Source organism: Curtobacterium citri (genome assembly GCF_030362955.1).
Taxonomy (GTDB): domain Bacteria; phylum Actinomycetota; class Actinomycetes; order Actinomycetales; family Microbacteriaceae; genus Curtobacterium; species Curtobacterium citri.
On sequence record NZ_JAUCML010000003.1, the window covers coordinates 57282 to 113721 of the forward strand.

The 56440-nt window shown below is 71.7% G+C and carries 55 protein-coding genes (2 of these 55 only partly in view); 22 read left to right on the top strand and 33 right to left on the bottom strand.

The annotated features are described in order from the left end of the window. From QUG92_RS05060 to QUG92_RS05080, 5 genes are all read left to right on the top strand, one after another. Window positions 1-659, top strand: partial view of a RecQ family ATP-dependent DNA helicase gene (locus QUG92_RS05060; RefSeq protein WP_289457942.1) — the final stretch only. Its footprint begins 973 nt before the window's first position; 659 of the gene's 1632 nt are visible here — the last part of the coding sequence; its start codon lies off the left edge, out of view; the stop codon is at window positions 657-659. Between the two features lie 268 nt (window positions 660-927). Beyond that, window positions 928-1221 (top strand): hypothetical protein, encoded by a 294-nt coding sequence (locus tag QUG92_RS05065; protein WP_069712858.1) that lies wholly within the window; start codon window positions 928-930, stop codon window positions 1219-1221. Window positions 1222-1267: 46 nt separating this feature from the next. After that, window positions 1268-1630, top strand: coding sequence for a hypothetical protein (locus tag QUG92_RS05070; protein ID WP_182045423.1), 363 nt, complete (start codon window positions 1268-1270; stop codon window positions 1628-1630). 47 nt (window positions 1631-1677) lie between these two features. Continuing rightward, the gene (locus QUG92_RS05075) at window positions 1678-2526 is read left to right on the top strand and encodes an oxygenase MpaB family protein (protein ID WP_289457943.1); all 849 of its coding nucleotides are present in this window, start codon (window positions 1678-1680) and stop codon (window positions 2524-2526) included. Window positions 2527-2559: 33 nt separating this feature from the next. Further along, window positions 2560-3195, top strand: coding sequence for a pyridoxal 5'-phosphate synthase (locus tag QUG92_RS05080; protein ID WP_289457944.1), 636 nt, complete (start codon window positions 2560-2562; stop codon window positions 3193-3195). A 138-nt stretch (window positions 3196-3333) separates the two neighbouring features. Here the strand turns inward: QUG92_RS05080 and QUG92_RS05085 are convergent, their stop codons facing one another. Continuing rightward, window positions 3334-5802, bottom strand: coding sequence for an ATP-dependent helicase (locus QUG92_RS05085; protein ID WP_182045419.1), 2469 nt, complete (start codon window positions 5800-5802; stop codon window positions 3334-3336). A 111-nt stretch (window positions 5803-5913) separates the two neighbouring features. Here QUG92_RS05085 and QUG92_RS05090 point away from each other — a divergent pair, with 111 nt between their 5' ends. After that, on the top strand, window positions 5914-6435 hold the full coding sequence (locus QUG92_RS05090) for a hypothetical protein (protein WP_182045418.1): 522 nt from the start codon (window positions 5914-5916) through the stop codon (window positions 6433-6435). Here the strand turns inward: QUG92_RS05090 and QUG92_RS05095 are convergent. Continuing rightward, entirely contained in the window at window positions 6409-7422 is a 1014-nt protein-coding gene (locus QUG92_RS05095; protein ID WP_289457945.1) for a glycerophosphodiester phosphodiesterase family protein, read from the bottom strand. The genes QUG92_RS05090 and QUG92_RS05095 overlap by 27 nt on opposite strands. A 113-nt stretch (window positions 7423-7535) precedes the next feature. Here QUG92_RS05095 and QUG92_RS05100 point away from each other — a divergent pair, with 113 nt between their 5' ends. After that, window positions 7536-8588 carry a DUF817 domain-containing protein gene (locus QUG92_RS05100; protein WP_289457946.1) on the top strand — a complete coding sequence of 351 codons (1053 nt, stop codon included), beginning with the start codon at window positions 7536-7538 and terminating at the stop codon, window positions 8586-8588. A gap of 36 nt (window positions 8589-8624) precedes the next feature. Then, entirely contained in the window at window positions 8625-9500 is an 876-nt protein-coding gene (locus QUG92_RS05105; RefSeq protein WP_182045415.1) for a Bax inhibitor-1/YccA family protein, read from the top strand. 409 nt (window positions 9501-9909) lie between these two features. Here the strand turns inward: QUG92_RS05105 and guaA are convergent, their stop codons facing one another. The 5 genes from guaA to QUG92_RS05130 are packed head-to-tail and all read right to left on the bottom strand — an operon-like array spanning window position 9910 to window position 14759. Beyond that, window positions 9910-11490 carry a glutamine-hydrolyzing GMP synthase gene (gene guaA, locus QUG92_RS05110; RefSeq protein ID WP_289457947.1) on the bottom strand — a complete coding sequence of 527 codons (1581 nt, stop codon included), beginning with the start codon at window positions 11488-11490 and terminating at the stop codon, window positions 9910-9912. Next, a complete protein-coding gene (locus QUG92_RS05115) occupies window positions 11487-11933 on the bottom strand; it encodes a DUF3817 domain-containing protein (protein WP_069712890.1) in 447 nt (148 codons plus the stop codon). The genes guaA and QUG92_RS05115 overlap by 4 nt, the downstream gene beginning before the upstream one ends. Window positions 11934-11943: 10 nt before the next feature. Next, the gene (locus QUG92_RS05120; protein WP_289457948.1) at window positions 11944-12723 is read right to left on the bottom strand and encodes an SURF1 family cytochrome oxidase biogenesis protein; all 780 of its coding nucleotides are present in this window, start codon (window positions 12721-12723) and stop codon (window positions 11944-11946) included. Between the two features lie 5 nt (window positions 12724-12728). After that, a complete protein-coding gene (locus QUG92_RS05125) occupies window positions 12729-14225 on the bottom strand; it encodes a cation:proton antiporter (RefSeq protein WP_069712848.1) in 1497 nt (498 codons plus the stop codon). 3 nt (window positions 14226-14228) lie between these two features. Next, window positions 14229-14759 carry a cation:proton antiporter regulatory subunit gene (locus QUG92_RS05130; RefSeq protein ID WP_069712847.1) on the bottom strand — a complete coding sequence of 177 codons (531 nt, stop codon included), beginning with the start codon at window positions 14757-14759 and terminating at the stop codon, window positions 14229-14231. Between the two features lie 74 nt (window positions 14760-14833). On the opposite strand from QUG92_RS05130, the gene QUG92_RS05135 reads away from it, so the two are divergent. Beyond that, window positions 14834-15349 carry a hypothetical protein gene (locus QUG92_RS05135; protein WP_182045411.1) on the top strand — a complete coding sequence of 172 codons (516 nt, stop codon included), beginning with the start codon at window positions 14834-14836 and terminating at the stop codon, window positions 15347-15349. Window positions 15350-15453: 104 nt separating this feature from the next. On the opposite strand, the gene QUG92_RS05140 is transcribed toward QUG92_RS05135, so the two are convergent. The 7 genes from QUG92_RS05140 to QUG92_RS05170 form a co-directional block, all read right to left on the bottom strand. Next, window positions 15454-17385, bottom strand: a complete 1932-nt coding sequence (locus QUG92_RS05140) for a glycerol-3-phosphate dehydrogenase/oxidase (RefSeq protein ID WP_289457949.1) — start codon at window positions 17383-17385, stop codon at window positions 15454-15456. Window positions 17386-17477: 92 nt separating this feature from the next. Then, on the bottom strand, window positions 17478-18599 hold the full coding sequence (locus QUG92_RS05145; RefSeq protein ID WP_182045410.1) for a GuaB3 family IMP dehydrogenase-related protein: 1122 nt from the start codon (window positions 18597-18599) through the stop codon (window positions 17478-17480). Between the two features lie 60 nt (window positions 18600-18659). After that, window positions 18660-18845: a hypothetical protein gene (locus tag QUG92_RS05150; protein ID WP_182045409.1), complete on the bottom strand. Its 186-nt coding sequence runs from the start codon at window positions 18843-18845 to the stop codon at window positions 18660-18662. Window positions 18846-19030: 185 nt separating this feature from the next. Then, window positions 19031-19885, bottom strand: a complete 855-nt coding sequence (locus QUG92_RS05155; RefSeq protein WP_289457950.1) for an ABC transporter ATP-binding protein — start codon at window positions 19883-19885, stop codon at window positions 19031-19033. Next, window positions 19882-20769, bottom strand: a complete 888-nt coding sequence (locus tag QUG92_RS05160) for an ABC transporter ATP-binding protein (RefSeq protein ID WP_069712842.1) — start codon at window positions 20767-20769, stop codon at window positions 19882-19884. The genes QUG92_RS05155 and QUG92_RS05160 overlap by 4 nt, the downstream gene beginning before the upstream one ends. Beyond that, the gene (locus tag QUG92_RS05165) at window positions 20762-21748 is read right to left on the bottom strand and encodes a branched-chain amino acid ABC transporter permease (RefSeq protein WP_069712841.1); all 987 of its coding nucleotides are present in this window, start codon (window positions 21746-21748) and stop codon (window positions 20762-20764) included. Before QUG92_RS05165 ends, QUG92_RS05160 begins: the two co-directional genes overlap by 8 nt. Window positions 21749-21760: 12 nt before the next feature. Continuing rightward, entirely contained in the window at window positions 21761-23203 is a 1443-nt protein-coding gene (locus QUG92_RS05170; protein ID WP_223246603.1) for a branched-chain amino acid ABC transporter permease, read from the bottom strand. A gap of 308 nt (window positions 23204-23511) precedes the next feature. Here QUG92_RS05170 and guaB point away from each other — a divergent pair, with 308 nt between their 5' ends. Together guaB and QUG92_RS05180 are read left to right on the top strand one after the other, a co-directional pair. After that, on the top strand, window positions 23512-25014 hold the full coding sequence (gene guaB, locus QUG92_RS05175; RefSeq protein ID WP_069712839.1) for an IMP dehydrogenase: 1503 nt from the start codon (window positions 23512-23514) through the stop codon (window positions 25012-25014). A gap of 190 nt (window positions 25015-25204) precedes the next feature. Then, on the top strand, window positions 25205-26086 hold the full coding sequence (locus QUG92_RS05180; protein ID WP_289457951.1) for a hypothetical protein: 882 nt from the start codon (window positions 25205-25207) through the stop codon (window positions 26084-26086). Between the two features lie 153 nt (window positions 26087-26239). Here the strand turns inward: QUG92_RS05180 and QUG92_RS05185 are convergent, their stop codons facing one another. Further along, window positions 26240-27058, bottom strand: coding sequence for an SDR family oxidoreductase (locus tag QUG92_RS05185; RefSeq protein ID WP_069712837.1), 819 nt, complete (start codon window positions 27056-27058; stop codon window positions 26240-26242). A 291-nt stretch (window positions 27059-27349) separates the two neighbouring features. Here QUG92_RS05185 and QUG92_RS05190 point away from each other — a divergent pair, with 291 nt between their 5' ends. Further along, window positions 27350-28684 (top strand): ABC transporter substrate-binding protein, encoded by a 1335-nt coding sequence (locus tag QUG92_RS05190; protein ID WP_069712836.1) that lies wholly within the window; start codon window positions 27350-27352, stop codon window positions 28682-28684. Between the two features lie 184 nt (window positions 28685-28868). On the opposite strand, the gene rarD is transcribed toward QUG92_RS05190, so the two are convergent. Both rarD and groES read right to left on the bottom strand, forming a co-directional pair. Continuing rightward, complete coding sequence (gene rarD / locus QUG92_RS05195) at window positions 28869-29831, bottom strand: EamA family transporter RarD (protein ID WP_289457952.1); 963 nt, start codon at window positions 29829-29831, stop codon at window positions 28869-28871. Window positions 29832-29950: 119 nt separating this feature from the next. After that, window positions 29951-30247, bottom strand: a complete 297-nt coding sequence (groES, locus tag QUG92_RS05200; protein WP_056121496.1) for a co-chaperone GroES — start codon at window positions 30245-30247, stop codon at window positions 29951-29953. 158 nt (window positions 30248-30405) lie between these two features. On the opposite strand from groES, the gene QUG92_RS05205 reads away from it, so the two are divergent. After that, window positions 30406-31608: a class I SAM-dependent methyltransferase gene (locus QUG92_RS05205; RefSeq protein WP_289457954.1), complete on the top strand. Its 1203-nt coding sequence runs from the start codon at window positions 30406-30408 to the stop codon at window positions 31606-31608. 153 nt (window positions 31609-31761) lie between these two features. On the opposite strand, the gene QUG92_RS05210 is transcribed toward QUG92_RS05205, so the two are convergent. The 4 genes from QUG92_RS05210 to tsaB form a co-directional block, all read right to left on the bottom strand. Then, entirely contained in the window at window positions 31762-32547 is a 786-nt protein-coding gene (locus QUG92_RS05210; protein ID WP_220456167.1) for a DUF4190 domain-containing protein, read from the bottom strand. A gap of 92 nt (window positions 32548-32639) precedes the next feature. Further along, window positions 32640-33695 (bottom strand): tRNA (adenosine(37)-N6)-threonylcarbamoyltransferase complex transferase subunit TsaD, encoded by a 1056-nt coding sequence (tsaD, locus tag QUG92_RS05215; RefSeq protein WP_289457955.1) that lies wholly within the window; start codon window positions 33693-33695, stop codon window positions 32640-32642. Next, on the bottom strand, window positions 33682-34218 hold the full coding sequence (gene rimI / locus QUG92_RS05220; RefSeq protein ID WP_289457956.1) for a ribosomal protein S18-alanine N-acetyltransferase: 537 nt from the start codon (window positions 34216-34218) through the stop codon (window positions 33682-33684). Before rimI ends, tsaD begins: the two co-directional genes overlap by 14 nt. Next, window positions 34215-34841, bottom strand: a complete 627-nt coding sequence (tsaB, locus tag QUG92_RS05225) for a tRNA (adenosine(37)-N6)-threonylcarbamoyltransferase complex dimerization subunit type 1 TsaB (RefSeq protein WP_289457957.1) — start codon at window positions 34839-34841, stop codon at window positions 34215-34217. Before tsaB ends, rimI begins: the two co-directional genes overlap by 4 nt. 103 nt (window positions 34842-34944) lie before the next feature. On the opposite strand from tsaB, the gene QUG92_RS05230 reads away from it, so the two are divergent. The 5 genes from QUG92_RS05230 (at window position 34945) to QUG92_RS05250 (ending at window position 38051) form a co-directional block, all read left to right on the top strand. Then, window positions 34945-35268 carry a hypothetical protein gene (locus QUG92_RS05230; protein WP_289457958.1) on the top strand — a complete coding sequence of 108 codons (324 nt, stop codon included), beginning with the start codon at window positions 34945-34947 and terminating at the stop codon, window positions 35266-35268. Between the two features lie 45 nt (window positions 35269-35313). Continuing rightward, on the top strand, window positions 35314-35910 hold the full coding sequence (locus QUG92_RS05235; RefSeq protein WP_289457959.1) for a DUF5819 family protein: 597 nt from the start codon (window positions 35314-35316) through the stop codon (window positions 35908-35910). A gap of 59 nt (window positions 35911-35969) precedes the next feature. After that, entirely contained in the window at window positions 35970-36866 is an 897-nt protein-coding gene (locus QUG92_RS05240; RefSeq protein WP_289457960.1) for an HTTM domain-containing protein, read from the top strand. Continuing rightward, entirely contained in the window at window positions 36844-37710 is an 867-nt protein-coding gene (locus QUG92_RS05245; protein WP_289457961.1) for a serine hydrolase domain-containing protein, read from the top strand. Before QUG92_RS05240 ends, QUG92_RS05245 begins: the two co-directional genes overlap by 23 nt. A gap of 161 nt (window positions 37711-37871) precedes the next feature. Further along, window positions 37872-38051 (top strand): hypothetical protein, encoded by a 180-nt coding sequence (locus QUG92_RS05250; RefSeq protein WP_141718952.1) that lies wholly within the window; start codon window positions 37872-37874, stop codon window positions 38049-38051. 15 nt (window positions 38052-38066) lie between these two features. On the opposite strand, the gene tsaE is transcribed toward QUG92_RS05250, so the two are convergent. Genes tsaE through glmS form a run of 5 tightly spaced genes read right to left on the bottom strand, consistent with a single transcriptional unit; the run spans window position 38067 to window position 43056 of the window. Next, window positions 38067-38573 carry a tRNA (adenosine(37)-N6)-threonylcarbamoyltransferase complex ATPase subunit type 1 TsaE gene (tsaE, locus tag QUG92_RS05255; RefSeq protein ID WP_289457962.1) on the bottom strand — a complete coding sequence of 169 codons (507 nt, stop codon included), beginning with the start codon at window positions 38571-38573 and terminating at the stop codon, window positions 38067-38069. Continuing rightward, window positions 38570-39730, bottom strand: a complete 1161-nt coding sequence (gene alr, locus QUG92_RS05260) for an alanine racemase (protein ID WP_289457963.1) — start codon at window positions 39728-39730, stop codon at window positions 38570-38572. Before alr (QUG92_RS05260) ends, tsaE begins: the two co-directional genes overlap by 4 nt. After that, window positions 39727-40830, bottom strand: a complete 1104-nt coding sequence (gene alr, locus QUG92_RS05265) for an alanine racemase (protein ID WP_069712828.1) — start codon at window positions 40828-40830, stop codon at window positions 39727-39729. Before alr (QUG92_RS05265) ends, alr (QUG92_RS05260) begins: the two co-directional genes overlap by 4 nt. Beyond that, window positions 40827-41201 carry a holo-ACP synthase gene (locus QUG92_RS05270; RefSeq protein ID WP_069712827.1) on the bottom strand — a complete coding sequence of 125 codons (375 nt, stop codon included), beginning with the start codon at window positions 41199-41201 and terminating at the stop codon, window positions 40827-40829. Before QUG92_RS05270 ends, alr (QUG92_RS05265) begins: the two co-directional genes overlap by 4 nt. Window positions 41202-41208: 7 nt before the next feature. Further along, a complete protein-coding gene (gene glmS / locus QUG92_RS05275) occupies window positions 41209-43056 on the bottom strand; it encodes a glutamine--fructose-6-phosphate transaminase (isomerizing) (RefSeq protein ID WP_289457964.1) in 1848 nt (615 codons plus the stop codon). Between the two features lie 71 nt (window positions 43057-43127). On the opposite strand from glmS, the gene QUG92_RS05280 reads away from it, so the two are divergent. Continuing rightward, window positions 43128-43613 (top strand): glutathione peroxidase, encoded by a 486-nt coding sequence (locus tag QUG92_RS05280; protein WP_182045398.1) that lies wholly within the window; start codon window positions 43128-43130, stop codon window positions 43611-43613. A 120-nt stretch (window positions 43614-43733) separates the two neighbouring features. Further along, entirely contained in the window at window positions 43734-44678 is a 945-nt protein-coding gene (coaA, locus tag QUG92_RS05285) for a type I pantothenate kinase (RefSeq protein WP_289457965.1), read from the top strand. Between the two features lie 145 nt (window positions 44679-44823). Here coaA and glmM read toward each other — a convergent pair whose 3' ends face one another. The 6 genes from glmM to truA form a co-directional block, all read right to left on the bottom strand. After that, window positions 44824-46200: a phosphoglucosamine mutase gene (gene glmM / locus QUG92_RS05290; protein WP_289457966.1), complete on the bottom strand. Its 1377-nt coding sequence runs from the start codon at window positions 46198-46200 to the stop codon at window positions 44824-44826. Window positions 46201-46222: 22 nt separating this feature from the next. Further along, the gene (gene rpsI / locus QUG92_RS05295) at window positions 46223-46708 is read right to left on the bottom strand and encodes a 30S ribosomal protein S9 (protein ID WP_069712822.1); all 486 of its coding nucleotides are present in this window, start codon (window positions 46706-46708) and stop codon (window positions 46223-46225) included. Between the two features lie 36 nt (window positions 46709-46744). Beyond that, a complete protein-coding gene (rplM, locus tag QUG92_RS05300) occupies window positions 46745-47191 on the bottom strand; it encodes a 50S ribosomal protein L13 (RefSeq protein ID WP_069712821.1) in 447 nt (148 codons plus the stop codon). A gap of 309 nt (window positions 47192-47500) precedes the next feature. After that, entirely contained in the window at window positions 47501-50590 is a 3090-nt protein-coding gene (locus tag QUG92_RS05305; RefSeq protein ID WP_289457967.1) for an ExeM/NucH family extracellular endonuclease, read from the bottom strand. A 106-nt stretch (window positions 50591-50696) separates the two neighbouring features. Beyond that, window positions 50697-51443 (bottom strand): MBL fold metallo-hydrolase, encoded by a 747-nt coding sequence (locus QUG92_RS05310; RefSeq protein WP_289457968.1) that lies wholly within the window; start codon window positions 51441-51443, stop codon window positions 50697-50699. Further along, window positions 51440-52330: a tRNA pseudouridine(38-40) synthase TruA gene (gene truA / locus QUG92_RS05315; protein ID WP_289458383.1), complete on the bottom strand. Its 891-nt coding sequence runs from the start codon at window positions 52328-52330 to the stop codon at window positions 51440-51442. The genes QUG92_RS05310 and truA overlap by 4 nt, the downstream gene beginning before the upstream one ends. Before the next feature lie 218 nt (window positions 52331-52548). Between truA and QUG92_RS05320 the strand changes: the two genes are divergently transcribed. Continuing rightward, on the top strand, window positions 52549-53550 hold the full coding sequence (locus tag QUG92_RS05320) for an ATP-binding cassette domain-containing protein (RefSeq protein WP_289457969.1): 1002 nt from the start codon (window positions 52549-52551) through the stop codon (window positions 53548-53550). After that, on the top strand, window positions 53547-54383 hold the full coding sequence (locus QUG92_RS05325; protein ID WP_289457970.1) for an ABC transporter permease: 837 nt from the start codon (window positions 53547-53549) through the stop codon (window positions 54381-54383). The genes QUG92_RS05320 and QUG92_RS05325 overlap by 4 nt, the downstream gene beginning before the upstream one ends. Before the next feature lie 16 nt (window positions 54384-54399). Here the strand turns inward: QUG92_RS05325 and QUG92_RS05330 are convergent, their stop codons facing one another. Then, on the bottom strand, window positions 54400-56440 hold the 3' portion of the coding sequence (locus QUG92_RS05330; protein WP_289457971.1) for an AfsR/SARP family transcriptional regulator. It continues 1166 nt past the right edge of the window; only the last 2041 of its 3207 coding nucleotides appear in the window; its start codon lies off the right edge, out of view — the gene reads right to left on this strand; its stop codon occupies window positions 54400-54402.

The window sequence follows — 56440 nt, forward strand, 5'->3', positions numbered from 1 at the left end:
ACGGCGACGTCGGCCTCGCCACGATGCACTACCGCGCCGAGGACCTCGGCCTCCGACGCTTCTTCGCGTCCGGATCGCCGCGTCCGGCCACCCTCCGCGCCGTGTTCGACGCCGTCCCCGCCGAGGGCTCGGTCGCCCGCTCCGAGCTCGCCGAGCGCTCCGGCCTCGCCGCACGCACCGCGGGCCGCGCGGCCAACGCGCTCGTCGACGCGGGTGCGCTCGACGACGGCGAGGACGGTCTCACCCGGCGACCGGACGGTCCCCGCGACGCCGAGGCGGCGGCGGGCCTCGCGAAGGCGCAGGCGAAGGAGCGCGAGGAGATCGAGGAGTCGCGGATCGCGATGATGCGCCGCTTCGCCGAGACCTCGGGCTGCCGTCGGCAGTTCCTGCTCGGGTACTTCGGCGACGAGCTCGCCGAGCCGTGCGGCAACTGCGACACCTGCACGGCCGGGACCGCCCGGGACGCGGACGCCCACGGTGCCGACGGTGCGAACGACGACGCCTGGCCCCCGGAGGCGCCGGTCGAGCACGCCCAGTGGGGTCGCGGCACGGTGATGAGCACGGAGGACGACCGGTTGACGGTGTTCTTCGAGTCGGCCGGCTACAAGACGCTCGGCCTGGCCGACGTCGAGGAGCGGCACCTGCTCGAGCGCGTCTGACGCGCGGCTCCGGCCGCTCCGGCGTCTCGGTCGGGGGAAGGCGCGGTCGCTCGACCACCCGTCGGCGACCGCGCTCCACTCCCCCGAGCACGGCGAGTGTGACCCGCGATCGTGACCCGCAGGTGACGCCGAGGTGAACACGACGCGAAGCCGCCCCGGGAGTGCGCGACCCGGACGACCCGTCAGGCGGACGGCGTACACAGGGAGACCCGACGGCCCGGCGGCCGGACACGACGCCGGAGCCCGACACCCACGGAAGGACTGCACCATGAGCGACCCCGGCATCAGCCCCGTCGACGACTTCGACGCCCAGGAGCGCCGCAACGACGACGTGGACCGCGAACACGTCGGCCCGTACGAGGTCGACGAGTCCGAGGAGTCCCTCGAGACCGTCACGAACGACGCCGTCGCCGGCGAGACCGTGGAGCCCCAGCCGGGCGACGGCTCGGACGACGGCCCCACCGGTGGCGCACCCCGCGAGGGCTCGCCCGACCTCTGGGAGCACGACGACGACACCGACCGCCCGGACCTCGGCGGCGACCTCGGCACGAAGCCGCTCTGAGCGTCCCCCGCACCACCTCCGGAGCACGGCCCAGTACGATCGGGCCGTGCTCCGTGGCGTCCGTGACCGTGTCCGGGCCACGCCCGCGCTGACCCGGCTGCTCTCCCTGGCGTCGCTGCTGCTCGTGGCGGCCGCCGCCCACTCGGGTTCGCGCACCGGGACCCTCGCGTGGCTGCCGCTCCTGGTGGCCGGCGTCGCGCTGGCCGTGCTCACGGGGGCGACGAAGCACCTCTGGCCGCTCCCAGCGATCTGGCTCGTCGTGACCCTGCTCGCGGCCGCGAGCGGCACCGTCGCGAGCCCCGGCTGGCTCGTCGCCGCCCTGGTGGGCGGTGTGGTCGCCCTCGCGGCGGCCCTGGTCGCCGACACCGCCTCGGTCCGCCGCACGCGACGGTCGGGACCGCGTCCGTGACGCACCGGCCGGGAGGCGCGCCCCACCCCCGCCCCGTCGGCGGAGGCGTGGAGACGGCCGGTCGGGCATCCGTGGCGGGCCGGACCCGTGCCTCCCGGCCGTCCCGTGGTGACCGTGCCCCGTCCCGTGGCGACCGTGCCCTGCGCCGCTGGCTGGCGGACAGCACGCCGGTCGCGGCGGGCGGCCGCGCCATCCTGCTGCAGATCGCCGACCCGGTGGTCGGGGCGGGCGTCCGGCGGCACTCCGACTTCGCGTGCCGACCGCAGCAGCGGCTGGCCCACACCCTGATGTTCGTCTACGCCGTGGTCATCGGGACGGAGCGCGACACCGCCGTCGCCGCCGCGTTCGTGGACCGGGCGCACCGGACGGTCGCCGGGGCCGACGAGGTCGACCGCCAGCGCTGGGTCGCCGCGACGCTCTTCGACTCCGCGCGGGACGCGCACGCGCTCTTCGGCGACCCCCTGTCGGCCGACGACGCCGAGCGGGTGCTCGCGGCCTACGCCCCGATCGCGACGGCGCTGCGCGTACCCGCAGACGGCTGGTTCGCCTCGGTCACGGCCTTCGACGCGTACTGGGAGCGCACGCTGCCGACCCTGCGCGTGACCGACGACGCCCGCGGGATCGTCCGCGACCTGCTGCACCCGCGGTTCGCGCCGCTGTGGGTGCGTGCGGCGATGCCGCTCGTCCGGGTCGTCACGGTCGGCATGCTGCCGGAGGCCCTGCGTCGGCAGTACGGGTTCCCGTGGGGCCCGCGCGAGCGACGGCGCTTCCGGCGGGTGGTCCGGCTCGTCCGCGGGCTGCGGGCGCTCGTGCCGGGGTGGGTGCTCCGCCTGCCCGGGCCGCTGCTCCTGCGGGCGATGCACCGGACCGCCGCGCGGTACGCGCACCGAACCTGAGCGACGACGCGGACGGGGCGGTTGGGTGGGACCATGTCCAGTTCGCTCTCCGGTGACGACTCCCTGCACCTGCCCGAGTTCGACGCGCCTCCCGCGTCGCCGTTCGACGTCGCGCACGCGTGGCTCGACGGTGCCGCCGACCGGGACGTGTCCGAGCCCATGTCGATGACGCTGGCGACCGCCGGCTCGGACGGCCGGGTCAGCGCCCGGACCGTCGACGTCAAGCGACTCGACGACCGCGGCCTCGTGTTCGGCACCTCGACGCTCAGCCCGAAGGGGCGCCAGCTCGCCGACAACCCGCACGCGGCGCTCCAGGTGTACTGGCGCGAGAGCATGCAGCAGCTCCGGTTCGAGGGCCGGGCGGTGCAGCTGTCCGACGAGGAGTCCGACGCGCTGTTCGCCGACCGTTCGCCGAAGTCGCGCGCCGCGACCGCGATCGCCGACCAGTCGGACGTGCTCGAACCCCGGACGCTGCAGGACCTGATCGACGACGCGAACGTGCTGCTGTCCGACACGGACGACGACGTGCCGCGACCCGAGGGCTGGGTGGCGTGGCGGCTCGAGCCGGACGTGGTGGAGTTCTGGCAGGGCAGCCGCGACCGGATGCACCGGCGGCTGCAGTACGTCCGCGCGGGCGACGGGTGGGACGTGGCGCGGTTGCAGCCGTAGGTGCTGGCGTCGCGTGCGCGACGCTCGGTCGGTGTCGAACCACGGATGCGACGTCGAACCAGCCGATCGGCCTGGTTCGTCGTCGGGATCGTGGTTCGACGCCGGTCCGACCGGCCTCGACGCGGTGCGGATGGTGCGCTAGAGCTTCTCGATCGGGGCGATCTTGATGAGGAGCTTCTTGCGACCCGCGGCGTCGAACGCGATCTCGGCGATGCGCTTCGCGCCCTGACCGGTCACGGCGGACACCGTGCCCTCGCCGAAGTCGACGTGCTTGATCCGATCGCCGGCGACGAGTTCCATGTCGCCGTTGTCGCGGACCTGCCCGGACACCCGGTTCGCCCACTCGGTCTTCGGGCGGGTCTTCGCGGCAGCGGCCGCACGGTCGTACGACCCGCCGCCGAAGCCGCCACCGCCGCGGTACCCGCCACCACCGCCGGAGCCCGCACCGCCGAAGCCGCCAGGGCCCCCGCCGCGACGGGCGTTCAGCGCGCGGGGCTCGGTGCCGCCGCGGCTGTTCGCCATGCCCGGCGACTGCTTCCAGTCGATGAGGCCCTCGGGGATCTCCTGCAGGAAGCGGGAGGGCATCGCGACGTTGACGTCGCCGAACTGCGCGCGGGTCATCGCCAGCGACAGGAAGAGCGACTTCTTCGCACGGGTGATGCCGACGTAGAACAATCGGCGTTCCTCCGCGGGGCCCCCGGGCTCGTTCGCCGACATCCGGTGCGGGAGCAGGTCCTCCTCGACACCGGTGAGGAAGACCGCGTCGTACTCCAGTCCCTTCGCCGTGTGCAGGGTCATGAGCGACACCGTGCCAGACGAGTCGTCGAGCTCGTCGGCCGCTGCGACCAGGGAGACCTCGGTCAGGAAGTCGGACAGCGTGCCCTCGGGGTTGTTCTTCTGGAACTCGCGCGTCACCGCGACGAGCTCGTCGATGTTGTCCGCCCGCGCGGCGTCCTGCGCGTCCGGCGACTTCCGCAGGTTCTCGAGCAGGCCCGAGCCGTCGAGCAGCTGCGTGAGGGTGTCGACGACCGGCTGCGTCGGGGCCTTCTCGGAGACCGAGTCGAGCAACTCGGCGAACGCCGTGATCGCGTTCCGCACCTTCGGGCCGAAGCCGAGCTCGTCGGCGTGCCGCAGGGCGTCGCGCACCGAGGTCTCGTGCTCGTCGGCGTAGCGCTGCAGTGCCGTCTCGGTGACGGCACCGATGCCGCGCTTCGGCACGTTGAGGATGCGGCGGAGCGACAGCGGGTCCGCCGGGTTGGCGACGGTGATCAGGTACGCCATGGCGTCCTTGATCTCGGCGCGCTCGTAGAACTTCGTGCCGCCGAGCACCCGGTACGGGATGGCCGAGCGGATGAAGATCTCCTCGAGCGCACGCGTCTGCGAGTTGGTCCGGTAGAACACGGCGACGTCGCGGTAGGACGTGCCCTCCTCGTGCAGCCGCTGGATCTCGTCCGCCACGAACTGGGCCTCGTCGTGGCCGGTGTACCCGGTGAAGCCGACGATCTTGTCGCCCGCGCCGACGTCGGTGAACAGGTTCTTCGCCTGACGGTCGAAGTTGTTCGCGATGACGGCGTTCGCGGCGTCGAGGATGGTCTGCGTCGACCGGTAGTTCTGCTCGAGCAGGATCACCTTCGAGTTCGGGAAGTCCCGCTCGAACTCGACGATGTTGCGGATGTCGGCGCCGCGGAAGGCGTAGATCGACTGGTCCGAGTCACCGACGACGGTGAGCGACGCCGGGGCGATCGATCCGTCGGCCTCGCGCATCCGCTCGACGTGCTGCCCGGCGTCCTCGAGCTTGTCGACCTGCTCGACGGGCACCGGACGGGTGAGCTCCCGGATCAGGGCGTACTGGGCGTGGTTGGTGTCCTGGTACTCGTCGACCAGCACGAACCGGAAGCGGCGCTGGTAGAGCGCGGCGATCTCGGGGAAGGCTCGGAACAGGAAGACCGTCTGCCCGATCAGGTCGTCGAAGTCGAACGCGTTCGCGCGACGCAGCTCGTTCGTGTACCGCCGGAACACCTCGGTGAACATGACCTCCTGCGGGTCGTTCGCGTTGATGTTCCGGGCGTAGGTGTCGATGTCCTGCAGCTCGTTCTTGAGCTTCGAGATCTTCGACGCCGCAGCACCCACGGTCAGCCCGAGCGAGTCGGCCTCGAGCTCCTTGATGATCCGCTTGAGCAGCGCACGCGAGTCCGCCGAGTCGTAGATCGTGAACGACTGCGGGAAGCCGAAGCGCTCGGCCTCGCGCCGGAGGATCCGGACACACGCCGAGTGGAACGTCGAGATCCACATGCCCTCGGCGGCCTGGCCGACCAGGGCCTGCACGCGCTCGCGCATCTCGGCGGCGGCCTTGTTCGTGAAGGTGATCGCCAGGATCTGCGACGGCCAGGCCTCACGGTTGGCGAGCAGCAGGGCGATGCGTCGGGTGAGGACGCTCGTCTTGCCGGAACCCGCACCGGCCACGATGAGCAGCGACTCGCCGCGGTACTCGACGGCCTCCTTCTGCTGGGGGTTGAGACCCGCGGTGAAGGGGTCGTCGTACCCGCCGGCGCGGTTGCCCGCGCCCGGCTCGGGGGACTGGTCGAAGGGGTCGAGCACGATCGTCATGACCGGGTCAGTCTAGGCGCGGCCCCCGACAGCTGCCGAGGTCGTGGGTCCGGAGGCACAGCGCCGGGCGCGAGGGCAGGGCCCTGGCCTCCACCCGTGCAGGCTGTCGGCATGAGGACGTGGACCGCAGGCGACGCCGTCGAGCTCGTCGAGCGGAGCTGGCGCTGGATGTCGTTCGTCACGACGCCCGTGACCATCACGGGCGGGGCCGGCTGGTCCTTCCTCGCCGACGGGGGCATCGGGGCGCCCGACGGCCCGCCCGCGCTCGCCCTCACGATCCTCCTCCTCGCCGTCGTCGCCGGGCTCGTGACCATCGGCGGCGCGATCGTGGCGCTCCCGTGCACGTACGCACTCGGGTGGGCGCTCACCCGGTGCTCAGTCCGACGCGGCGTGCACGCCGTCGCGCACGCCCTGCTCGCCGGCGCCCTGGCGGCGCTCTGCGTCTGGCTGCTCGAGACCTACTGGTCCCACGCCTGGGCACCCCTCCCGGGCCTCCGCCTGCTCATCGCGCTCTCGGCGGCCGCTGCTGCCGCGATCGCCACGTGGCGGACCGCGGCGGTGCCGCGACGGCGACCCCGCCGCGTGCCGACGTGCGGAGCTGACGGATCAGCCGGTCGCACCCTCGACGAGTGACCGCGCCCGCACCGCCAGGTCCGGGTGGTCCGCGAACACCCCGTCGACGCCGGTGCGCACCACCGACGTGAACCACCGCTCCCAGTCGCCGTGCGCCGCGACGTCGCCCCCGCGCCGCAGCGGAGCCGGCAGGAACCGGTTCTCCGGCCGCAGCGTCCAGGTGTAGACGGCGAGCCCGACCGCGTGCGCCCGGTCGACGACCACGCTCCGCACCGGCCGCGCATCGTCGACGGAGACGGTGTCCGCCCCCGCCATCAGGGTCCGCAGGTCGACGCTGATGCCGTGGAACTCCCCGGCGAACGCGGCGAGCGCCTCGTCGGTCCGTTCCGAGGCCCACGACGGAGCCGCTGACCCGTGGGCGGCGACCTCGTCAGCGGCGCTGCCACGGGCCTCCTGGAGGTACACGAGCCGACCACCCGTGCCACGCGAGCCGAGCTGCCGGAGCACGGTCTTCTCGAACGACTCGACGGTCAGGCGCTCGTCACCGCGCCAGCCGGCGTCCCCGAGCGCGTCGTCGAGCAGCTGCGCCATCGGGAACCCGGCCCGGTCGAAGAAGGTGGCGTGCTTGACCTCGGCCACCAGCCCGACCGCACGCGGGGCGGCGTCGAGGATCCCGAGGAGGTCCTCGAGGCGCAGCACCGTCCCCTCGCCGTCATGGGCCGCGGAGGCGGGTCGCAGCGCGGGCAGGCGCTCCCGGACCCGGAGCGTCCGGACCTCGTCCCACGTCATGTCCTCGGTGAACCACCCGGTGACGCTCTGCCCGTCGACCGTCTTCGTCGTCCGCAGGTGCGCGAACTCCGGACGCTCGGCGACGTCGGTCGTCCCGGACACCTCGTTCTCGTGCCGGAGGACCAGGACGCCGTCCTTCGTGGGCACCAGGTCGGGTTCGATCGCGTCGGCACCGAGCTCCACGGCCAGTTCGTAGGCGCCCCGGGAGTGCTCGGGCCGGTGTCCGGAGGCGCCCCGGTGGGCGATCACGCGCGTCATGGGCCGACCGTAGCCGCTCGCTCCTGCCGCCCGGTGACCCGCAGGTGTACCTGTGGACACATCCGCTCAGCCGCGCGGCGTCGTTCCCAGCCGGGACACGGATCGTCGGCGGCGTGACCGTCCGACACCTCTCCACCGCCGTCGAGGCCCGCATCGACCGCGCCGCACGCCGCCTGCTCGACGCCGGGCACCAGCCGCACCGCCCCGTCCGGCTCGCCGTCACCGAGTTCCTGGTGTTCGGGGCGAAGCAGGCCTGGGCGTGCGCGTTCGGGGCGCTGCTGCTCGCGACGATGGCCGTCGTGCACCTCACCTGGCCGGCCGGGGCGCCGGTCGCCCGCAACGACGTGCTCACGCTGGCCGCGGTCGCACTGCAGGTCGGCATGCTCGTGTTCGGCCTCGAGACCGTCCGGGAGCTCCGCGTCGTCCTCGTCTTCCACGTGGTCGGCACCGTGATGGAGGTCTTCAAGACCCACGTCGGCTCGTGGGAGTACGGCACCGGCGGCTGGCTGGTCGTGGCGGGCGTCCCGCTCTTCTCCGGCTTCATGTACGGCGCGGTCGGCTCGTACATGGTGCGGGTCGTGCGGCTGTTCGACCTGCGGTTCGACCGGTACCCGCGACAGTGGCTGCTCGTGGGGGTCGCGGTGGGCATCTACGCGAACTTCTTCGGTCACCACTTCGTGTGGGATGCCCGCTGGCTGCTGCTCGCGCTCGTCGTGGCGCTGTTCGCCCGGACGACGATGCACGTGCGCGTCCACCGTGCGACGCTGCGGATGCCGGTCCTGCTGGCGATGTCGCTGGTCGCGCTGTTCATCTGGCTCGCGGAGGACGTCGCCACCTGGGCGGGTGCGTGGTCCTACCCGGCGCAGGCCGCCGGGTGGCAGCCGGTCGCACCGACGAAGATCGTCGCCTGGCTGCTCCTCATGGTGATCTCGGTCGCCCTGGTCTCGTGGCTGTACCCGCAGGTGCGCTGCGGTCCCGACGGACCCCGACCCGGCCTGGAGGCACGGCCCGACCCCGCCGCCTCGGCTGCGGCAGACGGTCGGCTGGTTCCCCACCGGCTCGGGGCGCGCACGCAGACCACGCCCGTAGGCTCCGCGGGTCGGGACCGTCAGGACCCGCTTCCGCTCGCCGCGAATCCTCAGCCTTCCGCGGTGCAGCGCCCCTAGGCTGAGAGGACTCGAATCTCCAAGGAAGAGGACACCATGGCCTTCAAGCCCGGTTTCGACCAGTCCCCCGCCTTCAACGACCAGGGCCGTGGCGCCTGGGGCGCCGGCGCTGGTCAGCAGCAGGCGGGCTGGGGACGCACCCCACAGCAGGGGCAGTACCCGCAGCAGGGCGGCATGACGCCCGAGCAGCTGCAGTACATGTACGACCGCCCGACGGCGAACCCGGTCGACACCGACCGGATGTCGTACGAGGACACCATCGTCAAGACGCTCCTGGCGTTCGGCGTGCTCCTCGTCGGCGCCGTCGCCGGCTGGAACCTGCCGCCCATCGTCTGGATCGTCGGCGCGATCGTCGGCTTCGTGCTGGCGCTCGTCAACACGTTCAAGAAGAAGCCGTCGCCGGGCCTGGTCCTGGCGTACGCGTTCTTCGAGGGCCTGTTCGTCGGTGGCATCTCGGCAGCGTTCAACGCGCAGTCGGACGGCATCGTCGCGCAGGCGGTCTTCGGAACGCTCGGCGTCTTCGCCGTGACCCTGCTGCTGTTCTCGTCCGGCAAGGTCCGGGCCACGCCGAAGCTCACCCGCTTCTTCCTCATCGCGATGGTCGGGTACCTGGCGTTCTCGCTCGTCAACCTGGTCCTGATGCTCACGGGCGTGACCACCGGGGCGCAGGGGCTCCGCAGTGAGCCGAGCTTCCTGTTCGGCATCCCGTGGGGTGTCCTGATCGGCGTCTTCGTGGTCCTGATGGCGGCGTACTCGCTGATCCTCGACTTCGACCAGATCAAGACCGGTGTCCAGCGCGGCGCCCCGCGCATCTACGCGTGGACGGCGGCGTTCGGTCTCATCGTCACCCTGGTGTGGCTCTACATCGAGATCCTGCGCATCCTCGCCCTGCTCGCGAGCAACCGCGACTGACCCGCACCCGCTCGTCCGAAGGGCCCCGGCACACGCCGGGGCCCTTCGTCGTTCCCGGGAGACTGCCGCCCCGCTCCCCGTCGCCGAGCGGGCCCGATCCGTCACGCTCAACGGCGCCGAGCGACGAATCTCACCCTTTCGGGGACCACCGCGCGGCGTGTCCTGCCCGCTCGCTGCCGTGTAGACCGCTCGGCGTCCGGCACGTCCTGCCCGCTGGTTGGCGCGCCCGGGACCGCTCCCCCCGGGTTCCAGGACTCGCCGCGCAGGCGTCGTCGCGGTTCCAGGAGTGGGCGGGCGGAGCGCCGAGATGCCGCAGTTGTGGAACCTCGAGCGAGGGGCTCCGGAGCGCCCCGCACGCACGAGGGCCCGGCACGCCGTGCGTACCGGGCCCTCGGGGCGTCAGGGGTGATCACTCCCACTCGATCGTCCCCGGCGGCTTGCTCGTGACGTCGAGCACGACGCGGTTCACGTCGGGGACCTCGTTCGTGATGCGGTTCGAGATCTTCGCCAGGGTGTCGTACGGCAGGCGCGTCCAGTCGGCGGTCATGGCGTCCTCCGACGAGACCGGACGGAGCACGATCGGGTGCCCGTACGTGCGGCCGTCGCCCTGGACGCCCACGGAGCGGACGTCGGCGAGCAGGACGACCGGGCACTGCCAGATCTCCTCGTCGAGGCCGGCCGCGGTGAGCTCCTCGCGCGCGATCTTGTCGGCCGCGCGGAGCAGCTCGAGACGGTCCTTGGTGACCTCGCCGACGATGCGGATGCCGAGCCCCGGTCCGGGGAACGGCTGACGGCCGACGATGACCTCGGGCAGCCCGAGCTCGCGACCGACCGCACGGACCTCGTCCTTGAACAGGGTGCGCAGCGGCTCGACCAGCTCGAAGGTCATGTCCTCGGGCAGGCCGCCGACGTTGTGGTGCGACTTGATGTTCGCCGTGCCCGAACCGCCGCCGGACTCGACGACGTCGGGGTAGAGCGTGCCCTGCACGAGGAACTTGACCTCGCCGGCGTCGTCGTCGCCGCGGGCCTCGAGCACCAGGGCCTCGGCCGCCGCCTCGAACGTGCGGATGAACTCGCGCCCGATGATCTTGCGCTTCTGCTCGGGGTCGCTCACGCCGGCCAGGGCGTCGAGGAACTGCTGCTCCGCGTCGACCGTGACCAAGCGGACACCGGTGGAGGCGACGTAGTCCTCCTCGACCTGCTTGCGCTCGTCGGCACGGAGGAGCCCGTGGTCGACGAACACGCAGGTGAGCTGGTCACCGACGGCCTTGTGCACGATCGCCGCGGCCACCGCGGAGTCGACGCCGCCGGAGAGTCCGGCGATCACGCGTGCCGAACCGACCTGCGCGCGGATCCGCTCGACCTGCTCCTCGATGACGTTCGCGGAGTTCCAGTCGCCGGGGAGCCCGGCGGCGCGGTGCAGGAAGTTCTCGAGCACGGCCTGGCCGTACGCGGAGTGCTTGACCTCCGGGTGCCACTGCACGCCGTAGAGCTTGCGCTCGTCCGAGGCGAAGGCGGCGACGGGGGTCGAGGCGCTCGACGCGAGGACGTCGAAGCCCTCCGGCGCCTTGGCCACCGAGTCGCCGTGCGACATCCAGGTGACCTGCGAGGCCGGCTGGGCGCCGAGCAGCACGCTGTCGGTGCCCGAGACGGTCACGTCGGTCGCGCCGTACTCGCGCTGACCGGTGTGTGCGACCTCGCCACCGAGCGACTTCGCCATGGCCTGGAAGCCGTAGCAGATGCCGAGCACGGGGACGCCGAGGTCGAGGATCTCGCCGTCGAGCGACGGGGCGCCGTCCTCGTAGACCGACGAGGGACCACCGGACAGCACGATGGCCGCCGGGTCCTTCTCGCGGATCTCCTCCGCCGTGATCGAGTGCGGGACGATCTCGCTGTAGACGTTCGCCTCACGCACACGACGTGCGATCAGCTGCGCGTACTGGGCGCCGAAGTCGACGACGAGGACGGGTCGCTGTTCGGTCTCGCTCACCGAGCGGCCTCCTTCTCACGCTGCTGCGCAGCGGTCAGCTCGTGGTAGGTGTCCATGGCCCGCTTCTGCATGCGGTGCTCGACCACGAAGGACATGAACGGGATGATGCCGCCGAGGGCGATGAGCAGGAAGCGGGTCGGCCTCCAGCGCATGATGCTCCACAGGCGGAAGTCGGTGAAGAGGTAGAGCACGTAGAGCCACCCGTGGGCGATGAGGATCGCGATCGACAGGTTGAACGTGCCGGGGGCCTCGCCCGCCGTGCCGTTCGGCACGAAGAACGGCCCGTTGCCGAGCTGCATCTCGAGCTGCAGCGGCGTGTACTTGATGATCACCTCGATGACGAGGGCGAGCAGCAGCACACCGGTGATGTACGCCGAGACCCGGTACCACTTGACGGCTCCCGGGATCTTGGGGATGTCACGGGTGCGGACGGTCAAGGCCATGCGGTCCATCCTACCGTCGGTCGACCAGGGCCCCGTCGACGCTGAGTGCGGCCTCACGACGCTCTTCTTCCTCGCGCTCGAAGGCGTCCTTCACGAAGCGGTACCAGAGGAACACGGCGAAGCCGGCGAAGACGACCCACTCGATCGCGTAGAAGAGGTTGAGCCAGTCGAACTGGATCTCGCGCGTCGGGGCGCGGTCGGCGATGGTGCCGAGGCCGGCCGCCTGCGCCGTGGTGCCGTCGGCGACGACGTACCCGATGTACATCCGGTCGTCGAACGCCTTCCAGGTGTTCACGAAGCGCGCGGGCGCGACCGCCGAGAACTCGCCCTTCGTGTAGGCGTCCTGGTCGGGTGACTCCGCCGGGTAGTACCGTCCCTCGACCGTCACCTCGTCGCCGTCGGCCAGGCGGTCGCCGCCCGCGGTGGCCGCGTCACGTCGGTCGGACCAGCCGATCACGACGGGCAGGCTCGCGCCGCTCTGCGCGTCGACCAGGTGACCGATGGTCTGGTAGGTCCCGCCACCGGAGCGACCGGTCAGGATCGTGGTGTCGCCCGCGACGAAGGTCCCGGTGACGGTGACCTTCTGGCCCGCGATGGTCTCGGGTGCGCCCGCCCCGGGCTGCGTCACGGCGTCGAGGTCGCGGCGCGTCTCGGTCGTCTCCGGCAGCGGCTTGCCGTTCGCGATGCTCCGCTCGAGCTGCCACTTGCCGAGCCCCGCGAACACCCCCGCGAGCACGAGCGCCAGCAGGAGCAGCGCGATCCACCTCGGTCGTCGGGCTACGGCCCACATCTGTATCAGTACTCCGGATCGCGCTGGCGGGCCGGGCGCTTCGGACGCTCGGCGGGGATCTCGACCGGCGACGTCACGGGTTCGCCCGTCGTCGGCCCCGGTGACCCATTGTCGCGCTCTTCCCTGCCCGCTGCCTCCACGAGGGCGAACTCCTCCGCGAACTGCCGGTCACGCTCGGCCTTGCGCGCAGCAGCGGCGGCGTCCTGGTCGGCGACGCCGGCCACGGCGGCGGTCTCGATCGCCTCGTCGAGCGCCGGCCCGGCGGGGACGGCACCGGGCCTGCCCGCGCCACCACGGCCGAGCCGGGCGCGCAGGCGCGTGCGCAGCCGCGCCACGCGTGCCGGACGCACCACGAGGCGGCCGATCCGGTCCGAGTTCACGGCGAGCAGCGGACCGAGCACGGCCATCACGAGGACGTAGAGGCCCGCGAAGGCGGTGATCCGCGCCTCCAGGCCGGCGGCAGCCGACAGCGTCGCGAGGATGAGCGCGAACTCGCCGCGGTTCACCAGGATCACCGCGGTGTTGATGCCCTGCTGGACGTCGAAGCCGTTCATGCGTGCGACGAGCTGCCCGGCGACCGCGTTGAGCACGACGGTCATGCCGATCGCGCCGAGGACGGGCCAGAGCACCTCGCCGAACGTCGACAGGTCGAGCCCGAGGCCGAAGTTCACGAAGAAGAAGGCCGCGAACACGTCGCGCATCGGCAGGGCGAGCTGCTCGATGCGGTCCCGGTAGCGGGTCGCGCCGCAGAGCAGGCCGATCACGAACGCACCGATCGCGTCCGTCACCCCGAGCAGGTCGCCGATGCCACCGAACATGACCGCGAGGCCGAAGAACAGCACCGTGAAGAGCTCGTCGTCGCGGGTCGCGAAGATCTTCGACACCCACTTGCCGGCGAACCGGGCGAGCGTGAACATCACGATGAGGAAGCCGAACGCCAGCCCGAGCTTGCCGACGACCGCCCAGAGGTTCGTGTCACCGGAGAGCACCACGGACACGATCGCCAGGTAGACGGCGATGAAGACGTCCTCGATGACGGTGACCCCGAGGATCATCGGCGTCTCGTCGTTCGCGAGCCGTCGCAGCTCGATGAGGAGCTTCGTCACGATCGCGCTCGACGACGTCGCGGTCATGCCCGCGATGATCAGGGCCTCACGCGTGCCCCAGCCGAGCGAGAACCCGAAGGCGAAGCCGACGCCCATGTTGATCGCGACGTACGTGCCACCGGAGACCAGGAGCTTGCCGGCGTTGCCGTAGAACTCCTCCTGGTCGAACTCCAACCCCAGGTTGAAGAGCAGGAGGATGAGTCCGAACGTCGCGATGAGCTCGATCGTGTGGGACTCGACGTTGAGGCCGATCCAGGGGGTGTGCGGGCTCGCGATGAGCCCGACCACCATGTAGATCGGGATGGCGGGCAGACCGATGGTCTTGCCCAGGCGTCCGAGGACGTAGGCGATGATGAACAGGCCGCCGATGGTCAGCAGCTCACCACCCAGGTGCACCGGCTAGCTCCCGGGCGGCGCCTCGGCGGCCGCCGCCGCCAGCTGTCCGCTGCGGTAGAAGGAGAACGCCTTGGCGACCTTCTCGGGCGAACCGGCGACGACGATGGTGTCACCGGGGAACACGACGAAGTCCGGCGAGGGGGCGGGGTTGGCGCTGTCGCCGCGCACGACGGCGACGACGGTCAGGCCGATGAAGCCCGAGTGGTGCAGGTCACCGAGGGGCTTGCCCGCGATGGCGTCCTCGTAGTCGACGCTGAACCAGTCGATCGACAGGCCGGGGATCTCGTCGAGCTTGTCGAGGCCCTCGGTGATCCGGGTGCCGCCGAGCAGTTCGGCGAGGGTGTGCGCCTCGTCCTCGCTCAGGCGCAGCGAGACCTTCTCGGACTTGTCCGCGCCGTCGGAGACGTCGGCGAACGAGATGAGGTCGGAGTGCCCCGACCGGTGCGTGATGACACCGCACTTGCCACCGTCGTCGGTGTAGAAGCTGTGCAGCACGCCGACTCCGGGGAGTTTGACGCGATGGACGTCGACCATGATGGCTCCCTTGGTGAGTACCCCGATGATAACCACCGGGTCGTGCCGGGCATTCCGCGCGCTACGGTCGTCCCATGGGGAACACTCGGGGGTCCGTCCGCATCGTCGTCGCCGTCGTCGGGGTGGTGGTCGTCGCGGCGTACGCGGCTCTGCTGGCCGTGAACGCGCTCGTGCTCGACCCGCTCGCGGCGGTGCCGGGTCGTTCGCTGGCGCAGATCTACGCCCGGGTCGACGTCAGCAACGACGTGACGCAGGACGTCGTCGGGGTGATCGTGGTGGCGGGCATCGGGATCGGGTTGGCCGTGACCGCGGCGGCCGTCGGGCTCGCATCGCGGTTGCCGGCGACGGTCATCGCGGTGCTCCACCTCGGCGTCCTCGCCGCCGGAGGGCTCGCGACGTTCCAGTCGGGCTTCTTCCTCGGCATGGACGTGGCCGACTCGTGGCCGACCGACGGCGCCGCCCACACGATCTGGGCCGGCGTGCTGTACCTGACCAGCATCGCCGCGCTCGTCGCGATCCCGGGTGTGCTGTTCGCGACGATGATCCGGACCCGCAACACGCAACGTCGGCAGCAGCTCGCAGCGGGGTAGCGCTGCGGGCAACCGCCGAGGTCGCGCCCCGCGAACGGAGCGGGACCAGGCGACGGACGGGAGGCGCGTGGCGGGGTCGCCACGCGCCTCCCGTCCGTCCGTCCCTACTTCGGTTCGCTCGTCTTCTCGCCGACGACCTGCTCGTCGGACGCCTTCGCGCCCTCCGCGCCGCTGGAGCGGCCGCCGCCGACCACGACGTCGTCCTCGTCGAAGCCGAACGCGATGTCCGGCGCCTCCAGGCGCACCCGGTCGGCGGACTGGTCGTCGGGCTGCAGCTGCGACTCGCGCTCCGCGGCGACGCGCTTCAGGTAGTTCGCGACCTCGTTCTCGGTGGTCTCCTGGTCCCAGCCGAGCACACCGGCCATGAGCTTCGCCGCGACCGGGGCTGCCTCCTCACCGCGGTCCCACGCCTCGATCGAGATGCGAGTGCGGCGGGCGAGGACGTCCTCCAGGTGCAGGGCACCCTCGTGCGAGGCCGCGTACACGACCTCGGCGCCGATGTAGTCGTCCGCCTGGGGCAGCGGCTCGGCGAGCGACGGGTCGTCCTTGACGAGCTGCAGGACCTCGGTCGCGAGCGTGCCGTACCGGTTCAGCAGGTGCTCGATCCGGACCTTGTGCACGCCGAACGTCCGCGCGGTGCGGCTGCGGCGGTTCCAGGCGGCCGGGTAGCCCTCGGCGCCGAGCAGCGGGATGTCCTCGGTCGTCGACCCGGGGATCTTGCCGTCCATCGCCGCGACTGCCTCGTCGATGGCGTCCTTGCCCATCACGCGGTAGGTCGTCCACTTGCCGCCGGCGACGACCACCAGGCCGGGCACGGTGTGCGCGACGACGTGCTCGCGGCTCAGCTGCGAGGTCTGGTCGGACTCCCCGGCGAGGAGCGGGCGGAGGCCCGCGTACACGCCCTCGACGTCCTCCCGGGTCAGCGGGACCGCGAGGACCTTGTTGACGTGCTCGAGGATGTAGTCGATGTCCGCCGCGGTCGCCGCCGGGTGCGCCTTGTCGAGGTTCCAGTCGGTGTCCGTCGTGCCGACCAGCCAGTGGCGGCCCCACGGGATCACGAAGAGCACGCTCTTCTCGGTGCGGAGGATCATGCCCGTGTTCGACTGGAAGCGGTCGCGCGGGATGACGAGGTGCACGCCCTTCGACGCCCGCACCTTGAACTGACCGCGGGTGCCGACCATCGCCTGGGTGTCGTCCGTCCAGACGCCGGTCGCGTTGACGACCTGCTTCGCCCGGATGTCGAACTTCTCGCCGGTCTGGATGTCGTGCGCGTGCGCGCCGACGACCCGCTCCCCGACCTTGATGAAGCCCTCGATGCGGACCCGGCTCGCGGCGAGCGCGCCGTAGGACGCGGCCGTGCGGACGAGCGAGGCGACGTAGCGGGCGTCGTCGACCTGGGCGTCGTAGTAGGTCATGCCGCCGACGAAGGCGTCCTTCTTCAGACCCGGCATGTTCCGGAGGACCTGCTTGCGGCTGAGGTGCCGGTGGTGCGGGACGCCGGGCGGACGGCCGCCGGACCAGCTGAACACGTCGTACATCGCCATGCCGATGCCGATGTAGAAGCGCTCCCACACGCGGTGGTTGAGCGGGTAGAGGAAGCGGACCGGCTTCACGAGGTGCGGGGCGATCCGCTGCAGGAGCAGACCGCGTTCGATCAGGGCCTCGCGGACGAGGGCGAAGTTGAGCTGCTCGAGGTAGCGGATGCCGCCGTGCACGAGCTTCGACGAACGGCTCGACGTGCCCGAGCCCCAGTCGCGGGCCTCGACGATGCCGACGCTCAGGCCGCGGGTGACCGCGTCGAGCGCACTGCCGCCGCCGACGATCCCGCCGCCGACCACCAGGACGTCGAGCTCGCGTGTCTTCAGCGCCTCGATCGTCGCGGCGCGCTCGTCCGGGCCGAGCTTGGCGGACGGGTCGAAGCCGACGCCGCTGCCCTGGGCGGTGTGCTCGTGCTCCGCGTCGTGAACGGTGCTCGCGGCACCCGCGGTCGTCGCGTCCGTACTGGTCTGCGTGCTGCTGCTGGCTGGCTTGGCCATCGTCGCCTCCGTGCGGGTTGCGCGCACGGAGCCGGCCTCCGCGCACGGTCGGCACCGAAGGCGTCACCCGCGCGGGAGCACGGGTGCCACCGTCACTGCTGGTGGTACGGCGCCACGACCACTTCTACTCGCTGGAACTCCTTGACGTCGGAGTATCCGGTGGTGGCCATCGAGCGACGCAGGGCACCGACGATGTTCGCCCGGCCGTCCCAGGTCGGGGTCGGGCCGTTCAGCACGTTCTCGAGCGGGGCGATCGTGCCCACCTCGACCCGGCGGCCGCGGGGCAGCTCCGGGTGGTGCGCCTCGGCACCCCAGTGGAAGCCACCGCCGGGCGCCTCGGTGGCGCGAGCCAGGGCGGTGCCGAGCATGACGGCGTCCGCGCCCATCGCGATCGCCTTGACGACGTCGCCGGCGGTGTCGAGGCCGCCGTCCGCGATGACGTGCACGTACCGGCCGCCGGACTCGTCCATGTAGTCGCGGCGGGCGCCGGCGATGTCCGCCACCGCGGTCGCCATCGGCGCGTGGATGCCGAGGGCGGCACGGGTCGTGGACGCCGCACCACCGCCGAAGCCGACGAGCACGCCGGCGGCACCGGTGCGCATGAGGTGCAGGGCTGCGGTGTAGGTCGAGGCGCCACCGACGATCACGGGGACGTCGAGCTCGTAGATGAACTTCTTGAGGTTGAGGGGCTCGGTCTCCTGCGACACGTGCTCCGCCGACACCGTGGTGCCGCGGATGACGAACAGGTCGACACCGGCGTCGACGACGGTCTGCGAGAACTCCTGCGTGCGCTGGGGGCTGAGCGACCCGGCGACCGGGACCCCGGCGGCGCGGATCTCGGCCAGGCGCGCGGTGATCAGCTCGGCCTTGACCGGCTCGGCGTAGATCTCCTGCATGCGCTTCGTGACGTTGCCGTCGGTCAGCGTCCTGATCTCGTCGTAGAAGGGCGTCGGGTCCTCGTACCGGGTCCACAGGCCCTCGAGGTCGAGCACGCCGAGGATGCCGAGCCGGCCCATCTGGATGACCGTGGCGGGCGAGGAAACCGAGTCCATCGGTGCCGCGAGGATCGGGGCCTCGAACGTGAAGGCGTCGATCGACCACTGGACGCTGACGTCCTGCGGGTCGCGGGTGCGCCGCGAAGGGACCACCGCGATGTCGTCGAACGCGTACGCCCGACGTCCGCGCTTGCCTGCACCGATCTCGACTTCAGTCACCGGGCAAGCCTAGCGGGCGGCCCCCAGGAGTGGGACGGGTGGACGGTGCAGCAGCGCCGGTCACCGAGGGGGTCGGACGCGCCGCTTCCGGATCGCCCGCAGGACCAGGCCGAGCAGGAGCGCGAGCACGACGAGCGCGGCGAGCAGGGCGGCCGCGACCTTCACCAGGAGTGCGGCGCCGACGAAGAGCACGGCGAAGACGACCCAGACGAGGGCGTCGAGCACGAGGGGGCCGGGGGTGCGCACGGCGTCACGCTAGCCGACGGGCGGAGGCGGGCCGTGCCTCCAGGCCGGGGCGCACGCGGGTGGCGGAGGTGGAACGCACCGCTCGCCGTCACGTGAGGACGGAGCCGCGCGGCGCATCAGCAGCCAGCGCGGCTCCGTCGGGTGCGGGTACCACCCCCACAGCAGTACCCGCGGGCCGACCCCGCTCAGCGAGCGGAGTCGACGTCCTTGGCGAGCGTCCCCAGGTAGAGCTCGATGACCTTCGGGTCGTCGGCGAGCTCACGCCCGGTGCCCGAGTACGCGTTCCTCCCCTGGTCGAGCACGTACCCACGATCGCAGATCTGCAGACAGCGTCGCGCGTTCTGCTCGACCATGATGATCGACACCCCGGCCTTGTTGATCCGACGCGTCCGGATGAAGGTCTCGTCCTGCCGCACCGGCGACAGGCCCGCGGAGGGCTCGTCGAGCAGCAGCACCTTCGGGTCCATCATGAGCGCACGCGCCATCGCGACCGACTGCCGCTCACCACCGGACAGGGAGCCCGCCCGCTGGGTGCGCCGCTGCCCGAGCACCGGGAACAGGTCGTAGATGACCTCGAGCCGCTCGGCGAACTTCTTCGGGCGGAGGTACAGGCCCATCTGCAGGTTCTCCTCGATCGAGAGCGAGGGGAACACGTTGTTCGTCTGCGGCACGAAGCCGACACCGGCCTGCACGAGCTTGTTCGCCTTGAGGTTCGTGATGTCCTCGCCCTGCAGGCTCACGGAGCCCTCGCGGATGGAGACCAGGCCGAACAGGGCCTTGAGCAGCGTCGACTTGCCGGCGCCGTTCGGGCCGATGATGCCGATGAGCTCGCCCGGGTAGCAGTCGAGGTCGCAGCCGTTCAGGATGTTGACGCCGGGCAGGTAGCCGGCGACGAGGTTCTTCGCGGTGAGGACGGGTTCGACGGTGGCGGTCGCGGTCGCGGTCGCGCCCGTCGCGCCCGTCGCGCCCGTCGCGTTCGTCGCGTCCGTCGTCGGACTGGAGGCGCGGCTCGCGTCCGCTGCGTTCGTTGCGTCGGTCATCGGGTCGCCTCCTGCTCGTCTTCTTCCTTGACCTCTTCGGCCAGCTCCTCGTAGGTCTCCTCGTTGAGGAGCGAGTCGTCGCCCAGGTCGGTGTCGTGGTGCGCGCCGAGGTACGCGTCGATGACGGCACGGTCGTCCATCACCGTGTCGGCCGGCCCCTCGGCGACGACCTTGCCCTCGGCCATCACGACGACCCAGTCCGAGATGTGCCGGACCATGTGCATGTCGTGCTCGACGAACAGCACGGTCATGCCGTCGTCGCGCAGGGACTGGATGTGCCCGAGGAGCGACTGGGTGAGCGCAGGGTTCACGCCCGCCATCGGCTCGTCGAGCATGATCATCGTCGGGTCGGACATGAGCGCCCGCGCCATCTCGAGGAGCTTCCGCTGGCCGCCCGAGAGCGATCCGGCGTAGTCGTCCTGCTTCTCGAGGAGCTTGAAGCGGGCGAGCAGGTCCTCGGCCTTCGCGGTGATCTCCCGCTCGCGCTTCCGCCACAGTGCCGGGACCAGGCCGACGAAGAAGTTCTCCCCCGGCTGGTCGCGGGCGCCGAGCAGCATGTTCTGCATCACCGTCAGGCGGCTCAGCGCCTTCGTGAGCTGGAACGTGCGGACCATGCCCTTGTTCGCGATGTGCGTCGCGCTCGTCTTCTGGAGCGTGTCGCCGTTGAAGCGGGTCGTCGCACCGGGGCTCGGCTTGTCGAAGCCGGTCAGCAGGTTGAAGAACGTCGTCTTGCCGGCGCCGTTCGGACCGATGAGGGCGGTGATGGTGCCGCGCTGCACCTCGAGGTGGTCGACGTCGACGGCGGTCATGCCGCCGAAGTGCCGGGTGACGCCGTCGACCGTGAGGATCGGGTCGGACTTCGTGTGGGTGTACGTCTCAGACACTGAACGACAGCTCCTTCTTGTTGCCCAGGAGTCCCTGTGGCCGGAACACGATGAGGAGCATGAGCGCGATGCCGACGAGCACGTAGGAGAACTGCTCTGCCTGCTGCGCGTTCATGATCGAGTCGGGGATGAAGTCCCCGGCCAGGGTGCGGACGAAGAGCCGCACGACGAAGAACAGGATCGCCCCGAGCACCGGACCGAAGACGGTCGCGGCGCCACCGAGGATGAGTGCCGTCCAGATGAAGAAGGTCATCGAGCGACCCATGGCATCCGGTTGCACGGAGCTCGGCAGGACGTAGATGACCCCGGCGAGCGCACCGAGCGCGCCACCGAACACGAGCGCCTGCATCTTGTACGAGTAGACGTTCTTGCCGAGGGACCGCACGGCGTCCTCGTCCTCGCGGATGGCCTTCACGACACGACCCCACGGGCTGCGCATGAGCAGGAAGAGCACGAGGGTGAAGAGCGCGACGAGGCCCCAGGCGGCGATGCGGATCCACCAGCCGTTGACGCCGTTGTTCGAGTAGGTGAACCAGAGGATGCTCGTGGTGCCGTCCGGCAGCGGGCTGAGGGCGTTGAACGGGTCGCGGTAGGCCGAGCCGGCGATGCCGTTCGAACCGCCGGTGGTGTCCGTCAACAGGCTGGAGCGACCGACCATGCGGATGATCTCGGCGCCGGAGATCGTCACGATCGCCAGGTAGTCGCCGCGCAGCCGCAGGGTCGGGATGCCGAGGATGACCGCGAAGACGATCGCCACCGCCAGCGCGACGAGCACCGCCATGACGAAGGGCAGGCCGTTCGTGATCGAGATCGCGAAGCCGTAGGCGCCGAGCAGCAGGAACGCCGCCTGGCCCATGTTGATCAGGCCGGTGAGGCCGAAGTGCACGTTGAGGCCGATGGCGGCCAGGGCGAACGCCGCCGTGGTGGGGGCGAGGGCCTCCTGCGTCAGTGACGACAGCAGGCTGAGGATGTAGTCCATGTCGGTGCTCCCTTAGCCGATGCGCTCGGCGCGACCGAAGATGCCCTGCGGCCGGAACAGCAGGATGAGGATGAGGATCACGAGGGCCGTGGCGTACTTGAAGTCACCCGGCAGCACGAGGTTCGTGAGCTCGACGACGATGCCGATGATCATCGAACCGACGAGGGCGCCGTAGGCCGTGCCGAGACCGCCGAGGGTGACGGACGCGAACATGAGCAGCAGCAGCTGGAGGCCCGTCTGCCAGTTCACGCCGTTGAGGACCAGGCCGAGCATCACGCCCGAGAGCCCCGCGAGGCCGGCCGCGAGCGTCCACACGAACCGGATGACCCTGTCGACATCGATGCCGGACGCCGCGGCGAGCGCCGGGTTGTCCGAGACGGCGCGGGTGGCCCGGCCGAAGCGGGTCTTCGCGAGGAAGAGCCCGGTGCCGACGAGCACGACGAGCGCGATCGCCATGGCGACGTAGGACTGCACGGTCAGCGTCAGCCCCGCGAAGGTCACCGTCTCCGGGTTGCCCTGCTGGATGCGGACGGTCGAGGCGCCGAAGAAGTACTGGAACGCGTACTGCGCGGCGATCGAGAGCCCGATCGTCACGATCATGAGCTGCGTCAGGCTGATCCGCCGACGCCGCAGCGGTCGCCAGATCGCGGCGTCCTGCAGGTACCCGGTGGCCGCGCAGAGCAGCGTGACCACGATCCCGGTCACCCAGATGTTCCACCCGAGCTGGTTCGCGAACACGTAGGCGAGGAGGCCGCCGAGTGTCACCTGCTCGCCGTGGGAGAAGCTCGACAGGCCGGTCGTGCCGTAGATGAGCGAGAGACCGACCGACGCCAGGGCGATGAGGAGCCCGAGTCGGATGCCCGACGCGAGCTGCTGCCAGGCGCGGGCGGCGCTGACGCTGCTCGTGTCCGCGGTGGTGGTCGCGCCCTGCTGGTCGGAGAGCTGGAAGATCTGCCCGACGTTGGCGTTGAGCGTCGCGTTCACCTTGCGCTCGGCGTCGGCTGCGTTCGTCAGGTACTGCCCCCGCGGCAGCGACGACTGGTCGACGCTGACCGTGTACTGCCCGGCGGTCGTGACCGAGACGGACCAGCGGCCGGAGTCGTCGGTGGTCGCGGTCTGGGCGAAGCCGCCCGCACCCGCCACGTCGACGTCGATGCCGGCGGCCGGCTTCCGGTCGGAGTCGAGGATGGTGCCCCGGATGCAGCCGTTCGTCGGACTGACCGTGCAGGGCCCGGTCGCGGCACCGCTGCCCGCGGGGCTGCTGCTCGCGGGGGTGCTGCTGGCGGACGGGGCGCTCGTCGCCGCCTCGGCCGAGGGCGACACTGCCCAGTCGACCGCGAAGGTTGCGAGGAAGGCGAGGAAGAGTACTGCGGCGAGGACCAGGCGGTTGCGACCTGGTGCCCCACGGCGGAGTCGGCGCATGAGCGCTGACCCCGGCGGAGTGATGGAACCCACGGATGAGCCTCTCGTTCGGATAGTCGAGGACCCTAGGGATTTTTTGTGTCCCCCGTGTTTCCAGCACGTCTCCTGCACAAATCGTGCTGCTTTCGTGACCGACCCCGCGCAGATCCGCACGAAACCGCCCGTCCAGCCGGTACACGGACTCTCAGGGACCGGATCTCGCCCCGACCGCGGCTCCGCGTGCCGCGACGGCTCGGGGGACAGCGGAATGGCCGGCGGGTCGCGCGCGTTACCATGGCCCATCGGGAACCCGACGTTGCGCCCCGGTGCCGACCACTTCACCTCGCCCACGAAGGGGACCCATGGACCAGCCGGATCCGTTCGGATTCATCGGACTCACGTACGACGACGTCATGCTCCTGCCGGGGCACACCGACGTCATCCCGAGCGAGGCGTCCACGACGTCCCGGCTCACCAAGCGCATCGACGTGCACGTCCCGCTGCTCTCCGCGGCGATGGACACCGTCACCGAGGCCCGGATGGCGATCGCCATGGCGCGCCAGGGCGGCATCGGCATCCTGCACCGCAACATGTCCATCGAGGACCAGGCCGCCTACGTCGACAAGGTCAAGCGCTCCGAGTCCGGCATGATCACGAACCCGGTCACGACCACCCCCGACGCCACCGTCGCCGACGTCGACGCCGTGTGCGGTCAGTTCCGCGTCTCCGGCCTGCCGGTCGTCGAGTCGGACGGCACGCTCGTCGGCATCATCACGAACCGGGACATGCGCTTCGTCGCCCCGTTCGAGATGGCGACCACGCTCGTGCGCGACGTCATGACCAAGGCGCCGCTCATCACCGCGGCCGAGGGCATCGACCCCGAGGAAGCGGTCGCGATCTTCGCGCAGCACAAGATCGAGAAGCTGCCGCTCGTCGACGCCGACGGCAAGCTCCGCGGGCTCATCACCGTGAAGGACTTCGACAAGAGCGAGAAGTACCCGGACGCCACGAAGGACGACGAGGGCCGGCTGCGCGTCGGCGCCGCGATCGGGTTCTTCGGCGACGCCTGGCAGCGTGCCGAGGCCCTGCGTGACGCGGGCGTCGACGTGCTCGTCGTCGACACCGCCAACGGCGAGAGCGAGGGCGTGCTCGACATGGTCCGTCGCCTGAAGGCCGACCCGTCGTTCGCCGGCATCGACGTCATCGGCGGCAACGTCGCGACCCGTCAGGGCGCCCAGGCGCTCATCGACGCGGGCGTCGACGCGGTCAAGGTCGGCGTCGGCCCGGGCTCCATCTGCACCACCCGCGTCGTCGCCGGCGTCGGCGTGCCGCAGGTCACCGCCGTGTACGAGGCGTCGCTCGCCGCTCGCGAGGCCGGCGTGCCGGTCATCGCCGACGGCGGCCTGCAGTACTCCGGCGACATCGCGAAGGCCCTGGTCGCGGGTGCGGACACCGTCATGCTCGGGTCGCTCCTCGCAGGCACCGACGAGTCCCCGGGCGAGCTCGTGTTCGTCGGCGGCAAGCAGTACAAGGCCTACCGCGGGATGGGCTCCCTCGGCGCCCTGCAGACCCGCGGCGAGAAGACCTCGTACTCGAAGGACCGCTACTTCCAGGCCGACGTCCCCTCGGACGAGAAGCTCATCCCCGAGGGCATCGAGGGGCAGGTGCCCTACCGCGGCTCGGTGGCGAACGCCGTCTACCAGCTCGTCGGCGGGCTGCGGCAGTCGATGTTCTACGTCGGCGGCCGGACCGTCCCGGAGCTCAAGGCCCGCGGCAAGTTCGTCCGCATCACCGCGGCCGGACTGAAGGAGTCGCACCCGCACGACATCAAGATGGTCGTCGAGGCCCCGAACTACCGAGGCTGACCCGCTCGCTGAGACGCCCCCGACGCGTCGAGACGCCACCGAATCCGGCGCCGTCTCGACGCGGCGGGGGCGTCTGGCGTTCACAGGTGCGTCTCGCGGCGTCCTGCACACGAAGCGCTGGCCGGGAGGCACTCCACAGCTGCGAACATCGGCCTCCGTCCGGCGCAGCGGTGTCGCCAAGCTGCTCACCATGACCTCCTCGCTCCCGCCGGTGATCGCTCGGCGGCCCGCCGACCTCGATGATCCGGTCCGTCTCTTCCCCGGGAGCGCCGTCGAGCGCAGCGAGTGGGTCGCCCTCGACGCGCCCGACCGACGTCGCCTGGTCGTGCGGGCGCGCGCCACCGCGCTCCGGCGCCCGGCCGTCGTCTCGCACCGGTCCGCCGGCGCCCTCTGGGGCCTCCCCGAACTCGGCACCTGGGACTGGCGGTTGCACGTCGTCGACCCCGGACTGACGAAGACCCACGTCGGTGGCGGAGTCGTGCGGCACGCCGGGATGCTCGCGACGACGGACGTGGCGGACACGGGCGGGATCGCGGCGACGTCCCTCCTGCGGACGGTCGCCGACGTCGTCCACGGGGTGTCCCTGACCCACGCTGTCCTCGTGCTCGACCACGTGCTCCGCCGGGGCGAGGTCGGAGCCGACGAACTCGAGCGCGCGTTCACTGTCCGTGCCGGCAGCCGGGGGTCCCGCGTCGCCAGGACGGCACTCGACCTCGCCGATGCGGCGTCCGAATCCGCAGGCGAATCGATCAGCCGCGTGACGATGCGCGACCTCGGCGTCGCCGCCCCGGTGCTGCAACACGGGTTCGTCACCGATGCGGGCCGCTTCCGCGTCGACTTCTGGTGGCCCGGTGCCGGGGTGGTCGGCGAGTTCGACGGTCGAGTGAAGTACGACGATCCCGGAGCCCTCTGGGCGGAGAAGCGCCGCGAGGACGCGATCCGACGCCTCCCGCAGGTCGTCGGCTTCGCCCGGTGGGGGATGCGGGAGGCCGTCTCACCGCGGCTCCTCGCACCGGTCCTGCTCGCGGCCGGGCTGCCGCTCGGGCGCGGCTGGGCCGACCGCGTCCGTTGAGCACGTGCACGTGCGGTCCGTGTACCGAGACGCCGGCGTCACCGCCGGACGCCGCCCGAGAGGCGAGACGCCGCCGGAACCGACGGCGTCTCGCCGAACAGACGGCGTCTCGCTGAACGGACGGCGTCCCGGCCGGCCCCCGCCCGCCGGCCCCTACGCGCTCCGCCAGTCGTCGCTCGTGATGTGGCTGCCGCCGTGCGGGCCCATCTGCAGCATGCCGCCGTCGACCGGCAGGGACACCCCGGTGATGTACGACGACGCCGGCGAGGCCAGGAACGCCACCGCGGCCGCGATCTCCCACGCGTTGCCCGGACGACCGAGCGGCACCCCCGGGCGGTCGATGGTGTGCGGGTCCTCGTCCTCGGCGCCGGTCATCCGGGTCGCGATCTCCCCCGGTGCGACCGCGTTGGCGGTGATCCCGTGCTGCGCGAGCTCGATCGCGATCGTCTTGAGCAGCCCGCCCAGCCCGTGCTTCGCGGCGTCGTACGCGCTCGACCCGTACCGCGGCTGGTGCTCGTGCACGCTCGTGATGCCGATGATCCGCCCGCCGGTGCCCTGGTCGACCATGCGTCGTGCAGCCGCCTGGATCGTGACGAACGCGCCGTCGAGGTCCGTCGCGACCGTGTGCCGCCACTGCTCGAGGGTGATGTCGAGGAAGGGGGCGTTGTCGCCGGTCCCGGCGTCCGCCACGATGACGTCGACGCCGCCGAGCTGCGCCGCGAGGTCGTCGATGACCGCACCGGCCCGGTCCAGCTGGGTCACGTCGATCTGCGCGACGAACGCCCTTCGTCCGGCCTGCCGGATCTCCGCGGCGGTCTCCTCGGCGCGCTCGGGTTCGGACAGGTAGGTGATGCCGACGTCCATGCCGGCGGCGGCGAGGGCCACGGCGGTGGCCTTGCCGATGCCGGACTCGGCGCCGGTGACGATGGCTCGGGTCGGACGGAACGTGGTCTCGGAAGCTGCGTCGCTCATGCCCGGGACCGTACGCGCGGCCGGTGGGGTGCCCGCACGGGTCCGTCGGACGTCGGATCCGGCGCCGTCCAGGGAGCGCTCCAGACCTCGGAGACCGTCCGGACGGACTCCTCATCAGGCCTTCCCGTGCGCCTGCTCAGTTTCGTCACGGGTGTGTAACGAAACGTCCAGGTGTCGATCCTGGACACACACGCGAAACACTTCGGCCCTAGTTTTCTCGGCAACCCACGCGGAGGTGACCGCGCTCGACCCGATGCGGTTGGGCCTCCGCGCAGAGAAAGGGCTCCACGGATGACCAGAACCACCCGTGCCACCACGGCACTGGCAGTGGCGGGAGCGGCAGCGCTCCTCCTCGCCGCGTGTTCCACCGGCGGCAGCGCCGAGTCGACCTCCTCCGCGTCGGCAGGCGGTGCGAAGAAGGACCCGGCCGCCAGCTGCAAGGCACCCGACACCCCCGGTACCGACGCGCTGAAGATCGGCACGATCCTGCCGCTCACCGGCACGCTGTCGTACCTCAACCCGCCGGCCGAGTCCGGTGTCGGCCTCGCGGTCGAGGACATCAACGCCGCGGGCGGCGTGCTGGACAAGGACGTCAGCATCGACCCCGCCACCGACTCCGGTGACAGCAACGACATGACCGTGTCGAGCTCCGCGGCGACGAAGCTCGTCAACGCCAAGGTCCCCGTCGTCATCGGCGCCGAGTCGTCCAGCGTCACGCTGAACGTCATCGACCAGCTGACGAGCAACTGCATGGTGCAGATCTCGCCGGCGAACACCGCGACCGACCTGTCGGGCTACTCGTCGCACTACTACCGCACCGCTCCGCCGGACTCGGTCCAGGGCTCGGCGCTCGGTCAGCTCATCACCGGTGACGGCAACGCCACGGTCGCGTTCCTGGTCTTCAACGACACCTACGGCACGGGTCTCCGCGACACCGTCCAGAAGGCGGTCGAGGACTCGGGCGGCCAGGTCGTCTACGGCGGCAAGGGCAAGGGTCAGGAGTTCCCGCCCGGACAGACGACGTTCTCGTCCGAGGTGACGGCGGCCCTCGCGGCCAAGCCGGACGCCATCGTGGTGCTCGCCTTCGACGAGACGAAGTCGATCATCCCCGAGCTGAAGTCGCAGAACGCCGACATGGCGAAGATCTACATGTCCGACGGCAACACGGCGGACTACTCGAAGGACTTCGACCCGGGCACCCTCGAGGGCGCCCAGGGCACCATCCCCGGTGCGAGCCCGAAGGACGAGCTGAAGCAGCGCCTGGCGGACTTCTACAAGAAGTCGTCCGGCAAGGAGCTCGCCGACTACTCGTACGCGGCCGAGTCCTACGACGCCACCACCCTCGCCGCGCTGGCCGCGGTCAAGGGCAAGGGCACCGACTCCGGGACGATCCAGGCCAACATGGCCGCGGTCTCCGGTGCGGACGGCGGCACCGAGTGCTCGACCTTCGCCGACTGCAAGAAGCTGCTCGACTCCGGTGAGGACATCCACTACACCGGCCCGTCCGGCATCGGTCCGTTCGACAGCAAGAACGACCCGTCGAGCGCCTACATCGGCATCTACAAGTTCGACGGCGACAACAAGCCCGTCTACCAGACCGCGATCCAGGGTTCGGTCTCGAAGTAACACCGCTCGACGTAGGCCCCGGACCTCTCGCAGGTCCGGGGCCGACGTCGTTCCCGCGAGACTCGCGTCCGCGGACAGTTTCGCGGGCGCGGTACCGCGAAACTGTCCGCATGGCCGAGTCTCGGCACAGCGCTCCGGACCGCGCGCTGGCACCGAGGCGGACGGGAGGCGCTCCCCGCCTCCATCAGGCCGGCTCGACCGCCGCAGGTGCTGACGTCCGGCGCCGCGCTGCCCGGGCGGCCGCGAAGCTGTCGACCGTGAGCACCACGAGCGCCACCCAGACGATGCCGAAGCCGACCCACCGCGCGGGCGGCATCGCCTCGTGCTGCACGACGACGCCGACGAGCAGCTGCAGGACCGGCGCGAGGTACTGCGTCAACCCGAGCGTCGACAGGCTGACCCGCCGTGCGGACGACGCGAACAACAGCAGCGGCACCGCCGTCGCCGGGCCGGTCAGCACCGTGACGACGGCGTGCGGCCACCCCTCGCTCGTGAACGTCAGGCCGCCCCCGAGTCCCGTGACCCCGAGCACGACGAGCGCACCCACCGCGATCGGCAGCAGCCACGCGGTCTCGAGCGTCAGCCCGCTCAACGCGTCGACCGTCCCGCCGACGCGCTTCTTGACGAGGCCGTACAGCCCGAACGAGAACGCCAGCACGAGCGAGATCCACGGCACCTGCCCGTAGCCGATCGCGATCACGACGACGGCCGCGACGCTGATGCCGACCGCCGCCCACTGTGCCGGCCGCAGGCGCTCGCGGAGGACCACCACACCGAGCGCGATCGTCACGAGCGGGTTGATGAAGTAGCCGAGCGCCGCCTCGACCGTGTGGCCCGTCGTCGTCGCGGCGACGTACACGGTCCAGTTCACCAGGATGAGCACCGCGGCGAGGCCCATGACGAGCACCACCCGACGCTGGGCGAGCAGGGAGCGCGTGCGGAGCCAGGAGCGGGTGACGGCGATCGCGACCGCGCAGAACACCAGGCCGAAGACGATGCGCCAGGCGACGATCTCGAACGCACCGGCGGGGCTCATCGCCGCGAAGAGCAGGGGCATGAGGCCCCAGAGGCCGTACGCCACGATCGCCTGGACCACGCCGACGGACGCCTCGCTGCGGACCGGCCGGGCCGGCACCTGTTCACTCACGGAACCATCCTAGGAAGCCGGTCGGACGCTGCGGAGCGGCTCCGCGCCTCCCGGCCGTCACCGGACGCAGGAACGCCCCGCCGGCTGGGAGCCGGACGGGGCGTTCGTGGGGCGTGAGCTCAGTGCTCGATGACCGCGAGGACGTCGCGCGCCGAGAGGACGAGCAGGTCCTCGCCGGAGTACTTGACCTCGGTGCCGCCGTACTTCGAGTAGATGACCTTGTCGCCGACGGCGACGTCGAGCGGGACGCGGTTGCCGTTGTCGTCGATGCGACCCGGACCCACGGCGACGACCTCGCCCTCCTGGGGCTTCTCCTTCGCGGTGTCCGGGATGACGAGACCGGAAGCGGTGGTCTGCTCCGCCTCGACCTGGCGGATGACGATGCGATCCTCGAGCGGCTTGATGGTGACGGCCACGGTGACCTCTTCTTTCTCGGTACTGACTCGGTACAGATGGGAACCGGTTGGCACTACGCACAGGAGAGTGCCAACGCGAGTCTAGGGACAGTCTGGCACTCGGTCAATCCGAGTGCCAGCACACGGCCGGGCTCCCGGCGACCTGCGAGGATCGTCGGGTGGAAGCCGCCGATCTCGCCCAGTTGCTGACCCCCGAGGGGATGGCCCTGCTCGACCGTACCCCCGGTGTCTCGGACGGGGGCGAGATCGTCCGGGTGGTCTCGCGGCTGCGCGCCGAGGGGCACGACCCCGGGCTCGTGGCCGCCGTCCTCACGCAGGCGAAGCTGCGCCAGAAGGCCCGCGGGAAGTTCGGCGACTTCGCCGCGCGCATGCTCTTCACCGAGGCCGGACTCGAGCAGGCCACGCGGCTGCAGGTCGCCGCACAGCACGCCGGACGCTTCGCCGCCGCCGGCCTGACGCGTGTCGCCGACCTCGGCTGCGGCATCGGCGGGGACGCGATGGCGATGGCCGCGCTCGACCTCGACATCACGGCGGTCGACCGCGACGAGGTGACCGCGGCCGTCGCGACGCACAACCTGGCGCTCTGGCCGAACGCGCGCGTCGAGCTCGGCGACGCCGCCGAGTTCGACCTGTCCCGCGTCGACGGCGTGTGGATGGACCCCGCGCGTCGGACGGCCGGGCACGCGAACACGAAGCGCCTCGCCGACCCGGACGACTGGTCGCCCACGCTCGACACCGTCTTCGCCGCGGCCACGACGACCCCGACGGGCGTGAAGCTCGGCCCGGGCATCGACCGCGACCTGATCCCCGACACCCTCGAGGCGCAGTGGGTCTCCGTCGACCGCGAGGTCGTCGAGCTCGTCCTCTGGTCGGGCCCGCTCGCCCGCGCCGGCGTCCGACGAGCGGCGACCGTCATCGGTGCCCACGGGATCGCCGAGCTCACCGGTCCCGCCGACGCGGAGGACGTCGAGGTCGGCCCGGTCGGCACCTACCTGTACGAGCCGGACGGCGCCGTCATCCGCGCCCGGCTCATCGGCGACCTCGCCCGGTCCCTGGACGGCCGGATGCTCTCGGACGGGATCGCCTACGTCACCTCGGACCGGGCCGCCACGACACCCTTCGCACAGGGGTTCCGGGTGCTCGACACGATGCCGCTCGACGTGAAGCAGCTCGCCGCCCGCCTGGCCGCCGAGGACGTCGGCACCGTGGAGATCAAGAAGCGCGGGGTCGACGTCGATCCCGCGCAGTTCCGGAAGCGGTTGCGGCTGCGGGGGCGCCGGTCGGTCACGCTGGTGCTCACCCGCCTGGAGGGACGGCACACCGCGGTCCTGTGCGAGCGGCTCGCCGGGGTGGCCGGGTAGGGCGCGGGAGCGCGTCGGCGCGGGTACGGCGTCGGCGCGGGTCCGGCATCGGCGCGGGTCCGGCGTCGGTGTTGCGTCGGTTGCCGCGTCTCCTCGGCAGGAGGACAGGACCCCGCGAACCGTTCGCGGGGTCCTGTCGTTCTCGCGGAGTGGTCAGCCGATGAAGGCGCCCGAGTCGTAGTCGTACGAGTCGGAGTAGCCGTGCGACGAGGCGATCGCGATGATGAAGACGACCGCGAACAGCACGTACAGCCCGGTCAGGACCCACCCGCCGATGATCCCGGCGAGCGCCAGGCCGCGGCCGGCCTCACCGGACTGCTTGATCTTGCCGAGGGCGATGTGGCCCATGATCGCGCCGGCCGGGCTCGACAGGATGACGAGCGGCCAGATGATGATGCCCGCGTAGGCGAAGACGATGGACAGGATCGCCAGCGTGTTCGTCCGCGGACGCTGCGCGTAGGGCTGGTACCCGCCGGTGGCGTACGGCGCCGCGTAGGGGTTGCCGCCCTGCGGCTGCGCGTACGGGTTGCCCTGGGGCTGCGCGTACGGGTTGCCCTGGGACTGCTGCGCGTACGGGTTCGCGCCCGCCTGACCGTAGGGCGCGCCCGTCGGCTGCTGCCCGTACGGCGTCTGCTGGCCCTGCGGCGCCTGCCCGTACGGGGCCTGCTGCCCCGGCTGGGGCTGCTGCCCGTACGACGACGGGCCCTGCTGCCCCTGGGGCGCGGTGGAGCCGCCGGTGACGCCCTGGGCCGCGGTGCCCTGACCGGACCGCGACCACGGGTCCTGCGCGCTGCTCGACGGCGCCGACATCGGGGGCTGGTACGCACCCGACTGCTGCCCGTCCTGGTGCCGGGCGTCGGGCTGCTGGCCGTCGCGCTGTTGGCCGTCGGGCGACCCGTTCGACTCGCCCGGCTTCGGCCACTGGTTCTGATCGGACACCGTCCACCCCTCCTCGGCGCCCGGTCGGCGCCCGAGAGGATCCTCCCACAAGCGCCTCCGCCCGGTCTCGGCAGCCCGGCCGGGCCCGCCGATCAGACCTGGACGGTCGTCACCGGCAAGGTCGAGTCGGCGGCGATCCCGAGGTCGCTCGGCGCGTGCCCCTCGGCCACCAGACGCGCACCGATCGCGGCGATCATCGCGCCGTTGTCCGTGCAGAGGTCGAACGGCGGGATCCGCAGCGCGACGCCGGCTGCAGCGCACCGCTCCTCGGCGACGGCGCGGAGCCGGGCGTTCGCGACGACCCCGCCGCCGAGCAGCAGCCGGTCGACGCCGGTGTCCCGGCACGCGGCGAGCGCCTTCGTGAGGAGGACGTCCACGACGGCCTCGCGGAACGACGCCGCGACGTCCGCGACCGGCACCTCGCGGCCCTCGTCGCGTGACTTCTCGACCCAGCGCGCGACGGCCGTCTTGAGTCCCGAGAAGGAGAAGTCGTACCGGTGCGCCGCCATGTCCTTCGGCAGCGTGAGGCCGCGGGGGAAGCGGATCGCGGTCGGGTCGCCGTCGGCAGCCGCCCGGTCGATCTGCGGGCCGCCGGGGTAGGGCAGGCCGAGCAGCCGCGCGACCTTGTCGAATGCCTCGCCCGCGGCGTCGTCGATGGTCTCGCCGAGCAGTTCGACGTCGCCGACCAGGTCCCGCACGAGCAGCAGCGAGGTGTGCCCGCCGGAGACCAGCAGCGCCACGGTCGGCAGCTCGATCGCGGTGTCGTCCGCGCGCAGCACGTCCGCGCCGACGTGCCCGACGAGGTGGTTCACCCCGTACAGCGGCTTGCCGGTTGCGACCGCGAGCGCCTTGGCCGCGCCGACCCCGACCATGAGCGCGCCCGCGAGCCCCGGTCCCGCGGTCACCGCCACCGCGTCGAGCTCGTCGAGCGTCACGCCCGCGCGCTCGAGGGCCTCGTGCAGGGTCGGGGTCATCGCTTCCAGGTGTGCCCGCGCCGCGACCTCGGGCACGACCCCGCCGTAGCGCGCGTGCTCCTCCATGCTCGAGGCGATCACGTTGGCCAGCAGGGTGGTGCCGCGGACGATGCCGACCCCGGTCTCGTCGCAGCTCGTCTCGATGCCGAGCACCAGGGGTTCAGTCGCGCTCACCGAGGGTCTCCTGTCCGATGGGTCCGGGGCCGGTCGGCGCGGGTGCGAGCGTCGCCCGCATCACCCACGCGTCGACACCGTCCGGCTGGTAGTAGCGGGGGCGGACGGCGATCTGCTCGAAGCCGGCCGCCGTGTACATCGCCTGCGCGACGGGGTTGTCGGCACGCACCTCGAGGAACACCTCGTGCACCCCGCGCCGACGGGCCTCGTCGAGCAGTTCCGTGAAGAGCGCCCTGCCGATCCCCCGCCCCCGCTGCTCGGCAGCGACGGCGATGGTCTGCACGTCGGCGACGGGGTTGCCGGCGAGCGAGGACAGCCCGGCGTAGCCGACGACCGTCGGGGCGCCGTCCTCCGTGGTCTCGACCACGACGTAGTACCCGTGCGGCGACCACAACTCGCCCGCCATCTGCGACGCCGACCAGGCGTCCGTCGGGAACGAGGCGTGCTCGAGCCACATGATGTCGTCGAGGTCCTGCGGGACCGCCCGGCGCATCCGCAGTCCGTCCGCCGACGGTCCGGTCACCGGACGACCCGCTTCGGGGCTCCCGGCACCGTCACGTCGGGGTCGCGCAGGTACAGCGGGGTGTCGTCCGCGAAGGGCGCGCCGGAGGCGAGCCGGTCTGCGGCGATCGCCCCGAGCCTCCCGGCCGGCACCGTCGCGACCGTCACCCGGTCCCAGCCCACCGCGTCCGGACGGGAGGCACGGATCGCCTCGTCCAGGTCCGCCGGCCTGGCGAGTCCCGGACCCGCCACCCGTGTGCCGGTCCGGTCGTACGCGCTCCAGTAGACCTCGCGCCGACGCGCGTCCGTCAGGACGACGAACGGGCCGTCCTGGGCCTGGTCGGCCGCGATCGCGTCGTGGCTGACGAGGGGCAGGACGGGGACGCCGAGGGCGGCGGCGAAGGTCCGCGCGGCGGCGATGCCGACGCGCAGCCCGGTGAAGGGACCGGGGCCCGTGCCGGCGACGACGCCGGTGACGTCGGCACCGGTGATCCCGGCCTCGACGAGGACCTCGGCGAGGAACGGCCCGACGACCTCGGCGTGACGGCGGGAGTCGTCGGTGCTGCGCTCGGCGACGGTCCGGCCGGTCGTCGGGTCGACGACCGCGACGGAGGTACCGGCGGACGTGTCGATGGCGAGGAGCACGCGTCCATCGTAGGTCCGACCGCCCCGTCTGCATCCCGACAGCCCTTGCGTGCGGCCACTGATACTCGATACGTTGCGTTTCACACGTCTCTGAAGGAGGACCATGATCAACATGAAGGTACTTTCCGCGGCGGCTACCGCCGCTCTGGTGACGGGTGCGGTGCTCGTCCCTGCAGTCAGCGCTGCTGCTCAGCCCGCTCCGACGACGCCGGCGATGGAGCGGGCCTCTACGACTACGACCGACTCAGCCCCGCACGACGAGCCTCGGGCGGCTGCGGGCGTCGCCAAGGCCCTGTACGCCGGCTTCAAGGCGGCGACTTCCCCTCGGGACGCCGCCAAGGTCCTCTCCTGGGCCAGCGTGCTCGGGCGGTCATCGGTACCGGGCGGCTCGACCGCCGACCTCGAAGCCAGCTACTTCGATCGCTGATCAAGAGGTGGCGCTCTGCGCAGAGCGCCACCTCTCAGGAGGATCATGAAGGAACGACTCTGCTCCGCCGCGTCTGTTCTGGTGGTGTGCACCTATGCGGTGTTGGCCCTCGTCCTCGCCGGTCCCGTCACCCCGATCAGCTTCGCGCTCGCGCCCGTCGCACATCGGATCGAGCCCTGGTTCTCGCAGAGTTGGCAGCTCTTCGCGCCCGACCCGATCAGTGAGGAACGCGGCGTGCTCGCCAGGGTGATGTGCGGCCGCCGAGCGACAGGCTTCGTCGACATCACGACCCCGGGGATCAGCAGATCGAACTCCCGCCGGGTGTTCCCGTCGCGCGAGAGCCGCGTCATCAGCAATCTCCTCGTGCAGCGCTTCATGGAGGATCCGGTCAGCGAGCGCCTTGCGGAGAAGAACATCGAGAGACCGCGCCAGTTGGACGACGAAGCGCAGCGAGCGCAGGACGAAGCCGAACAACTCCTCGCCCGGTACGCAGCGCAACGCATCGACTGCGCGAAGGGGTCTCACCCGACCGCTGTCCAGCTGCGCTACGTGTTCCACCGCTTCCCTGGATGGTCACGCCGAACCGCACCCGACAGCCCGGAGCACACGCGCGTGGAGGAGTCGCAATGGATCACGCTCTGACGTCGAACCTCGATCGCGTCGTCGGGTGGCTGAGCGAAGGACGACATGCTCCGACCGCGGTGAGTCTGCTCCGGGCGACGGTCGGACTCGTATCCGTCGCCTACTACGCCACCTCGTGGGCTGACCGCCGCTTCCTGTTCGGACCTGACGGCCTGTACGGCACGGACATGATGCACGATCTCGTAGCTGCTCGAGGAGCCTTCAGCCTCTACCTCGTGAGCGGGTCGATGGTCTGGTTCGAGGTCGTGTTCCACGTCGGATGCCTGCTCGCCGTGCTGGTCATGCTCGGCATCGGTGGTCGTCTCGCGCTCAGTCTGCACGGAGCCTTCATCTGGTCGTTGTACATGACGAACCCCACCCTCATGGACGGTGGAGACAACCTCGTCATCCTCGTGATCCCGTTCCTCCTGCTCACCAGGTGCTTCGATCGAGTCACGGTGATGCCGTCCCGACGTCACAGAACCGACCGGACGAGCTCGACCATCGCGCACAACACCGGTGTGCTCCTGATCAGCGTGCAGCTCTGCATCGTCTACCTCCTTGCCGGGCTCTACAAGGTGCAGGGCCAGTTGTGGCAGGACGGAACGGCTCTGTACTACATCCTTCGAGTACCGGAGTTCTTTTGGCCAGGAGTCACGCCGCTCCTCTTCCATGCGGGATGGCTGCTCGTCATCGCCGCCTACGCGACGGTCCTCACGTCCGTGTTCTTCCCCGCCCTCGTACTCTTCCGTGCCGGGCGACCGATCGCAGTCTCCCTGATGATCGTGTTCCATTGCGGAATAGCCCTGCTGATGAACCTGACGTCGTTCGCCCTCGTGATGATCGCCCTCGACCTGATCTTCGACGAGGCCCGCGCAGAGCGGATCGTCCTGCGCGCCTCATCCTCGCTCCGCACCGCGAAGCGCCTCGTCTGTCGCGAGGGAGGTCGGGGCCGTGTTCCGTCGCCCGAACTCTGACAGGGGTACCTGGATCGCGGCGTGGGTCGACCGGGACGGCGTCCCCGAGATGGTGCGCGATCACATCCCGCCGTACTCACCGGACCACCTGGTCGAGTGGGGCAGCATCACCAAAGCGGTGACGGCGACAGCAGTCCGGATCGCCATCACCGAGGGACTGTTCAGCGGGGGCGACGAGGTTGCCCGACTGCTCCCTCGGCTCCCCGAAGCACACTTCTCGGTGCTCGAACTGCTCGAGCACCGTTCAGGCCTGCCGCGGATGGCGCATCCGATCCGAGCCCTCTTCCGACGCGATCCCTACGCTGACGTGGTCGGGCGTCGCCTCGACCCTGCCACCGTCGTGCCGCTGCTGCCGCGCGGTGACCACCTGTACTCGAACCTCGGGTACGCAGTGCTGGGAGAAGTCCTCGACGCTACCGTGGCGAGCTGGTGGGACTGGGCCGTGGATCGCGTGCTGGCCCCTGCCGGAGTCACGACCGCAACGCTCCATCCGTCACCGCCCGCGCGCGTGCTCCCTCGGGACCGCGCAGGCCGACCACTCGAGCCCTGGTCAGTGGGCGCCGGTCCCTACGCGGCGGCGGGCGGTGTCTGGTCGACGTTCGACGACCTCTGCAGGTTCCTCGGCGCCGCAGCGCACGAGACGACGACACCGCCGGGGTGGCAGTCGGCACCCGGCGCCGACGTCATCAACGGCGCCACCCGCCACAGCCGCGCGTGTGCGATCCGTCCCTCCGGCGGCTCACGAGTCCTCGTGGCTCACGGACTGCGCCTCGGTGCTCGGTTGGAACGGAAGTCCGTCGAACTCGCGCGAGCATCCCGCATCGGCGTCGGCCGTGAGGAGTGACCCCGATCGGGAGCCGAGCGTGGAGTGCAAGCGCGGGTCAACAGTGTCGGGTTTGTGAGCAAGCGTTTGCAGAATCACCGTCGGTCGAGTAGGAATACTCTTCGGTGATGTTCTGCCGAACACATGCAGAGCACACGCGACACGATCAGGAAGGACGCCCGATGCCCTGGACCCCTCGTACCGCCGTGCACCGCGACCCCGACCAGTGGCGCCGTCGCGGGCTGACCCCGCCCGCCGAACTCGAGGCGCTCGTGCACGCCCGGGTGGGGTGGCTCCCCGTCGCCGAGCCGAGCTACGCCGACTTCTTCATCGACCCGACCGCTCGCCTTCCCGGCGAGTGACCACCGCGGGACCCGTCAGAGTGCGGTGTCGGCCCACCGCGCGCCGGTCGCGGTGACGACGACCCGTCGGGGCTCGTCCGGCACGTCGTCCGGGTCGAGGTCGTCCGTCGACGCGTCCGCCCCGGTCGCGCGGACGATCTCCACGTCGAGCACGGCGTCGGAGATGCCGTCGACGAACCCGCGGCCCCACTCGACGACCACGATCGCGGCGTCCCAGTCGAGGTCGAGGTCGTCGAGCTCGACCGGGTCGCTCAGGCGGTAGGCGTCGACGTGCACCAGGTCCGGCCCCGCGGAGGTGGGGTGGGTCCGGGCGAGCACGAAGGTCGGGCTGGACACCTGTCCGCGTGCACCGAGGGCCGCGCCGAGGCCGCGGGTCAGCGTCGTCTTGCCGGCACCGAGCGGCCCGGTGAGGACGACGAGGTCCCCCGCATGCAACACCGCGGCGAGCCGGGCGCCGAGTCCGCCCATCTCGTCGGTCGTCGACACCGTGGTGTCGAGCAGCACACGCGGGGCGTCCGTCACGGCTGCTCCCGCAGGTAGTCGCCGACGCGCCCGCCGACCTCGTGTCCGACGACCTCGCGCGGGACGCGGGCGCCGATGCGGCACGTCACCTCCTCGCCGATCGTGCCGAGCGCCTCGCCCCACTCGAGGACGGTCATCTCGCCGTGCTCCCCCGTGCCGAAGAGCACGACGGGGTCGCCGACCCGGACCTCGTCGTCGCCGACGTCGACCAGGAACTGGTCCATCGCGACCCGACCGGCGATCGGGTACCGCTTGCCGGCGATCGTGACCTCGATCCGCCCCTGCGCCAGGCGCGGGACACCGTCCGCGTAGCCGACCGGCACGAGGGCGAGCGTCGTCTCCGCGCTGGTGCGGTACGTGTAGTCGTACGAGACGCCCGTGTCGACGGGCACGCGCTTCGTCTTCGCGACCGAGGCCGTCAGCGTCATCACCGGCTCGAGCCCGAGGTCCGCGGCGGAGACACCGTCGGCACCGGGGATACCGAACAGGTTGGCGCCCATCCGGACCATGTCCTTCCGGAACTCCTTGCGCTCGAGCCCGGCGAGCGACGCCGCGACGTGCTCCATCGGCAGGTCGAGCCCGAGGTCCTCCGCCGCCTCGACGGCCCGGTCGAACACCGCCACCGCGGCGCTGTCGTCGTCGTCGGAGGACTCGGCGAGGTGCGTGTACGCGGCGACGACCTCGATCCGACCGGCACGCTGCGCCTGCACGGCCAGGGACACCAGGTCGGGCCAGACGTCGGCCGTCGCGCCGTCGCGGTGCAGACCGGAGTCGACGCCGAGGTGCACGCGGGCGGGACGCTGGTCGACGGCGTCGACGACCCGCTGCAGCTCGGTGACGTTCGAGACGCCGAGGTCGATCGCCGAGTCGATCGCGTCCCGGAAGTCGAGCCCGGGGTCGTGCTGCCAGGTGAAGAGGTGGACGTCCTCGCCGATGCCGATCGACCGCAGTCGCAGCGCCGCGGGCACCGTCAGCACCCCGATCCACCGGACTCCGGCATCGACGGCGGCGAGGGCGATCGGCTCGAGGCCGTGCCCGTAGGCGTCGGCCTTCATGATCGCCATGACCTCGACCGGTGCCATCCACCCGCGGACCAGGTCGAGGTTCGACCGGTACGCGTCGAGGTCGATCCGGGCCCGGCGCAGCGGCGCGTTCACGTCGTCCTCCGTTCCACGCTGCGGCCGACCCTCGCGACCACCTCGTAGTTGATCGTGCCGATCGCGGCCGCCCACTCCTCGACGGCCGGGTCGCCGTCGGCGGGGTCGCCCCAGAGCACGGCCTCGTCGCCGACCCGGACGTCCGCGTCACCGATGTCGATGTGCATGGCGTTCATCGCGACGCGTCCGACGACGGGGAAGCGACGGTCGCCGATGCGGACGGACACCCGGTTGCCGAGGTCGCGGTCGAAGCCGTCGGCGTAGCCGAGCCCGATCACCGCCAGGCGCGTGTCCGTCTCCGCCCGCCAGGTGTAGCCGTAGCTCACGCCCTCGCCCGCGGCGACCGGGACGGTCCGGAGCACGGCGGCGGTCACGCGCATCGCCGGGCGCAGCCCGAGGTCGGCGGACGAGCGGTCGGCGAACGGGCTCAGGCCGTACAGCGCGAGCCCGACCCGGGCGGCGTCGTGCCGCGTCTCGGGCACCGCGATGCTCGCCGCGCTCGCGGCGAGGTGCACCACGTCCGGCACGATGCCGTTCGCCGCGAGCCCGTCGAGGGCCCGCTGCAGCGCGGCGTCCTGGTCGAGGTCGTCCGCGCGCGAGGCGTTCGACAGGTGCGACATGAGCCCCTCGACGCGCGTGCGCCCACCGGACCGGGCGATGCGTCCGGCGGTCGCGAAGAGCTCGGCCCACTCGGACTCCACGGCGCCGTTGCGGCTCAGGCCGGTGTCGACGCAGACGTGCACGGCCGGCACCTCCGAGTCGGCTGCTGCAGCGAGCTGGGACACGCTCGAGACCGCCGGGGTGACGTCGTACTGCGCAGCCCGGCGGAAGTCCTCGTCCGGGGCGTGCAGCCACGAGAGGATCCGCACGCCCTCGTCGATCCCGGCGCGGCGGAGCGCGATGCCCTCGTCGACGTCCGCGACCCCGAGCCACTCGGCGCCCGCGTCGACGAAGGCCCGTGCGGCGTGGAGCGCCCCGTGGCCGTACGCGTTCGCCTTCACGACCGCGATGACCCCGGCGGGCGCAACGCGCTCGGACACGGTCACGTAGTTGGCGATCAACGCTTCGCGGTCGACCGTGATGCCGGTGAACGCGGTCATGCGCTCCCCCCTTCGATGACGACGAACGCCGTCGCGATGCCGCCGTCGTGCGACAGCGACAGGTGGACGTCCGTGACGCCGCGGTCCGCCGCCACCCGACGGGCCCCCTCGTGCAGGGTGAGCGACGGGTTCCGCTGGTCGTCGGCGACGACCTCGAGCTCCTGCCAGCTCAGTCCCGCGCTCGACCCGAAGGCCTTGATGAGCGCCTCCTTCGCCGCGAACCGCGCGGCGAGCGAGGACACCGGACGCGGTTCGCCGTCACGCAGCAGCTCGGCGGGGGTGAACAGCCGGGTGCGCAGTGCCGGAGTGCGTTCGAGCACACCCCGGAACCGCTCCGTGTCGACGACGTCGACCCCGATGCCGATGATCACGTCCGACCTACTCGACGGTGACCGACTTCGCCAGGTTGCGCGGCTGGTCGACGTCGAGGCCCTTGGCGGCGGCGAGCTCCATGCCGAACATGTGCAGCGGCGCGACGGCGAGCAGCGGCTCGAACAGCGGCGTGGCGAGCGGGATGCGCAGGACCTCGTCGGCGAAGGGCAGCACGGCGGCGTCCCCTTCTTCGGCGATGGCGATCACCCGGGCACCGCGGGCGCGGATCTCCTGGATGTTCGAGACGACCTTCGGGTGCAGCGAGCGCGGGTCGCGCGGCGACGGCACGATGACGAAGACGATCTGCCCGGGCTCGATCAGGGCGATCGGTCCGTGCTTGAGCTCACCGGCGGCGAAGCCCTCGGCGTGGATGTAGGCGAGCTCCTTGAGCTTGAGCGCACCCTCGAGCGCGATCGGGTAGCCCACGTGGCGACCGAGGAACAGCACGCTCCGGGTGTCCGCCATCCACTTCGCCAGCTCGGCGATGCCGGACGCGTCGTCGATGGTCTGCTGCAGCTTCGGCGCGAGTCCCTCGAGCTCGGCGACCTGCTCGGCGACCTGCTCGGCCGTCAGCGTGCCGCGCAGCGTGGCGAGGTGCAGCCCGAGCAGGTACAGCGCCACGCCCTGGGCGATGAACGCCTTCGTGGACGCGACGGCGACCTCCGGCCCGGCGTGCGTGTAGATCACAGCGTCGGACTCGCGCGGGATCGTCGCGCCCTGCGTGTTGCAGATCGAGAGCACCTGCGCGCCCTGCTCGCGGGCGTACTTCACGGCCATGAGCGTGTCCATGGTCTCGCCCGACTGGCTGATCGAGACCACGAGGGTGCGCTCGTCGAGCACCGGGTCGCGGTAGCGGAACTCGTGCGCGAGCTCGACCTCGACCGGCACGCGGGCCCACTGCTCGATGGCGTACTTGCCCAGGGTCCCGGCGTAGGCCGCGGTGCCGCAGGCGATCACGATCACGCGGTCCACCTGCTGCAGGCGCTCGGCGATCGGGTCGAGGTCGGTCAGCGTGACGGCACCGTCGTGCACGCGGCCGAGGATCGTCTTCGCGACGGCCTCGGGCTCCTCGCTGATCTCCTTCGCCATGAAGGAGCTCCAGCCGCCCTTGTCGGCGGCCGACGCGTCCCAGCTGACCTCGAACTCGTCCGGGGTCGCGGGGCTGCCGTCGAAGTGCACGACCTCGACCCCCTCGGGACGGATCGTGGCGATCTCGTCCTGCCCGATCGCGAGCGCGCGCTGCGTGTAGGCGACGAACGCGGCGACGTCCGAGCCCATGAAGTTCTCGCCGTCGCCGAGGCCGACCACGAGCGGGGAGTTCCGACGGGCACCGACGACGACGCCCGGCTGGTCGGCGTGCACGACGAGGAGCGTGAAGGCGCCCTCGAGCCGCTGCACGGCCTGCTGCATCGCGGCCGTCAGGTCGCCGGTCTCGCGGAAGGACCGCGCGACGAGGTGCGCCGCGACCTCGGAGTCGGTCTCGCTGGCGAACGTCACGCCCTCGGCGAGGAGCTCCTCCTTCAGCGGGGCGAAGTTCTCGATGATGCCGTTGTGGATGAGGGCGAGCGTGCCGCCGTCCGCCAGGTGCGGGTGCGCGTTGCCGTCGGTCGGACCGCCGTGCGTCGCCCAGCGGGTGTGCCCGATGCCCGTGGCACCGTCGGCGATCGGGTGCGCCTCGAGCTCGTCGACGAGGGCCTGGAGCTTGCCCGCCTTCTTCGCCGAGACCAGGTCGCCGGGTCGGTCGACGACGGCGATGCCGGCAGAGTCGTAACCGCGGTACTCGAGCCGACGGAGGCCCCCGAGGAGGACCTCCTGGCTGCTCCCGGTGCCGACGTAGCCCACGATTCCACACATGCGGTCGATCCTACGGTCTGGCTGACCGCCGACCCTGCGAAGCCGCGGGTGGCGGGGATAACGTTCCGATCATGGGACGCTTCGACGACATCGCGATCACGACGCTGCACGGCGAGCAGACGACGTTCGGGCAGTACGCCGACAAGGCGGTGCTCGTCGTGAACGTCGCCTCGCGGTGCGGGCTCGCACCCCAGTACGAGCAGCTCGAGGCGCTGCAGAAGACCTACGCCGAGCGCGGCTTCACGGTCCTCGGCTTCCCGAGCAACCAGTTCCTGCAGGAGCTCGGTTCCTCCGAGGCGATCGACGAGTACTGCTCGACCACGTGGGGCGTGACGTTCCCGATGTCCGAGAAGGTCAAGGTGAACGGCAAGGGGGCCCATCCCCTCTACCAGGCCCTCAAGGAGACCCCCGACGCCTCCGGCAAGGCCGGCCGGGTGAGCTGGAACTTCGAGAAGTTCCTCGTCGCCCCCGACGGCTCCGTCACGCGCTTCCGCCCCACCACGAAGCCGGACGCCCCCGAGGTCGTCGCCGCCATCGAGGCGGCCCTGCCCGCCTGACCTCCGGTCACGTGCCGGGTCGCGTCCTGCGGACACGCACCGCGCCGCGGACGGGAGGCGCGCACCACCGCAGCCCGTCCGCTCACCTGCTCCGCGCCTCCCGTCGGTACGCTCGTGCCCATGCCGATCACGGAGACCGCCGTCGCGCACCCGACCCCGTTCGTGGAGATCCCGCGCGACGAGTGGTCCCAGCTGGCGCCGAAGGAGCACCTGTCGCTCACCGAGACCGAGGTCGTGCAGCTGCGCGGTCTGGGCGACCGGCTCGACATGCAGGAGGTCCAGGAGGTCTACCTGCCCCTCTCGCGGCTGCTGACGCTGTACGCGGCGGGGGCGCGGGACCTGCACGCGGAGACGAGCCGCTTCCTCGGCGAGCGGGCCGGTCGGACACCGTTCGTCATCGGCGTCGCCGGTTCGGTGGCCGTCGGCAAGTCCACCGTCGCCCGACTGCTCCGCGAGCTGACGAAGCGCTGGCCCGACACCCCGCGCGTGGAGCTCGTCACGACCGACGGCTTCCTGTACCCGAACGCCGAGCTCGAGCGCCGCGGGATCATGGACCGCAAGGGCTTCCCGGAGTCGTACGACCGCCGGGCCCTGCTGCGGTTCGTCAGCCAGGTGAAGAGCGGCGCGACCGAGGTCCGTGCGCCGTTCTACTCGCACCTGGTCTACGACATCGTGCCCGACGCGGAGATCGTCGTGCGGCAGCCGGACGTCCTCATCGTCGAGGGGCTCAACGTGCTCGCGCCGCCGGTGCACGGGCGGCTCGCGCTCTCCGACCTCTTCGACTTCACCATCTACGTCGACGCGAAGACGAAGGACATCGAGTCCTGGTACGTCGACCGGTTCCTGGCCCTGCAGGAGGAGGCGTTCTCGAGCCCCGACTCGTTCTTCCACCGGTTCGCCTCGTTGTCGCGCGAGGACGCGGTGCGGACGGCGACCGAGGTGTGGCGGGCGATCAACGAGCCGAACCTGCTCGAGAACGTGCTGCCGACGCGCTCCCGGGCGACCCTCGTGCTCAAGAAGGGCGCGAACCACAAGGTGTCGTCGGTGCTGCTCCGCAAGATCTGACGCGGGGACCCGGCGCGGCCGCTGGCTGCACGGCACGGCACGGTAGGCGCGTCGAACCAGGAAGACGACATCGAACCAGGACGAGCGCCTGGTTCGATGTCGTCCTCGTGGTTCGACAGCGGGCAGCGCCCGCGTGGCGAACGGCCTACGCGGCCTCGTCGATCGCCAGCCGGTCACGCACGACGTCCGCGAGCTCCTCGGCGACGCGCTCGGCGTCCTCCTGCGAGGCGGCTTCGACCATCACGCGGACGACCGGCTCGGTGCCGGACGGACGCAGCAGCACCCGCCCGGAGTCCCCGAGCGCCGCCGTGGCCGCGGCGACCGCGTCCTGCACGCCCTGGTCCTCGAGCCCGTGGCGGTCGACGCCCCGGACGTTCAGGAGCACCTGCGGGAAGACGGTCATGCACGACGCGAGCTCCTGCAGGCTCTTCCCGGTGCGCGCCATCTCGGCCACCAGGTGCAGCCCGGTCAGGACCCCGTCGCCGGTGGTCGCGTAGTCGTTGAAGATGATGTGGCCGGACTGCTCGCCGCCGAGCGAGAACCCGCCCTCGTTCATCTTCTCGAGCACGTAGCGGTCACCGACGCCGGTCTCGAGCACCGTGATGCCCGCGTCCGCCATGGCGCGCTTGAGGCCCAGGTTCGACATGACCGTCGCGACCAGCGTGTCGTCCTTCAGGTGGCCGCGCTCCTGCAGCGACAGCGCGAGGATCGCCATGATCTGGTCGCCGTCGACCGCGTTGCCCGCGGCGTCCACCGCGAGGCACCGGTCGGCGTCGCCGTCGTGCGCGATGCCCACGTCGGCACCGTGCTCGAGCACCGCCCGGGCGAGGTTGTCGATGTGCGTCGACCCCACGCCGTCGTTGATGTTCATGCCGTCCGGCTCGGCGCCGATCAGGGTCACGCGGGCACCCGCGTTCACGAACACCTCGGGCGAGACGCCGGCGGCCGCACCGTTCGCGCAGTCGAGCACGACGTGGAGACCGTCGAGCCGGTGCGGCAGCGTGCCGAGCAGGTGCACGACGTAGCGGTCCTCGGCGTCGGCGAACCGGGTGATCCGGCCGACCTCGCCGCCCGTGGGGGTGGGCGCGGACTGGTCGTGCATGGCCGCCTCGATGCGGTCCTCGACCTCGTCGGGCAGCTTGCGGCCGCCCGTCGCGAAGAACTTGATGCCGTTGTCGGGCGCCGGGTTGTGCGACGCGGAGATCATGACGCCGAAGTCGGCGTCGATGTCCGCCACCAGGTACGCGGCGGCGGGCGTGGGGATGACCCCGGCGTCGAGCACGTCGACGCCGGCGGAGGCGAGCCCGGCCGCGACCGCGGCACCGAGGAACTCGCCGGAGACGCGCGGGTCGCGCGCCAGGACCGCACGGGGGCGCGGTCGACCGGACGCCCGGCGGGCGTCCGCATGGTGTCCGTGCGTGAGCACGGCCGCGCTGGCCTGGGCGAGACCCAGAGCCAGCGCGGCCGTCAGCTCGCCGTTGGCGAGTCCACGAACACCGTCGGTACCGAACAGACGCGGCATTGCGATCGGGTTCGTCGCGCGACTAGCGCTTCGAGAACTGCGACGCCTTGCGGGCCTTCTTGAGACCGGCCTTCTTGCGCTCGATGACGCGGGCGTCACGGGTGAGGAAGCCGGCCTTCTTGAGGGTGGCGCGGTTGTTCTCGCGGTCGATCTCGTTCAGCGCACGCGCGATCGCGAGGCGGAGCGCACCGGCCTGACCCGAGGGGCCACCACCGGTGATGCGGGCGACGACGTCGTAGGCGCCGAGGAGCTCGAGCACCTTGAACGGGTCGTTGATGAGCTGCTGGTGCAGCTTGTTCGGGAAGTAGTCCTCGAGCGTGCGGCCGTTCACCGTGAAGGAGCCGCCACCGGGGACGAGGCGGACACGCGCGATGGCCTCCTTGCGGCGCCCGACGGCACCGCCCGAGACGTTGAGGATCTGGCGGGGAGCGGCCTCGGACGCGACGGGCGCGCTCTCGGTGGTGAAGCTCTCCGGGGTCTGGTCGAGGGAGTCAGCGATCTGAGCCATGAGTTTTATCAGTCCTTGAAGTCGTCGTGGCCGGAACTACTGTGCGACCTGGTCGAAGGTGTACGCCTTGGGCTGCTGCGCGGCGTGCGGGTGCTCCGGGCCGGCGTAGACCTTGAGCTTGCCGAGCTGCTCACGGCCGAGCGTGTTCTTCGGCAGCATGCCGCGGATCGCCTTCTCGACGGCGCGGGTCGGGTGCTTCTCGAGCATCTCCGGGTAGGAGGTCGCCGTGAGGCCGCCCGGGTATCCCGAGTGACGGTAGTAGACCTTCTTCGCGAGCTTGGAGCCGGTGAGGGCGACCTTGTCCGCGTTGATGATGATGACGTAGTCACCCATGTCCATGTGCTGGGCGAAGGTGGCCTTGTGCTTGCCGCGCAGGAGCGCCGCGGCGTGGGTGGCGAGACGGCCGAGGACGACGTCGGTCGCGTCGATGACGATCCAGTCGTGCTGGACGTCTGCCGGCTTCGGGGAGAACGTACGAGTCACAGGAGTGCTGCTTTCGTGTCGAGGTGAGGAGTCCGTGAATCCCGCTCCGGTGGGTGTTCCGCGGGCGATGCTCGTGGAACTGCCCGGTGGAGGGCTCATCTGACTGTCCGGCGCACGGGGCGCACAGACCAAGGTGAGAGCCTACCCGACGCGGCTCGCCTTGTCGAACGCACCTGACCGACGGACGGGAGGCACGGTGCGGGGCCGCCACGCGCCTCCCGTCCATCCGGTGGTCACCACCCCGGGGAACGCGACACCGCACCCGTCGATCGACGGGTGCGGTGTCGCGTTCGACGTGCGTTCAGCGCGTCAGGCGGCGCGGGCCGCCCGACGACGACGGGTCACGATCAGCCCGGTGCCGGCAGCGAGCAGGAGCAGCGCGGTGGCGAGGCCACCGGTGAGCTCCGCGCCGGTGAACGCCAGCTCGCCCGTCGCCGGGTCGATCCGGATGTCGGTCCAGCCGACGAGCGACCCGTCGGCGGCGGTGACGGCGAGGCGGTGCGACCCGGTCGTCGTGCCGACCGGGATCGTCACGCGGACGGTGCCGTCGGCGGCGACCACCTCGGTGCCGAGGAGCACCGCGTCGGAGTACAGCCACACCGAGATCCGCTGCCCGGCGAGCGCCGAGCCGACACCGACCGTGATGGTCTCGCCCGCACGGGCCGAGGCCGGCGCGGTGATGCTGCCACGGTTCGCCTCGGTCAGCGAGGACCCGGCGGGAGCTACGGGCGTCTGGCCGGCGCCCGCGCCGGGCGCCGGCGTGGTGCCGGTGCCGTTGCCGTTGCCGTTGCCGTTGCCGTTGCCCGGAGCGGGCGTCTCGCCGTCACCCGGGGTCGGGGTCTCGCCGTCACCCGGGGTCGGGGTCTCGTCAGCTGCCAGGTCGAAGCCGACCAGGATCGGGTCGTGGTCGCTCGCGCGGTACACGTCGTCGCGGTACAGGTCCGTGACGTTGTAGTCGTAGCGGCTGTACTCGAGGCCCACCGACTCGGTCGAGTTGATGTTCCAGATGTCCACGCCCGTGACGGCTGCGAGTGCGGCCGGGGACGCGAGCACGTGGTCGAGCGAACCGCTCAGGCCGCTGAAGACGTACGAGTACTCCGTCGAGTCCTTCGCCGGACCGAGGTCCGTGTAGCCGGCGTCACGCAGGACGACCATCGGGTCCTCCTCGCTGTACGCGTTGAAGTCACCGAGCATGAACACGCGGTCCGTGCCGTACTTCTCCTGCTCGGTGGTCGAGAAGGCGGCGAGCGCCTGGGCCTGCCGGACGCGGTCGGCGTTCGAGGCGCCCTGGCCGTCGCCCTGGTCGGCGTTCTCGCCCGTGCCCGAACCCTTCGACTTGAAGTGGTTCGCGATCACGAGGAAGTCGTCGGCGGCCGTCCCGCCGAGCGGGCGGAAGGCGTCGGCGACGGGCTGCCGGGCGTTCACGAACGCCGGGTCGTCGAGGATGGTCGACTCGCCGACCGGTGCGACCCGGTCCTTCTTGTAGATGAGCGCGAGACGGATGACGTCCTCGCTCGCCGGGACCTTCGCCGGGGAGGGGACGTACGCCCAGGTGTCCTGGCCGGTCGCGGCGTTCAGCGCGGCCACCAGGGTCGCCACAGCGGCGTCGCGGTCCTGACCGAAGCGCTTCGAGTTCTCGATCTCCTCGAGCGAGACGACGTCGGCGCCCAGGGCGTTGATCGCCTTCACGATCTTCACCTGCTGGCGCGCGAGGTCGTCGGCGTTCGCCGCACCGCGGGCGTCGCAGCCGCCGCGGACGGTCACGGGGTCGCCGTCACGGTCGGTGTAGTACGTGCAGCCGGTGAGCTGGTCGCCCGTGGTCGGGAAGTAGTTCAGCACGTTGAACCCGGCGAGCTTGAGGTCCCCGCCGACGTTCTCCGGCGCCGCGGTGCGGACGTTCGAGAACGATGCGGGCAGGTCCGCCGCCGGGGTCGCGCCGGTGATCGGCGTCGTCGGCTGGAACTTCCACGCGTCGTTGCGGTAGTCGAGGACGACCGGCTCCGAGAACGTGGCGGCGGCACCGACGGTGACCGGGGCCTGGGTGAGCCAGGACACCGGCACCGACTGGTTCGCGGCGCTGAGGAAGTTCGTGCTCGCGCCGTCGTCGAGGACGACCTTGCGCGCGGCGTTGTCGGCGACGACCGCGGCGTACTCGGCGCTGCCCGGGCGGGCGACCTCGGTCGGCTGGATCAGGCGCTTCGTCCCCGCGGCGAGCGCGATCTCGCCGTACTGGTTCGTCGTGTAGTTGTCGGCGACCGTGTAGTCACCCTGCGGTGCGACGAGCATGCTCTCGAGCGACTCGCGCTGGGCGTCCGTGCGCGGCAGGGTCAGCGTCGCCGGGACCGGCTGCACGACGCCTGCGGCGGGGAGCTCCTCGACGTCGGCGGTCGAGGCGACCTCGAGCTCGGTGAGGCCGTTGTACTCGGCGACCGTGCCCGTGAGGCGCACGGCGTCACCGATGGCCACGCTGCCCGCGGTCGCGGCGGAGAACACGAACACGGCGTCCGACGCGGTGTGCGTGGCGAGGTCGACCGCACCGCCGGTGCCGGCGGTCTGGATCGTGTAGCCGTTCAGGCCGCCCGTGGCGTAGACCGCGGTCACGACACCGTCGGTGACGACCCGCTTGCCGACGTACGGCGAGGCGGTGCCGGTGCCCTGCAGCTGCGCGATGGTGACGGCCTCGGCGGGACCGGCCGGCGTGCCGGGGTCGGTCGGCTCGGGGTCGGTCGGCGTGGTGCTGCCCGTCTCGCCCGCGGCGTTCGTCGGGGTCAACGACTCGGTGACCGTGAAGTCGGTGCCGTTGACGTCGGTGTCCGTCGCCCCGGCCCGGGTCAGGCCGTTCGGCACGTTGTTGGCACCGGTCACGGACCGGACTGCACCCTCGTACGTGTTCGACGCACCGTAGCCGAGCAGGTCCACGACACCGGGCGTACCCGTCGCGACGGGGCCGGCGGGGAGCGCGAGCGCAGCCGTGGTGTTCGACAGCGCGAGGGTCCCGGTGGTGCCCGAGGGGTTGATCGAGGCGGTGTCGTCCGCGGTCGGCAGGTCGGCGCCCACCGCGGTCGCGCCACCGTTGCCGGTCATCGACACCAGGAACGTGCCGTTCGCGGGCACGGTGCCCTCGAGCGCGCTCGTCGAGAAGTTCCCGGTGCTGGTCGCGGAGCGGTACTGGAGCGTCCAGCCGGCGAGCGACACCGGCGACGCGGTGGGGTTCGTGATCTCGACGAACTTCTCCTTGTAGAAGGCGTTCGCGCTGCCACCCTTGAGGTACGCCTCGCTGATGACGAGGCCGGTACCGGCGGGGTCCGCGAGGGCGGTGGAGACGGAGACGAGTGGGGCGGCTACGAGCGTCGCAGCGACCGTGGCGCACAGCACGGTGCGCCGCAGGAGGTTGGGCATGCTGACCTTCGGCAGGAGGAGGGGGACTGCACCACGCTAGACACCTGATCGGTCGCTCAGGTTTCCGGCAGGTGAACGATCCGGTCCACCCCCGTCGTGGGCACGGTCAGCCGGCGACCGGCACCCACTCGCGCCCGACCCGGTGCACCGCGGGCCCGTGCCCCGGCAGCACGACCTCCGGGTACGGCAACGCCCGCGCCGACGCGAGCGCCGCCCCCTGGTCCGCGGTGAAGAACGGCGTGATCATCCGCGGCCGGGGCTGCCAGGACCCCGGCAGCGTGTCGTGGTGCGTGACGACCGCGTCGCCCGTCACGATCGCCCCCGCGGCGGGGAGCAGGTACGCCGTGGAGCCGGCGGTGTGCCCGACGGCGGGGAACGGGGTCACGGCACGCTCGGCGAAGTCGGCGCCCGTGAACGCCCGCGCGGTCGGCACGGTGACCGGTCGCAGCGCGTCCGAGCCGATCGCCCGCGCGAGCCACCGGAGCGTCCGGGGTGCCGCCAGCCGCCCGCCGATCTCCGCGGGCGTGACCTGCTGCCGCCCGGGCCCGCGGACGTTGTCGAGCTCGTCCGCGTGGGCGAGGACCTCGACGTGCGGGAACCGCTCGAGGATCCCGGGGAGGCCGCCGACGTGGTCGACGTGCCCGTGCGTGACGTAGACGCGTCGCAGGTCCCCGAGGTCGTGTCCCGCCCACCGCACGGTGTCGAGCACGAGGTCGGTGTCCGCCGGGTAGCCGGCGTCGATCAGCGCGACGCCGTCCTCCTCGGCGAGGACGACCCAGTTCGACACCGGTCCCTCGACGAAGACGACCCCGGGGCCGACGGAGACGACGGAACGCGGCCTGCGGGAACTCATCCCCCGACGGTACCGGCGCCCGGCTCGTCGTCCGACCGGCGCGCACGGGTCTGCGTCGCACGTGCCGCGAGCTCGTCGTCCGCCGGGTAGCCGACCTCGGTGAGAGTGAGCCCGAGGGCCGGCGCGACCGCGAACGCGCTGGTGCGCTGTTCGGCGACCCGGAGTTCCTCGAGCCGGTCCGGGCCGAAGCGGCCCTCCCCCACGGCGATCGTCGCGCCGACCATCGCACGCACCATGGAGTGGCAGAAGGCGTCGGCCTGGAGGCGCGCCACCAGCACGCCGTCCGGCTCGCGGTCCCAGCGGAACTCCTGCAGCGTCCGGATGGTCGTGGCACCCTCGCGCGGCTTGCAGAAGGTCGCGAAGTCGTGCAGCCCGAGCAGCCGGAGCGCACCGCGCTCCATCGCCGCCGGGTCCAGACGCGTCGGGTGCCAGAGCGTGTGCCCACGACGACGGGGATCGCGCGGGGCGTCGGCGTCCGCGACCCGGTACTCGTAGCGCCGCCAGAGCGGGGAGAACCGCGCGTCGAACCCGTCCGGCGCGACCGAGGCCCGCCGCACGACGACGTCGCCCGTGAGCGCCGCGATGCCGTTGATCCTCCGGACCAGACCGTCGAGCGACGTGCGCGGCGGCCCGTCGGGCGAGGACCGCCGCGGGCGGGTCAGGGCGCCCCACTGCTCGGCGGTCAGGTCGAGGTGGGCGACCTGCCCGGTGGCGTGCACGCCCGCGTCCGTGCGTCCCGCGACCGTGAGCAGCGGCGGCGCACCCCAGCGGGTGAACACGGTCGCGAGGGCCGACTCGAGCGCACCCTGCACGGTCCGCAGCCCGGGCTGCCGGGCCCAGCCCGAGAACGCCGCACCGTCGTACGCGACGTCGAGGCGCAGCCGCACCCCGTCCGTGCCCGTGCCCGTGCCCGCAGCACCCGATCCGTCCGTCGCGTCCGTCCCGTCCACGGGAGCGAGCGTACCGGGGGCGACCAGGGCCTCCCGGCCGACCCGGCGCCCCGACCGGGGCCGACCGCCGGTGTCAGCGCGTGTCAGTGCCGCGTCAGTGGCGCGTGAGCGCCCGGCGGCACCATCGACACCGACATCGACGAAAGGACCTCCCGATGACCACCACACCCCTCGCGGTCGAGGCCACCGGCCTCGTGAAGACCTTCGGGTCGAACCGTGCCGTGGACGGCGTCGACCTCCGGGTCGAGGCCGGGACCGTCTACGGCGTGCTCGGCCCGAACGGCGCCGGCAAGACCACCACGATCTCGATGCTCGCCACGCTGCTCGTGCCGGACGGCGGCGAGGCCCGCGTCTTCGGCCACGACGTCCGGCGCGACCCGCAGACCGTCCGCTCCCTGATCGGCGTGACCGGCCAGTACGCCAGCGTCGACGAGACGCTGAGCGCCACCGAGAACCTCGTCATCTTCGCGCGACTGCTCGGGCTCTCCCGCACCGACGCGAAGCGCAAGGCGGTCGAGCTGCTCGAGCGCTTCGGGCTGTCCGAGGCGGCGTCGCGTCCGCTCAAGAAGTTCTCCGGGGGCATGCGCCGCCGGCTCGACCTGGCCGCGAGCCTCATCGCGCAGCCGCCGCTCATCTTCCTCGACGAGCCGACGACCGGCCTCGACCCGCGGACCCGTGCGCAGATGTGGGACACGATCCGCGAGCTCGTCGCGACGGGGTCCACCGTCGTGCTCACCACGCAGTACCTCGACGAGGCCGACCAGCTCGCCGACCGCATCGCGGTGATCGACCACGGCCGCGTGGTCGCCGAGGGCACCGCCGACGAACTGAAGTCGTCGGTCGGCACGGCTTCGTTGCAGCTGCGGCTCGCGGACGCCGACCCGATCGCGATGGCGACCGCCGCCGGGCTCGTCGAGCGGGTGCTCGGCACCCCCGCGGTCGTCAGCCCCGAGGGCGCGCGTCTCACGGCCCCGATGACCGCACCCGACCGCGTCACCGACCTGCTCGTGTCGTTCCGCGACGCGGGCGTCTCCCTCGCCGAGATCAGCGTCCAGAAGCCGACGCTCGACGAGGTCTTCCTCACCATCACCGGCTCGCCGGCGTCCGCGGACGCCGAGACCGAGTCCGAGCGCGCGCTCGAAGGGAGCCTCGCATGACCACCCTCGCCCCGACACCCACCACCACGTCGTCGCCCCGTGTGACCCCCCGTCCCGGGATCGGCGGCACCGGCCTCGCCGCGACCGTCCGGCAGTCCTTCACGATGGCCTACCGCGGGCTCGTGAAGATCCGGCGCACGCCCGAGCAGCTGTTCGACGTCACGCTCATGCCGATCGTCTTCACCGTGATGTTCACGTACATCTTCGGCGGCGCGATCTCCGGTGACGTCGGCAGCTACCTGCCCGTCATCATTCCCGGCATCCTCGTCCAGACGGCGATCACCTCGTCGGTCGTCACGGGCGTCCAGCTCCGCGAGGACATGGACAAGGGCGTCTTCGACCGCTTCCGGTCCCTGCCCATCGCCCGCATCGCACCGCTCGCCGGCGCCCTGCTCGCCGACACCGTGCGCTACGCCATCGCGACGACGATCACGTTCGTGGTCGGGATCGTCATGGGGCTGCGTCCCGCCGGCGGCCTCGGTGCGGTCCTGCTCGCGGCACTGCTCGTCATCGTGGTCGCCTGGGCGATCAGCTGGGTCTTCGCCTACTTCGGCGTCATCGCCCGAACCGCCTCGAGCGTCTCGGGCATCGCCAACCTCGTGCTCTTCCCGCTGACCTTCCTGTCGAACGCGTTCGTCCCGACGGACACGCTGCCGGCCTGGCTGCGCTGGTTCACCGAGGTCAACCCGGTCTCGCACCTCATCACCGCGGTGCGCGACCTCGTCAACCACGGCACGATCGGCGGGGACCTCTGGCTCAGCCTGCTGGGCGCCGCGGTCATCGTCGCGGTGTTCGCGCCGCTGACCGTCCGGGCCTACATGCGGAAGGCCTGACGGACCGCTCGGGTGGTCATGGGGCGCAGGCGGGCAACCGCGCGTCCTCGAGCAGCGTCCGTACCCGCGAGGCGGCCTCGGTCCGGTCCCAGCCGGCCGCGGCCGCCTCGGCGTCGGTCAGCGCGGCCTCACCGACGACCTCGACGAGCAGCCGCCGCAACCGGTCGTGGGAGAGGACCGCGAAGTCCTGCCGCGACCCGATCCTCCTGATCGCACCCCAGCACGCCGCCGCCGTCGCCGGGCGGCCCGTCCGCGCGGAGGCGACGGCCAGCCCGGCGAGCGCCGTCCCGATCACCGGCATGTCCCGACGGGCGTCCCGCAGGCGCAGCTGGACGAGGGCCCCGACCCGGATGCGTCGGGCGATCGCCGCCTCGGCAGCCGGGAGGCCCGTGGCGGCACCCCTGGACCGGGCCGCCGCCTCGTCCACCGCCGCGATCCGCGCGGCCCCCGCCATGAGCGCCCAGTGCGCGGCGCTCCCCCGGCCGGGCTGCACGACGTCCCACGCCTCGGTGTACCCGGCGGCGGCCGTCGCGAAGTCCCCCTCGTGGCGGGCGCACTCGGCGGTGATCGCGACCGCGAGGACCGCGATGAGGCCCCGGTCGTCGAAGCCACCCCGACCGCCGGTCGGTCGGTGCCGCAGGTCCGCGGCGATCGACCGGGCGCGCTCGACGTCGCCGACCGCGGCCGAGGCGAGCCCGACGCTCCAGCCGATCTCGTACAGGTCGTCCTCGGCCCCGAACAGCTCGAGGTGCTCACGTGCGGTGACGGCCGCGGCGAGCGACTCCCGGTACCGGCCGGACTGCGCGAGCAGCTGGGTCAGCGTCGTCGCCCCGGACCCCGTCGTCCACGCGTCGCCGTTCGCCACCGACAGCTCCTGAGCCCGGCGGGCGTAGCGGAGCGCCTCGGCCGGTTCCCCGTCGTTCTCGGCGAGCGGTGCACTGAGCACGTGCGCCAGGCACGACACGGCGGGGTCGGGATCGGCCCGCAGTCGGGCCAGCGCCGCGAGGCCGTCCTGCGGCCGACCGGCGGTGAGCAGGAGCTCCGCGAGCGCGTCGACCACGGGGTGGCCGGCACGACCGGTCCGGTGCAGACGCCGGAGTCCGGAGACGGCCCGGGCGGTCGTCCGCAGGTCGGAGAACGCCGAGGTGGCGCCGCACAGCACGAGTCCGGTGACGGCGGCCGTGCGGTCTGCCGGGTCCGGCTCGCGGGACCGCAGCGCCGCGACGACGTCGGGTGCGACGGCGACGACCTCGCGGTGCAGCCCGCGCAGGGTCCAGTAGCCGCCGAGTGCGGCGAACACCTGCGTGACCGTCGGGACGTCGTCCGCCCGGAGGGCCCAGCGCAGCAGCGTCACGAGGTTGTCGGCCTCGCGCCGGACCTCGGTGAAGGCGACGAGCTGCTGCGGACCACCCAGGGCGAACACGTTCCGCGTCGACGAGAGCGCACGGCCCCAGGCGGTCATCGCCGTCCGGACCGTCCCGGTCGTGCCGCGATCGGCCAGGCGCGCGGCCCCGAACTCGCGGACGGTCTCGAGCAGCCGGTAGCGCACGGGCTCCCCCTCGACCTCGACGAGCTGCACGAGCGACTGCTCCACGAGCTCGGCGAGGTCGTCGAGCGCGTCCGGCCGCCGGTCGGGAGCCGCCACGGCCTCGACCGCGTCGACCGCCACGCCGTCGGGGAAGAGCGCGAGCCGCGTGAGCAGGTCCTGCGCCCCCGGGTCGAGGAGCCGCCAGCTCCACTCGATCACCGCGAGCAGGGTGCGGTGCCGCTCCGGCGCGCTGCGGTCGCCACCGCGGAGCAGCGCGAAGCGGTCGTCGAGCCGGCGTTCGACCTCGTCGACGGACATGCCGCGGATCCGGGCCGCGGCGAGCTCGATCGCGAGCGGGCTGCCGTCGAGCCGGGTGCAGATCCGGCGCACCGCGTCGACGGGCAGCACGGCACCGGGGCGGGCGGCACGGGCGCGCTCGGTGAAGAGCCGGACGGCCGCACCGTCGGCCTCGACCGGCAGCGGTCCGAGCGGCGCGACGACCTCGCCCGCGATCGCGAGCGGTGCCCGC

What these genes read in the sequence shown, in the direction of transcription:
- QUG92_RS05320 (WP_289457969.1), top strand. Translation starts at nt 52,549, where the DNA reads ATGACCACCACACCCCTCGCGGTCGAGGCCACCGGCCTCGTGAAGACC.
- glmS (WP_289457964.1), bottom strand. Translation starts at nt 43,056, where the DNA reads ATGTGTGGAATCGTGGGCTACGTCGGCACCGGGAGCAGCCAGGAGGTC.
- QUG92_RS05180 (WP_289457951.1), top strand. Translation starts at nt 25,205, where the DNA reads ATGACCTCCTCGCTCCCGCCGGTGATCGCTCGGCGGCCCGCCGACCTC.
- QUG92_RS05115 (WP_069712890.1), bottom strand. Translation starts at nt 11,933, where the DNA reads ATGGCCTTGACCGTCCGCACCCGTGACATCCCCAAGATCCCGGGAGCC.
- guaB (WP_069712839.1), top strand. Translation starts at nt 23,512, where the DNA reads ATGGACCAGCCGGATCCGTTCGGATTCATCGGACTCACGTACGACGAC.
- QUG92_RS05120 (WP_289457948.1), bottom strand. Translation starts at nt 12,723, where the DNA reads ATGTGGGCCGTAGCCCGACGACCGAGGTGGATCGCGCTGCTCCTGCTG.
- QUG92_RS05105 (WP_182045415.1), top strand. Translation starts at nt 8,625, where the DNA reads ATGGCCTTCAAGCCCGGTTTCGACCAGTCCCCCGCCTTCAACGACCAG.
- QUG92_RS05135 (WP_182045411.1), top strand. Translation starts at nt 14,834, where the DNA reads ATGGGGAACACTCGGGGGTCCGTCCGCATCGTCGTCGCCGTCGTCGGG.
- QUG92_RS05325 (WP_289457970.1), top strand. Translation starts at nt 53,547, where the DNA reads ATGACCACCCTCGCCCCGACACCCACCACCACGTCGTCGCCCCGTGTG.
- QUG92_RS05305 (WP_289457967.1), bottom strand. Translation starts at nt 50,590, where the DNA reads ATGCCCAACCTCCTGCGGCGCACCGTGCTGTGCGCCACGGTCGCTGCG.
- QUG92_RS05280 (WP_182045398.1), top strand. Translation starts at nt 43,128, where the DNA reads ATGGGACGCTTCGACGACATCGCGATCACGACGCTGCACGGCGAGCAG.
- QUG92_RS05235 (WP_289457959.1), top strand. Translation starts at nt 35,314, where the DNA reads ATGAAGGAACGACTCTGCTCCGCCGCGTCTGTTCTGGTGGTGTGCACC.
- QUG92_RS05250 (WP_141718952.1), top strand. Translation starts at nt 37,872, where the DNA reads ATGCCCTGGACCCCTCGTACCGCCGTGCACCGCGACCCCGACCAGTGG.
- QUG92_RS05230 (WP_289457958.1), top strand. Translation starts at nt 34,945, where the DNA reads ATGATCAACATGAAGGTACTTTCCGCGGCGGCTACCGCCGCTCTGGTG.
- rpsI (WP_069712822.1), bottom strand. Translation starts at nt 46,708, where the DNA reads ATGGCTCAGATCGCTGACTCCCTCGACCAGACCCCGGAGAGCTTCACC.
- QUG92_RS05185 (WP_069712837.1), bottom strand. Translation starts at nt 27,058, where the DNA reads ATGAGCGACGCAGCTTCCGAGACCACGTTCCGTCCGACCCGAGCCATC.
- QUG92_RS05155 (WP_289457950.1), bottom strand. Translation starts at nt 19,885, where the DNA reads ATGACCGACGCAACGAACGCAGCGGACGCGAGCCGCGCCTCCAGTCCG.
- coaA (WP_289457965.1), top strand. Translation starts at nt 43,734, where the DNA reads ATGCCGATCACGGAGACCGCCGTCGCGCACCCGACCCCGTTCGTGGAG.
- QUG92_RS05065 (WP_069712858.1), top strand. Translation starts at nt 928, where the DNA reads ATGAGCGACCCCGGCATCAGCCCCGTCGACGACTTCGACGCCCAGGAG.
- QUG92_RS05090 (WP_182045418.1), top strand. Translation starts at nt 5,914, where the DNA reads ATGAGGACGTGGACCGCAGGCGACGCCGTCGAGCTCGTCGAGCGGAGC.
- QUG92_RS05165 (WP_069712841.1), bottom strand. Translation starts at nt 21,748, where the DNA reads ATGGACTACATCCTCAGCCTGCTGTCGTCACTGACGCAGGAGGCCCTC.
- QUG92_RS05095 (WP_289457945.1), bottom strand. Translation starts at nt 7,422, where the DNA reads ATGACGCGCGTGATCGCCCACCGGGGCGCCTCCGGACACCGGCCCGAG.
- QUG92_RS05080 (WP_289457944.1), top strand. Translation starts at nt 2,560, where the DNA reads ATGTCCAGTTCGCTCTCCGGTGACGACTCCCTGCACCTGCCCGAGTTC.
- QUG92_RS05130 (WP_069712847.1), bottom strand. Translation starts at nt 14,759, where the DNA reads ATGGTCGACGTCCATCGCGTCAAACTCCCCGGAGTCGGCGTGCTGCAC.
- alr (WP_069712828.1), bottom strand. Translation starts at nt 40,830, where the DNA reads ATGACCGCGTTCACCGGCATCACGGTCGACCGCGAAGCGTTGATCGCC.
- QUG92_RS05310 (WP_289457968.1), bottom strand. Translation starts at nt 51,443, where the DNA reads ATGAGTTCCCGCAGGCCGCGTTCCGTCGTCTCCGTCGGCCCCGGGGTC.
- QUG92_RS05085 (WP_182045419.1), bottom strand. Translation starts at nt 5,802, where the DNA reads ATGACGATCGTGCTCGACCCCTTCGACCAGTCCCCCGAGCCGGGCGCG.
- QUG92_RS05190 (WP_069712836.1), top strand. Translation starts at nt 27,350, where the DNA reads ATGACCAGAACCACCCGTGCCACCACGGCACTGGCAGTGGCGGGAGCG.
- glmM (WP_289457966.1), bottom strand. Translation starts at nt 46,200, where the DNA reads ATGCCGCGTCTGTTCGGTACCGACGGTGTTCGTGGACTCGCCAACGGC.
- QUG92_RS05140 (WP_289457949.1), bottom strand. Translation starts at nt 17,385, where the DNA reads ATGGCCAAGCCAGCCAGCAGCAGCACGCAGACCAGTACGGACGCGACG.